General features: G+C 71.2%; 45 protein-coding genes, 2 tRNA genes and 1 pseudogene (1 of these 48 cut by a window edge). 26 read left to right on the top strand and 22 right to left on the bottom strand.

The genetic code is table 11. The annotated features are described in order from the left end of the window. A protein-coding gene (locus ACZ6KY_RS30910) for a beta-N-acetylglucosaminidase domain-containing protein (RefSeq protein ID WP_469313557.1) crosses the window boundary here: on the bottom strand, window positions 1-3136 show its 5' portion. Its footprint begins 212 nt before the window's first position; 3136 of the gene's 3348 nt are visible here — the first part of the coding sequence; the start codon lies at window positions 3134-3136; the stop codon falls past the left edge of the window. Window positions 3137-3373: 237 nt separating this feature from the next. On the opposite strand from ACZ6KY_RS30910, the gene ACZ6KY_RS30905 reads away from it, so the two are divergent. From ACZ6KY_RS30905 to ACZ6KY_RS30895, 3 genes are all read left to right on the top strand, one after another. Beyond that, the gene (locus ACZ6KY_RS30905; RefSeq protein ID WP_469313556.1) at window positions 3374-3643 is read left to right on the top strand and encodes a hypothetical protein; all 270 of its coding nucleotides are present in this window, start codon (window positions 3374-3376) and stop codon (window positions 3641-3643) included. Next, a complete protein-coding gene (gene malQ / locus ACZ6KY_RS30900; RefSeq protein WP_469313555.1) occupies window positions 3643-5790 on the top strand; it encodes a 4-alpha-glucanotransferase in 2148 nt (715 codons plus the stop codon). The genes ACZ6KY_RS30905 and malQ overlap by 1 nt, the downstream gene beginning before the upstream one ends. A gap of 78 nt (window positions 5791-5868) precedes the next feature. Further along, complete coding sequence (locus ACZ6KY_RS30895; protein WP_355855854.1) at window positions 5869-6108, top strand: hypothetical protein; 240 nt, start codon at window positions 5869-5871, stop codon at window positions 6106-6108. A 122-nt stretch (window positions 6109-6230) separates the two neighbouring features. Here ACZ6KY_RS30895 and ACZ6KY_RS30890 read toward each other — a convergent pair whose 3' ends face one another. Then, the gene (locus ACZ6KY_RS30890; RefSeq protein ID WP_469313554.1) at window positions 6231-6884 is read right to left on the bottom strand and encodes a TetR/AcrR family transcriptional regulator; all 654 of its coding nucleotides are present in this window, start codon (window positions 6882-6884) and stop codon (window positions 6231-6233) included. 102 nt (window positions 6885-6986) lie between these two features. On the opposite strand from ACZ6KY_RS30890, the gene ACZ6KY_RS30885 reads away from it, so the two are divergent. Further along, on the top strand, window positions 6987-8474 hold the full coding sequence (locus ACZ6KY_RS30885) for an FAD-dependent monooxygenase (protein ID WP_469313553.1): 1488 nt from the start codon (window positions 6987-6989) through the stop codon (window positions 8472-8474). A gap of 103 nt (window positions 8475-8577) precedes the next feature. Here the strand turns inward: ACZ6KY_RS30885 and ACZ6KY_RS30880 are convergent, their stop codons facing one another. After that, entirely contained in the window at window positions 8578-9054 is a 477-nt protein-coding gene (locus ACZ6KY_RS30880; RefSeq protein ID WP_469313552.1) for a DUF1203 domain-containing protein, read from the bottom strand. A 112-nt stretch (window positions 9055-9166) separates the two neighbouring features. On the opposite strand from ACZ6KY_RS30880, the gene pepN (ACZ6KY_RS30875) reads away from it, so the two are divergent. Next, window positions 9167-11782, top strand: a complete 2616-nt coding sequence (pepN, locus tag ACZ6KY_RS30875) for an aminopeptidase N (protein WP_469313551.1) — start codon at window positions 9167-9169, stop codon at window positions 11780-11782. Window positions 11783-11893: 111 nt separating this feature from the next. Here the strand turns inward: pepN (ACZ6KY_RS30875) and ACZ6KY_RS30870 are convergent, their stop codons facing one another. After that, complete coding sequence (locus tag ACZ6KY_RS30870; protein WP_469313550.1) at window positions 11894-12565, bottom strand: SDR family oxidoreductase; 672 nt, start codon at window positions 12563-12565, stop codon at window positions 11894-11896. A 71-nt stretch (window positions 12566-12636) separates the two neighbouring features. After that, window positions 12637-13653, bottom strand: coding sequence for an aspartate-semialdehyde dehydrogenase (locus ACZ6KY_RS30865; protein WP_469313549.1), 1017 nt, complete (start codon window positions 13651-13653; stop codon window positions 12637-12639). Window positions 13654-13962: 309 nt separating this feature from the next. On the opposite strand from ACZ6KY_RS30865, the gene ACZ6KY_RS30860 reads away from it, so the two are divergent. Together ACZ6KY_RS30860 and ACZ6KY_RS30855 are read left to right on the top strand one after the other, a co-directional pair. Continuing rightward, entirely contained in the window at window positions 13963-14484 is a 522-nt protein-coding gene (locus tag ACZ6KY_RS30860; RefSeq protein WP_469313548.1) for an RNA polymerase sigma factor, read from the top strand. A 1-nt stretch (window position 14485) separates the two neighbouring features. Beyond that, entirely contained in the window at window positions 14486-15304 is an 819-nt protein-coding gene (locus tag ACZ6KY_RS30855; protein WP_469313547.1) for a hypothetical protein, read from the top strand. 124 nt (window positions 15305-15428) lie between these two features. Here ACZ6KY_RS30855 and ACZ6KY_RS30850 read toward each other — a convergent pair whose 3' ends face one another. Together ACZ6KY_RS30850 and ACZ6KY_RS30845 are read right to left on the bottom strand one after the other, a co-directional pair. Further along, entirely contained in the window at window positions 15429-18752 is a 3324-nt protein-coding gene (locus tag ACZ6KY_RS30850; RefSeq protein WP_469313546.1) for a S8 family serine peptidase, read from the bottom strand. Between the two features lie 252 nt (window positions 18753-19004). Continuing rightward, window positions 19005-19670: a CGNR zinc finger domain-containing protein gene (locus ACZ6KY_RS30845; RefSeq protein WP_469313545.1), complete on the bottom strand. Its 666-nt coding sequence runs from the start codon at window positions 19668-19670 to the stop codon at window positions 19005-19007. A 129-nt stretch (window positions 19671-19799) separates the two neighbouring features. On the opposite strand from ACZ6KY_RS30845, the gene ACZ6KY_RS30840 reads away from it, so the two are divergent. The 4 genes from ACZ6KY_RS30840 to ACZ6KY_RS30825 all read left to right on the top strand — a co-directional run bounded on the left by ACZ6KY_RS30840 (window position 19800) and on the right by ACZ6KY_RS30825 (window position 24501). Further along, window positions 19800-20261 (top strand): VOC family protein, encoded by a 462-nt coding sequence (locus ACZ6KY_RS30840; protein ID WP_469313544.1) that lies wholly within the window; start codon window positions 19800-19802, stop codon window positions 20259-20261. A 42-nt stretch (window positions 20262-20303) separates the two neighbouring features. Then, window positions 20304-21176: a pyridoxamine 5'-phosphate oxidase family protein gene (locus ACZ6KY_RS30835; protein WP_469313543.1), complete on the top strand. Its 873-nt coding sequence runs from the start codon at window positions 20304-20306 to the stop codon at window positions 21174-21176. Between the two features lie 259 nt (window positions 21177-21435). After that, on the top strand, window positions 21436-23220 hold the full coding sequence (locus ACZ6KY_RS30830) for a TIGR03767 family metallophosphoesterase (RefSeq protein WP_469313542.1): 1785 nt from the start codon (window positions 21436-21438) through the stop codon (window positions 23218-23220). Between the two features lie 90 nt (window positions 23221-23310). Further along, window positions 23311-24501, top strand: a complete 1191-nt coding sequence (locus ACZ6KY_RS30825; RefSeq protein WP_469313541.1) for a serine hydrolase domain-containing protein — start codon at window positions 23311-23313, stop codon at window positions 24499-24501. Between the two features lie 32 nt (window positions 24502-24533). Here the strand turns inward: ACZ6KY_RS30825 and ACZ6KY_RS30820 are convergent, their stop codons facing one another. The 3 genes from ACZ6KY_RS30820 to pepN (ACZ6KY_RS30810) form a co-directional block, all read right to left on the bottom strand. Continuing rightward, window positions 24534-25118: an isochorismatase family protein gene (locus ACZ6KY_RS30820; protein WP_469313540.1), complete on the bottom strand. Its 585-nt coding sequence runs from the start codon at window positions 25116-25118 to the stop codon at window positions 24534-24536. A gap of 166 nt (window positions 25119-25284) precedes the next feature. After that, entirely contained in the window at window positions 25285-26337 is a 1053-nt protein-coding gene (locus ACZ6KY_RS30815; protein ID WP_469313539.1) for a hypothetical protein, read from the bottom strand. 255 nt (window positions 26338-26592) lie between these two features. Beyond that, on the bottom strand, window positions 26593-29196 hold the full coding sequence (gene pepN / locus ACZ6KY_RS30810) for an aminopeptidase N (protein ID WP_469313538.1): 2604 nt from the start codon (window positions 29194-29196) through the stop codon (window positions 26593-26595). 195 nt (window positions 29197-29391) lie between these two features. On the opposite strand from pepN (ACZ6KY_RS30810), the gene ACZ6KY_RS30805 reads away from it, so the two are divergent. Beyond that, entirely contained in the window at window positions 29392-30060 is a 669-nt protein-coding gene (locus tag ACZ6KY_RS30805) for a mycothiol-dependent nitroreductase Rv2466c family protein (RefSeq protein ID WP_469313537.1), read from the top strand. Window positions 30061-30147: 87 nt separating this feature from the next. Here the strand turns inward: ACZ6KY_RS30805 and ACZ6KY_RS30800 are convergent, their stop codons facing one another. After that, window positions 30148-30351: a hypothetical protein gene (locus ACZ6KY_RS30800; RefSeq protein WP_469313536.1), complete on the bottom strand. Its 204-nt coding sequence runs from the start codon at window positions 30349-30351 to the stop codon at window positions 30148-30150. A 191-nt stretch (window positions 30352-30542) separates the two neighbouring features. Between ACZ6KY_RS30800 and ACZ6KY_RS30795 the strand changes: the two genes are divergently transcribed. Then, the gene (locus ACZ6KY_RS30795; protein ID WP_469313535.1) at window positions 30543-31169 is read left to right on the top strand and encodes a histidine phosphatase family protein; all 627 of its coding nucleotides are present in this window, start codon (window positions 30543-30545) and stop codon (window positions 31167-31169) included. 146 nt (window positions 31170-31315) lie between these two features. Here the strand turns inward: ACZ6KY_RS30795 and ACZ6KY_RS30790 are convergent, their stop codons facing one another. From ACZ6KY_RS30790 to ACZ6KY_RS30765, 6 genes and pseudogenes are all read right to left on the bottom strand, one after another. Beyond that, window positions 31316-32209 carry a TauD/TfdA dioxygenase family protein gene (locus tag ACZ6KY_RS30790; RefSeq protein WP_469313534.1) on the bottom strand — a complete coding sequence of 298 codons (894 nt, stop codon included), beginning with the start codon at window positions 32207-32209 and terminating at the stop codon, window positions 31316-31318. A gap of 41 nt (window positions 32210-32250) precedes the next feature. Continuing rightward, complete coding sequence (locus ACZ6KY_RS30785) at window positions 32251-33639, bottom strand: LLM class flavin-dependent oxidoreductase (RefSeq protein ID WP_469313533.1); 1389 nt, start codon at window positions 33637-33639, stop codon at window positions 32251-32253. A 218-nt stretch (window positions 33640-33857) separates the two neighbouring features. Beyond that, a pseudogene (locus ACZ6KY_RS30780) lies at window positions 33858-34592 on the bottom strand (ABC transporter ATP-binding protein); the annotation flags it as partial. Beyond that, a complete protein-coding gene (locus tag ACZ6KY_RS30775) occupies window positions 34568-35581 on the bottom strand; it encodes an ABC transporter permease (RefSeq protein WP_469313532.1) in 1014 nt (337 codons plus the stop codon). The pseudogene ACZ6KY_RS30780 and the gene ACZ6KY_RS30775, both read right to left, overlap by 25 nt. Before the next feature lie 5 nt (window positions 35582-35586). Beyond that, a complete protein-coding gene (locus ACZ6KY_RS30770; protein ID WP_469313531.1) occupies window positions 35587-36684 on the bottom strand; it encodes an ABC transporter substrate-binding protein in 1098 nt (365 codons plus the stop codon). A gap of 468 nt (window positions 36685-37152) precedes the next feature. Continuing rightward, window positions 37153-38418, bottom strand: coding sequence for an ROK family protein (locus tag ACZ6KY_RS30765; protein WP_469313530.1), 1266 nt, complete (start codon window positions 38416-38418; stop codon window positions 37153-37155). A gap of 642 nt (window positions 38419-39060) precedes the next feature. Between ACZ6KY_RS30765 and ACZ6KY_RS30760 the strand changes: the two genes are divergently transcribed. Further along, the gene (locus tag ACZ6KY_RS30760; RefSeq protein WP_469313529.1) at window positions 39061-39645 is read left to right on the top strand and encodes a biotin transporter BioY; all 585 of its coding nucleotides are present in this window, start codon (window positions 39061-39063) and stop codon (window positions 39643-39645) included. Between the two features lie 146 nt (window positions 39646-39791). Here ACZ6KY_RS30760 and ACZ6KY_RS30755 read toward each other — a convergent pair whose 3' ends face one another. Next, a complete protein-coding gene (locus ACZ6KY_RS30755; protein WP_469313528.1) occupies window positions 39792-40511 on the bottom strand; it encodes a hypothetical protein in 720 nt (239 codons plus the stop codon). Between the two features lie 231 nt (window positions 40512-40742). Between ACZ6KY_RS30755 and ACZ6KY_RS30750 the strand changes: the two genes are divergently transcribed. Continuing rightward, window positions 40743-42917: a protein kinase domain-containing protein gene (locus ACZ6KY_RS30750; protein ID WP_469313563.1), complete on the top strand. Its 2175-nt coding sequence runs from the start codon at window positions 40743-40745 to the stop codon at window positions 42915-42917. Between the two features lie 159 nt (window positions 42918-43076). On the opposite strand, the gene ACZ6KY_RS30745 is transcribed toward ACZ6KY_RS30750, so the two are convergent. Then, window positions 43077-44564, bottom strand: a complete 1488-nt coding sequence (locus ACZ6KY_RS30745; RefSeq protein ID WP_469313527.1) for an amino acid permease — start codon at window positions 44562-44564, stop codon at window positions 43077-43079. A 258-nt stretch (window positions 44565-44822) separates the two neighbouring features. Here ACZ6KY_RS30745 and ACZ6KY_RS30740 point away from each other — a divergent pair, with 258 nt between their 5' ends. Both ACZ6KY_RS30740 and ACZ6KY_RS30735 read left to right on the top strand, forming a co-directional pair. Continuing rightward, the gene (locus tag ACZ6KY_RS30740; protein ID WP_469313526.1) at window positions 44823-45317 is read left to right on the top strand and encodes a ribose-5-phosphate isomerase; all 495 of its coding nucleotides are present in this window, start codon (window positions 44823-44825) and stop codon (window positions 45315-45317) included. A 64-nt stretch (window positions 45318-45381) separates the two neighbouring features. Further along, window positions 45382-46191, top strand: a complete 810-nt coding sequence (locus ACZ6KY_RS30735) for an Fpg/Nei family DNA glycosylase (protein ID WP_469313525.1) — start codon at window positions 45382-45384, stop codon at window positions 46189-46191. 101 nt (window positions 46192-46292) lie between these two features. Here ACZ6KY_RS30735 and ACZ6KY_RS30730 read toward each other — a convergent pair whose 3' ends face one another. Then, window positions 46293-47522: a GNAT family N-acetyltransferase gene (locus ACZ6KY_RS30730; protein WP_469313524.1), complete on the bottom strand. Its 1230-nt coding sequence runs from the start codon at window positions 47520-47522 to the stop codon at window positions 46293-46295. 171 nt (window positions 47523-47693) lie between these two features. On the opposite strand from ACZ6KY_RS30730, the gene ACZ6KY_RS30725 reads away from it, so the two are divergent. Further along, window positions 47694-48866: a PP2C family protein-serine/threonine phosphatase gene (locus ACZ6KY_RS30725; RefSeq protein ID WP_469313523.1), complete on the top strand. Its 1173-nt coding sequence runs from the start codon at window positions 47694-47696 to the stop codon at window positions 48864-48866. Between the two features lie 83 nt (window positions 48867-48949). Next, window positions 48950-49405 (top strand): HD domain-containing protein, encoded by a 456-nt coding sequence (locus tag ACZ6KY_RS30720; RefSeq protein ID WP_469313522.1) that lies wholly within the window; start codon window positions 48950-48952, stop codon window positions 49403-49405. A gap of 192 nt (window positions 49406-49597) precedes the next feature. On the opposite strand, the gene ACZ6KY_RS30715 is transcribed toward ACZ6KY_RS30720, so the two are convergent. After that, a complete protein-coding gene (locus tag ACZ6KY_RS30715; protein WP_469313521.1) occupies window positions 49598-50776 on the bottom strand; it encodes an acyltransferase family protein in 1179 nt (392 codons plus the stop codon). 646 nt (window positions 50777-51422) lie between these two features. Here ACZ6KY_RS30715 and ACZ6KY_RS30710 point away from each other — a divergent pair. Together ACZ6KY_RS30710 and ACZ6KY_RS30705 are read left to right on the top strand one after the other, a co-directional pair. Next, window positions 51423-51617 (top strand): hypothetical protein, encoded by a 195-nt coding sequence (locus tag ACZ6KY_RS30710; RefSeq protein WP_469313520.1) that lies wholly within the window; start codon window positions 51423-51425, stop codon window positions 51615-51617. 148 nt (window positions 51618-51765) lie between these two features. Continuing rightward, window positions 51766-52134, top strand: a complete 369-nt coding sequence (locus ACZ6KY_RS30705; RefSeq protein ID WP_469313519.1) for an NUDIX hydrolase — start codon at window positions 51766-51768, stop codon at window positions 52132-52134. Window positions 52135-52206: 72 nt separating this feature from the next. Here the strand turns inward: ACZ6KY_RS30705 and ACZ6KY_RS30700 are convergent. Beyond that, window positions 52207-52280: transfer RNA gene (locus ACZ6KY_RS30700), tRNA-Gly, on the bottom strand. A 151-nt stretch (window positions 52281-52431) separates the two neighbouring features. Here ACZ6KY_RS30700 and ACZ6KY_RS30695 point away from each other — a divergent pair. The 5 genes from ACZ6KY_RS30695 to clpX all read left to right on the top strand — a co-directional run bounded on the left by ACZ6KY_RS30695 (window position 52432) and on the right by clpX (window position 57361). After that, a tRNA-Pro gene (locus ACZ6KY_RS30695) sits at window positions 52432-52508 on the top strand. Between the two features lie 199 nt (window positions 52509-52707). After that, window positions 52708-54096, top strand: coding sequence for a trigger factor (gene tig / locus ACZ6KY_RS30690; protein ID WP_469313518.1), 1389 nt, complete (start codon window positions 52708-52710; stop codon window positions 54094-54096). 415 nt (window positions 54097-54511) lie between these two features. Further along, a complete protein-coding gene (locus ACZ6KY_RS30685) occupies window positions 54512-55117 on the top strand; it encodes an ATP-dependent Clp protease proteolytic subunit (protein WP_060897745.1) in 606 nt (201 codons plus the stop codon). 116 nt (window positions 55118-55233) lie between these two features. Then, complete coding sequence (locus ACZ6KY_RS30680; RefSeq protein WP_261708770.1) at window positions 55234-55914, top strand: ATP-dependent Clp protease proteolytic subunit; 681 nt, start codon at window positions 55234-55236, stop codon at window positions 55912-55914. A gap of 160 nt (window positions 55915-56074) precedes the next feature. Next, on the top strand, window positions 56075-57361 hold the full coding sequence (clpX, locus tag ACZ6KY_RS30675) for an ATP-dependent Clp protease ATP-binding subunit ClpX (RefSeq protein ID WP_469313562.1): 1287 nt from the start codon (window positions 56075-56077) through the stop codon (window positions 57359-57361). Window positions 57362-57500 lie beyond the last annotated feature (139 nt).

Here is a 57500-nt window from a genome sequence, read left to right as displayed (position 1 = left end):
GCCAGCTCAGTACGAGCCGGCCGAGGCGCACCGGCTCGGCGAACCGCACCTGCCACCAGGCGCCGTTGTCGACGGGGGAGGACCAACGGGTCGTCGGATCACCGTCGTTGGCCGCCGAAGCCGGGAAGTCGGAGGTCTCGTCGCCGGACGAGGAGGCCGTCCCCGTGCGGGCCAGGTCGGGGCCCGCCGTGCGCGGGAAGGCGCGGACGGTCAGGGTGCGGGTCTGTGAGCCGAAGGCGACCGTGACGTCGTACGTGCCCGACGGCGTCCCCGGCGGGACCGTGACCTCGACGAGGCTGTCGACGACGGCGCCGCGTGGGAGCGTCGGCGAAGGCCGCGAGACCTTGACCTGGATGTCCTTCGGGGCCCGCGCGGTCAGTTCACCGCTGACGTCGGTGGGGCGCAGTGACGTCAGCCGGGCCGTGATCCGCTGCGTGCCGCCGATCTCCACGTCCGTCGTGGAGCGGGCCAACTCCAGTGCCGCGGCGGGGGAGTCGGCGAACCACGGTACGAGATGGCGTACTTGGGAGCGCTCCGGACCTGTGACCCGGAGCGCGTCCGTGCGCAGGCCCGCCGCGCCGACGTCCGCCGCGCCGATCTCGGTCGCGCCCCCGGCGTCGAGCGCGCCGAGATACCGCCAGCCCTCGCCCGGGACGTGCGCCTCGACGAAACCCGTCGTGCCGGGGTCGGTGAGCACGCTCACCTCGGTGAGGGTGCGGGGGCGCGGGAGGAGGACGACGCGGCCGTCCCGCTCGGTGCCCTCTCCCGGCGTGCCGTCGTCCCGCGGCGGGTCGCCCTGCGCGGTCCCGCCGTTGTCCGCGGGGCTGCCGCCGTCCGCGCCCGGGGCGTCGCCCGGTGTCGTGCCGTCGCCGGTGCTCGCGCCGCCGTCCCCCGTCGCTCCGGGGCCCTTCGGGGCGTCGTGGCCCGTCGAGGGTTCGTTGTCGAGCCCGGCCCACTTCTCGTACGCCGTGCGGGCCCGCGTCAGGAACGGGTCGAGGACGCCCTTGCCGACCGCCACCCCGCTCGCCGCGAGCTCGGCGCGCAGCCGGTTCAGGGTGCGGTACGCCGTCCACGCCGCCGTCGCGTCACCGTTCGACTGGGAGCTCAGCAGCGCCACGGCCGTCTCGCCGGCCTCGCCGTAGCGCGCCAACTGCTCGGTCCAGGGCTCCACTTCGGTGGCGATCGGGTGCCCCGCCAGCCGCTTCGGCGTCTCGCGCATCACCGTGAAGGCCGCGCGCAGCCGCTCGGCCGCGCTCTCGGTCGCGGCCCGGTCCGTGGTCGTCCGCGCCTGCCAGAACGCCTCCATGAGCGGGCGCAGATACGCCGACTCCTCGCCGCCGAGGACGGAGGACGCGTCGTTCCCGGCCAGCGCGCGCAGCGCGTCCGCGCTCCGGGCGTCGCCGCCCGCGAGGTCCTCGATCGCGGCCCCCCAGGACTCCTGGGGCCGGTAGTCCCGCGGGTTCCACGCGTAGTCGGCCGTGGTGAACAGCGGGATGCGGGAGGCCTCGGCCTGGGGCATCGCGTTCGCCAGCAGAGCCGCCGAGCCCGTGGCCACCGCCGGCTCGCGCCCCTGGTAGGGACCGAGGAACACCCGGTCCTGCGCGTAGTCGTTGACGGGGTAGTTGTCCATGGTGACGAGCGGGTGGCTGCCGAACACCTCGCGGGTGCGGGCCAGTTCGCCGCCCGTGATGGTCCTCGGCACGACGCCGACGCCCGTCCACGCGACCTCGACGCCCTCGTCCAGGGCACTCGCCAGCTGCCGCCGGTAGTCGGTCGAACCGTCCTCGTAGTACTCCGTCGGCATCAGGGACAACGCGGCCACGTCCGGGTGGCGGGCGGCGAGATGCCGGGCCACGGCGTTCGCCACCCGCGCCTGCGCCTTCGCCGCCGCCTCGGAGCCGGAGCCGAACGCGTCCGCGTCCGCCCCGCAGTGCCACTCGGTGTAGCTGACGTCCTGGAACTGGAGCTGGAAGGCGCGGAAGCCGAGCGCCCACATGGCGTCGAGCTTGCGTGTCAGCGCCAACACGTCGGCGTCCGAGGAGAAGCACATCGCCTGCCCGGGGGACACCGCCCAGGTCGGCGTGACGTGATTGCGGCGCGCCCGGTCCGCCAGGTCACGGAACTGGGCGCGCTCCCCGGCCGGGTACGGCTCACGCCAGCGCGCCTGCCGGAAGAGGTCGTCGCCGGGCGCGTAGACATAGCGGTTCTGCTTGGTCCGGCCCATGAAGTCGAGCTGCGCGAGGCGCTCTTCGGGGGTCCAGGGGCTGCCGTAGAACCCCTCGGTGATGCCGCGCACGGCGGTGCCGGGCCAGTCCCGGACGACCGCGCCGGCGATCCGGCCGTCGGCGGCGATGAGCTGACGCAGCGTCTGCACCGCGTGGTACAGGCCGTCCTCGCCGACTCCCGCGAGGGCGACGGTGTCGCGGCCGTCGGCGCGGCCGACGGCCAGCCGGTAGCCGCCGGAGGGGAGATCGGCGCGGGGCGCGGCGCCGAGCGCCGTGAGCGCCCGCTCCAGGGAGCCCGAAGCGGCGCGCGCGTCGATGAAGGAACTCGCGCCCTGCCGAACGGTGTTCGCCGGGTCCGTGCCCACCCGCACCACCAGAGCGTGCGCCGGGAGCGCGTCACCGTCGCGCGCCGTCGTGATCGTTCGGGCGCCGGCCTGCCGCAGCAGGGTGCGCAACGCTTCGAGGGCGTACGGGTCGAGCGCGCTGTCCGAGGTGTTCGCGTCGATGCTCACGCCGGGGGCGTACGGGATGATGGGTGCGCCGGGGGAGTACGAGCCGGCCGGAGAGTCGGAGCGCGCGCCGCCGAACGTGCCGGGCGAGCCGGATGCCGCCGGATCCGTCGGGCCGGTGACCAGGACCACCTCGTCCGTGACCGTGACCGGAGTGCCGCTCGCGCGCAGGGACTGCGGGCGGGGCCAGACGGCGGGCACACCGCTCCCGACGGACTCCCGGTCGTCCGCCGAGGCCGCCGGACCGTGCGTCGCCGCGAGAGCCACGGGGGCCGTTCCGAACGTGCTCGCGACCACGACGAACGCCAGTGCGGTCACTCCCTTTCCACGCCCGAGTCGCACGGTTCCCCCTCGTAGAGCGCCACCCCGGCTGCGGCGTCGGTGTGGCGTCGAGCCCACCATCCGGGCGGTGAAGGTGTCAACGAGAGTGGCCGAAGTGCCGGGATTACCCCAGCCTGGAGGGGCGGCCCGGACATGCGGGACGGCGACGGAATGTGACCAGGAGCACGTTGTCCGTCCGTGTGCGTCTGTCGTCGCGCCCACTGGGTAGGGCTGCGGTGACCGCCAGGGCATCCGTTTCCGGCAGGATCCGCCGGAATGCCCTCGGCCGCCGTACCCGACCTCGACAAGGAGGCCCCCGTGGCCGCATCGGCACACCTTCTCCTCTCGGCCCTGTCCGAACGCGGAGCGGAGCCGTCCGTCCCCGGCCCCCGCGCCGGCCGGGCGTCCGTCGAGCCCGAGCGCGCCCATCCGTGTCCGCTCGGCACGGAAGGCGCCCGCACCGAGGTGCCGCTGACCAGCGAGCCCCCGCTGCCCGACGCCGAACCGCTGACCAGTGAGCCGCCGCTCGCGGACGTCGCGCATCTGACGAGCGAGCCCACCTCGACCGGCGCCGCGTCGGGGGTCTGATGGCACCCAGTGGGCCCGCCGACCCGCCGCGGACGGCATCGGAGCCGGCGCCGCGGACACCCCTGTCCCGGCTCGCCGAACTGCACGGTGTCGCCCCCGCCTACAACCCCTCGCCGGACCGCACGGTCGCGGCCTCGGACGCCGCGCTCGTCGCGATCCTGGCGGCGCTCGGCGTCGACGCGAGCACCCCGGACGCCGTCCGCGCGGCCCTCGCGCTCCACGAGGCCGAGACGGCCGACCGGCTGCTGCCGCCGACCTTGGTGTGCTGGGGCGGCCTCGCCCCCGCCGAGCTCGCCGGACTGCCGGACGCCACCCGGCTCCGTATCACCACCGAACAGGGCGAGACCCGAAGCTCCGCGGACCACCTCCCGCCCGGCGTCCACACGCTGCGCGCCACCGCCCCTGACGGCCGCACCGCCGACGCCCACCTCGTCGTCGCCCCCACCCGGCTGCCCGCGCCGCCCGGACGCACGTACGGCCTGCTCGTCCAGCTCTACTCCCTGCTCTCCCGCCGCTCCTGGGGCATGGGCGACCTCGGCGACCTCGCCGAACTGACCGCCTGGGCCGGGCGGGCGCTGGGCGCCGGATTCGTCCAGGTCAACCCCTTGCACGCGGCCGTGCCCGGCGACCCCACCGACCCCTCCCCGTACCGGCCGTCCTCCCGCCGCTTCCCGGACCCGGTGCACCTGCGCGTCGAGGACATCCCCGAGTACCCGTACGCCGAGGACAGCGACCGGCTGCGTACGGTGCTGGAGAGTGCCGAACGGCTGCGCGAGTCCGTTCTGCGCAAGGGCGCGCTGATCGACCGCGACGCCGTGTGGGACCTCAAGCGCGAGGCGCTCGCAGTGGTCCGCGCGGTGCCCCTCGGGCCGGGCCGGCAGGCCGCGTACGCCGACTTCCTCGCCGAGGAGGGCCAGGCCCTGGAGGACCACGCCACCTGGTGCGCGCTCGCCGAGGCGCACGGCTCCGACTGGCGGAACTGGCCCGAAGCCCTGCGCGACCCCCGCTCGTCCGGAACCGCCCGCGCGCGCGGCGAACTGATGGACCGCGTCGACTTCCACAGCCGGCTCGCCTGGCTCACCGACGCCCAGCTCGCCCGTGCCCAGCGCTCCGCGCGCGACGCGGGCATGCCGGTCGGGCTCGTGCACGACCTCGCCGTCGGCGTCCACCCCGACGGGGCCGACGCCTGGGCCCAGCAGGAGTACTTCGCGGCCGGCATGTCCGTCGGCGCGCCCCCCGACGCCTTCAACGCGCGCGGCCAGGACTGGGGCCTGCCGCCCTGGCGGCCCGACCGGCTCGCCGCCTCCGGATACGCCCCCTACCGGCGCCTGCTGCGCGCACTCCTGCGCCATGCGGGCGCCCTGCGCGTCGACCACGTCATGGGCCTGTTCCGGCTCTGGTGGATCCCCCAGGGACAGCCGCCCACCGAGGGTTCGTACGTCCGCTACGACGCCGAGGCGATGCTCGCGATCCTCGTACTGGAGGCCTCGCGGGCCGGGGCGCTCGTGATCGGCGAGGACCTCGGCACCGTCGAACCCGGGGTGCGCGAGACGCTCCAGGAACGCGGAGTGCTGGGCACCTCGGTGATGTGGTTCGAACGCGACTGGGACGGCGACGGCATGCCCCTGCCGCCCGAGGCCTGGCGTGCCGACTGCCTGGCCACCGCCACCACCCACGACCTGCCGCCCACCGCGGCCCGGCTCACCGGCGAACACGTCGAACTCCGCGACCGGCTCGGCCTGTTGACCGGCTCCCTCGACGAGGAACGGGCGGCAGCCGCCGCGGACACCCGGGAATGGCTGGCCCTGCTCTCCCGGCTCGGGCTGCTGCGCGGCGCGAACGGCGGGGGACCCGCTTCGGCCGAGGAGGCCGAGATCCAGGCCGTGCACCGCTTCCTGCTGCGCACCCCGGCCCATCTGATCGGCGTCTGGCTCCCGGACACCGTCGGCGACCGCCGCCCGCAGAACCTCCCCGGCACCTGGGACCAGTACCCCAACTGGCGCCTGCCCGTCGCCGACGCCGAGGGCCGCCCGGTGACCCTGGAGGAACTGGCCGCCTCACCCCGGCTGCACGCCCTGATCGACGTGGTGCGGTCGGAGAACGGCCACGCGGGCGCACCCCCGAGCCCCCCGCGCCGAGCCCCGTGAACCCGTACGGCACCCCCGGAACCTCCGTACGGCACCCCCGGGCGCGCGGCCCCGTCGGGTGTTCGCTACGTTTGCACCGTGGACAAGAAGAACGCTCTGCGCGCCGGTGCCCTGGCCGCCGGTACGACGCTGATGATGCTGCTCATGTCGTCCCCCGCGCTCGCGCTGACCCGCGACGACGGTGACGACCCCGGCTCCGGCCTGAGCGTGATCGAGACGCTCGGCCTCTACGTCGTGCTGCCGATCGCACTGTTCCTGGGCATCGCCGGCCTCGTGATGGTCCTGGACAAGTCCCACAAGCAGCCGAAGCAGGGCTGAGCCCGGCCCGTCGCGCCAACTCTCCGTCGAGGGAGTCCCCGCACCCACCGGTGCGCGGACTCCCTCGCCGCGTTTCCGCTGTCGTCCCGAGCCCGCTGTCCTGGCCCCGGGCCCGACAAGTTCTAGGGGTGCGGCGCCGTCAGATACCGCTGCACCGTCGGGCCCAGCCACGCCACGATCTCCTCGCGGTGCAGTGCGACGGCCGGGGCCAGCCGCAGGATGTAGCGGGCGAGCGCGAGTCCGAGCAGCTGTGAGGCGCAGAGCGCGGCGCGGGCCGGAGCCTGTTCGGGGTCCGGGCAGGCGCGCCGGGCCACCGGCGCGAGCTGGTCCCTGAAGATGCTCTGCATCCGTTCGGCGCCGGCCTGGTTGGTCACGCCGACCCGGAGCATCGCGGTGAGGACCTCGTTCTCCTCCCACAGGTCGAGGAAGTGGCCCACCAGAACGTGTCCCACGTCGGCCGGGTCGAGAGCCGCCGGATCGGGCAGCCGCAGATCGACGTCGAGCACGGCCGCGAACAGCCCCTCCTTCGAGCCGTAGTAACGCATGACCATCGACGGGTCGATGCGCGCGTCCTTGGCGATGGCCCGGATCGTGGCACGCTCGTAGCCGTCCGCCGCGAAGCGCTCGCGGGCGGCGGTGAGGATCGCGCCGCGGGTGGCGTCGGAGCGGCGGGGCGCCACCTCGGGTGCGGTGCCGGCTCCCGGGCGGGCTGCCACGCCGGACTCAGACCTCGCGCCGGAGCCGGAGCCGGATTCGTGCTGTTCCTTGACTGGCATGCCAACGACCGTAGGCCAACAGGTGTTGACAGTCCAGTCGCGTCCTCCTATGTTTGCCAACAAGCGTTTGCCAACAAGCGTTGGCATCATGAGGAGGCCGTCATGACCGGCAACACGCACGCGCACACGCCCCCCATCACCCCCCGGCAGGTGGTCGTCGTCGGCTCGGGTCCGACAGGTCTGCTGCTGGCCGGCGACCTCGCCGCCGCCGGTGTCCCGGTCACCCTTGTCGAGAAGCGCCCCCGCGGGATCAGTAATCTCTCCCGTGCCTTCGTCCTGCACGCCCGCACGCTGGAGCAGCTCGACGCCCGCGGGCTCGCCGACGGTCTGGAGGGCAAGGGGCAGGCCCTCGACCGCATCCGGCTCTTCGGCGGGCTCACGCTCGCGCTGGACACGCTCCCCTCCCGTTTCAACCACCTGCTGGTGATTCCGCAGTACGAGGTGGAGGAGGCGTTGGAGCGCCGGGCGGAGGACGCCGGGGTGCGGTTCCTGCACGAGACCGAGGTGACCGGACTGCGGCAGGACGTGAACGGGGTGACGCTCGAAGTCCGCGGGCCGGGCGGCGTGTCGGGCGAGCTGGCGGCCGACTACGTCGTCGGGACGGACGGGATGCGCAGCGCGGTGCGGGCGGCGATCGGGCTGCCGTTCCCCGGCAGGTCGGTCATCCGGTCCGTCGTGCTCGCGGACGTCCGGCTGGACGAGGAGCCGGAGTCGGTGCTGACCGCCAACGCCGTCGGTGACGCCTTCGCCTTCATCGCACCCTTCGGCGACGGCTACTACAGGGTGATCGGCTGGCATCGTGGCCGCGACATCCCGGACAGCGAGCCGGTCGGACTCGACGAGGTCAAGGAGATCGCCAGGCTCGCCCTCGGACACGACTACGGCATGCGCGACGCCCGCTGGATGTCCCGGTTCCACAGCGACGAGCGCCAGGCGCCCGCCTATCGGGTGGGTCGCGTCTTCCTCGCGGGCGACGCCGCGCATGTACACACCCCGGCCGGCGGCCAGGGCATGAACACCGGGCTCCAGGACGCGGCGAACCTCGGCTGGAAGCTGGCGGCCGTGTTCAACGGGTGGGCGCAGGCGGCCCTGTTGGACACCTACCAGACCGAACGCCACCCGGTCGGCTCGTCCGTGCTGCGCAGCAGCGGCGGCATCGTACGGCTCGCGATGGCCAAGCGGCCCTGGACCCGGGCGCTGCGCGCGGGAATCACCGCGGTGCTCGGCCGTGTCGGCCCCGCACGCCGCCGGGCGGCCGGCCGCATCACGGGCATCGGGTACGCGTACGGGGCGCCGCGCGGCGCGCACCCCTCGGTCGGCACCCGTGCCCCGGACACCGCCCTGAGGAGCGGCAGGCTCTACGAGGCCCTGCGGGGCGGGAGGTTCGTCCTGGTCACCCCGGAGCCGTACGAGGCCGGAGGGAACGGGCGGACCGGGGAGCGCGCGGGCCGGCTCGCCGTGGAGCGATGGGCGGGCCGGCGGCGTACGACGGTACTGGTGCGGCCCGACGGATATGTGGCCTGGGCCGCCGAGTCCCCGGACCCGGCCGCGGTCGAGGCGGCCCTCGCCGCCGCCGTGGGCGCGCGGTAGGGCTCCAGCCAGGAGGCGGCGCGACCGGAGAGCGGCGCGGCAGGTCGGCCCGGGCGCACCTCGCGCGGGAACTGGCCCCGCCGCGCCCGGGCTCGTACGAGAACTAGCCCCGCCGCACCTCGTACAGGAAGCAGCCGTACTCCACCGCCCGTACGTGGACCAGTGCCACTTCCGGGTCGCTGAACGCCGTTGTGAAGGCCTCGGTGAACGGGGCAGGTGGTTCGACCAGTTGGCCGCCCAGGATGTGGCCCTCGGCCGAGTAGCGGCGGAGCGTGCGGTGGGCGTTCGTGAACGGGAGGGCGTCCGTGGCCGGGCCCGCGCATTCGTCCGCGTGGATGAAGACCGGACCCTGTTCGTCGTACGCGCCCGGCTCGGCGCCGGTCTCCGCGGCCCAGCGGCGCAACGGGGCGTAGGAGACCAGGGCGACGCGCTCGCCGGGCTCGCCGCGGCGCAGACAGCAGCGCAGCGGGGCGCCGCCCTCCTCGTCGGTGAGCGGGGCGAGCCGGCGGCCCGCGTCGTCGGTGTCGCGGAGCTCCTTCAGGACGGCCGGGGCGATGGGGTGTGCGGTGTACGTCGTCATACGTCCAGACTCGCGCCCGCGCCCGCCCGGCACCGGCGGGAAACGGTCATCGCGCTGTGTACGGGTCCCGTGGAAGGATGGCGCAACCCACACATAACGAGGAGATGACCGCGTGCCTGGCACAAACCTGACCCGCGAAGAGGCGCAGCAGCGCGCGAAGCTGCTCACCGTTGACTCGTACGAGGTCGATCTCGACCTCTCCGGCGCGCAGGAGGGCGGCACCTACCGGTCCGTGACCACGGTGCGCTTCGACTCCGCCGAGACCGGTGCCGAGTCGTTCATCGACCTGGTGGCACCGACCGTCCACGAGGTCACCCTCAACGGCGACCCGCTCGACGCGGCCGAGGTCTTCAAGGACTCGCGGATCGCGCTCCCCGGCCTCCTTCAGGGGCGCAACGTCGTCCGCGTCGTGGCCGACTGCGCCTACACCAACACCGGTGAGGGCCTGCACCGGTTCGTCGACCCCGTCGACCAGCAGGCGTACCTGTACACCCAGTTCGAGGTACCGGACGCACGCCGTGTCTTCGCGTCCTTCGAGCAGCCCGACCTGAAGGCCACCTTCCAGTTCACCGTGAAGGCGCCCTCCGGCTGGACGGTCGTCTCCAACTCGCCGACCCCGGAGCCCAAGGACGACGTCTGGGTCTTCGAGCCGACCCCGCGGATCTCCACGTACATCACCGCGCTGATCGTCGGCCCGTACCACTCGGTGCACAGCGTGTACGAGAAGGACGGACAGACCGTGCCGCTCGGCATCTACTGTCGCCCCTCACTCGCCGAGTTCCTCGACTCGGACGCGATCTTCGAGGTCACCCGGCAGGGCTTCGAGTGGTTCCAGGAGAAGTTCGACTACGCGTACCCGTTCGAGAAGTACGACCAGCTCTTCGTGCCCGAGTTCAACGCGGGCGCGATGGAGAACGCGGGCGCGGTCACCATCCGCGACCAGTACGTCTTCCGCTCCAAGGTCACCGACGCCGCCTACGAGCTGCGCGCCGAGACGATCCTGCACGAGCTGGCCCACATGTGGTTCGGCGACCTCGTGACGATGGAGTGGTGGAACGACCTCTGGCTGAACGAGTCGTTCGCCACCTACACCTCCATCGCCTGCCAGGCCTACCACCCCGACAGCCGGTGGCCGCACTCCTGGACGACCTTCGCCAACTCCATGAAGACGTGGGCGTACCGGCAGGACCAGCTGCCCTCCACCCACCCGATCATGGCCGAGATCCGCGACCTCGACGACGTGCTCGTCAACTTCGACGGCATCACGTACGCCAAGGGCGCCTCCGTCCTCAAGCAACTCGTCGCCTACGTCGGCATGGACGAGTTCTTCAGCGGCGTCCAGGCCTACTTCAAGGCCCACGCGTTCGGGAACACCCAGCTGTCCGACCTGCTCGGCGCCCTGGAGGAGACCTCCGGACGCGACCTCGGGACCTGGTCGCAGAAGTGGCTCCAGACCGCCGGGATCAACATCCTGCGCCCGGAGATCGAGACCGACGCCGACGGTGTCATCACCTCGTTCGCCATCCGCCAGGAGGCCCCGGCCCTGCCCACGGGCGCCCAGGGCGCTGCATCCGATGATGCGGCTCCGCCGCGTGGGACCCTGCGCCCGCACCGCATCGCGGTCGGCCTGTACGACTTCGACGGCGCCGAGGGCGGCAGCGGCAAGCTGGTGCGTGACGAGCGCCTCGAACTGGACGTGGACGGCGAGCTGACCGCCGTTCCGGAGCTCGTCGGCAGGCGCCGCCCCGACGTGATCCTGCTCAACGACGACGACCTGTCGTACGCCAAGGTCCGCCTCGACGAGGACTCGCTGGCGTTCGTCACCGAGCACCTCGGCGACTTCGAGTCCTCCCTCCCGCGCGCCCTGTGCTGGGCCTCGGCCTGGGACATGACCCGTGACGCCGAACTCGCCACCCGCGACTACCTGGCGCTGGTGCTGTCCGGCATCGGCAAGGAGTCCGACATCGGTGTCGTGCAGTCGCTGCAACGGCAGGTGAAGCTCGCGATCGAGCTGTACGCCGACCCGACCGCCCGCGAGGCGCTGCTGACCCGCTGGACGGACGCGACGCTCGCCCACCTGCACGCGGCCGAGGCAGGCGGCGACCACCAGCTGGCCTGGGCGCGCGCCTTCGCGGCGACCGCGCGCACGCCGGAGCAGCTGGACCTCCTGGACGCCCTGCTCGAAGGCCGCGAGACCATCGAGGGCCTCGCCGTCGACACCGAGCTGCGCTGGGCGTTCGTGCAGCGGCTCGCGACCGTCGGACGCTTCGACGACGCGGAGATCGCCGCCGAGTACGAGCGCGACAAGACGGCCGCCGGTGAGCGGCACGCGGCCACCGCCCGGGCGGCCCGTCCCACCGAGGAGGCGAAGGCGGAGGCGTGGGCCTCGGTCGTCGAGTCCGACAAGCTCCCGAACGCCGTGCAGGAAGCCGTCATCGCGGGCTTCGTCCAGACCGACCAGCGTGAGCTGCTCGCCCCGTACACGGACAAGTTCTTCACCGTGGTCAAGGAGATCTGGGACGCCCGCTCGCACGAGATCGCGCAGCAGATCGCGACCGGTCTCTACCCGGGCATCCAGGTCGCCGAGGAGACCCTCGCCAAGACGGACGCGTGGCTGCTCTCGGCCGAGCCCAACGCCGCCCTGCGCCGACTCGTCTCGGAGTCCCGCTCGGGCGTCGAGCGCGCCCTGAAGGCCCAGGCGGCGGACGCGCAGGCGGCCACCGCCTAGTCCCCTCACCCGGGCATCCGGGTGCCGGCATTCGTGTCGGCGCCCAGAACGGTGGGCGGGACACCGATCAGGTGTCCCGCCCACCGTCGTAGGCCGTGGTCCCTCCCCCGCTCAGTGCGGGACCATCCCGCCCGTGACGTTGACGAACGTGCCGGTGATGCCGCCCGCCAGGTCGGAGGCGAGGAAGGCGGCGGTCGCGGCGATCTCGGCCAGGGTCGGGTTGCGGCGGGTCATACGCATCCCGGCGAGATGCGCGAGCAGCCCCTGAAGGGCCGCTTCGTCGAGGTCCATGGCGCCGTCGACCGCGAGAAGCTTCTCCCGGGTCAGGGTCTCGGGCACCCCGGCCGCCCACAGACCAACGACCCGCGGTCCGCGCGGCCCCAGCTCCGACGCCAGGTTCCGCACCAGCGTGTCGATCGCCGCGTCCGCGGGTCCGGGGCCGCCCATCATCGGACTGCCGTGCGCGGAGCCGCTGTTGAGCGTGAGCACCACGCCCGAGCCCGCCTCGGCCATGCGCCGGGCGGCGGCGCGGGCGGTGACGAACGTGCCGCGGAGGCCGTTCTCGACGGGCCGTACGAAGTCCTCGACCGGCAGGTCGACCAGGGGAACGCCCTGCACATCGCCGCGCGTGACGAGGTTGAAGGAGATGTCGACGGCGTCCAGGGAGCCGATGTGCGCGTCGGCCGCCGTCTCGTCCAGGGCGTCGAGCACCGCCGTATCGGAGTGCCCGCCCGCCGCCGCGATATCCGCCGCGTCCCCCGGGGCGCCGCCGAAGCGCCGCACCCGTGGAAATCCCGAGGGGGCGGGGCACCGGCCGGTGCCCCGCCCCCTCGGACGCGCGGTGGATACGGGTGTCAGCCCTTCAGCTCGGCCGCCACCAGCTCCGCGATCTGGACCGCGTTCAGCGCGGCGCCCTTGCGGAGGTTGTCGTTGGAGATGAACAGCGCGAGGCCGTGCTCGACGGTCTCGTCCGCCCGGATGCGGCCGACGTACGAGGCGTCCTTGCCGGCGGCCTCAAGGGGGGTCGGGATGTCGGAGAGGGCGACTCCCGGAGCGCCCGCGAGCAGCTCGGTGGCGCGCTCGGCGGAGAGCGGGCGCGCGAAGCGGGCGTTCACCTGGAGGGAGTGACCGGAGAAGACCGGGACGCGGACGCAGGTGCCGGAGACCTTGAGGGCGGGGATCTCCAGGATCTTGCGGGACTCGTTGCGGAGCTTCTGCTCCTCGTCGGTCTCGTTCAGACCGTCGTCGACGATCGAACCCGCGAGGGGGAGCACGTTGAAGGCGATGGGGCGCTTGTAGACCTGCGGCTCGGGGAAGTCGACCGCCTCGCCGTCGTGGGCCAGCTTGTCGGCGTCACCGACGACCTTCAGGGCCTGGCCGTGCAGCTCCGCCACGCCGGCGACGCCCGAGCCGGACACCGCCTGGTAGGTGGCGACGACCAGCGCCTCCAGGCCCGCCTCCTCGTGCAGCGGCTTCAGGACCGGCATCGCGGCCATCGTCGTGCAGTTCGGGTTGGCGATGATGCCCTTGGGGCGGTCCGCGATCGCGTGCGGGTTCACCTCGGAGACGACGAGGGGGACCTCGGGGTCCTTGCGCCAGGCGGAGGAGTTGTCGATCACGACCGCGCCCTGGGAGGCGACCTTCTCGGCCAGCGCCTTGGAGGTGGCGCCGCCCGCCGAGAACAGCACGATGTCCAGGCCCGAGTAGTCCGCCGTGGAAGCGTCCTCCACCGTGACACCGTCGACCACCGTTCCGGCCGAGCGGGCCGAGGCGAACAGGCGCAGCTCCTCGACCGGGAAGGCCCGCTCGACCAGGATCCTGCGCATGACTGTGCCGACCTGACCGGTGGCTCCGACGATTCCGACCCTCACGGCGACTCCCTTGGTGTGCGTTCTACGTGGTCCAGCGCTTCCATCATGCGTCTGACCCGGGTCCGTGTGTCCAATCCTTTCGCCGAGCCGCCCACAACATGGGACGCCGGGACGCGCGCCGCGGAGCCCGATCCTGCGGCGGCCGGGCGTCCGGGTACGAAGAAATCGCCTGGTGACGGAGGGGGACCGCAAGCCGTACGGTGGGCGCCGTCATGGGCCGGGGCCCGGTGTGACGTACGACTCGCACCGGGCCGAACGTTTCGGCCCGCACCGGCGTCGTAGAGGAGACGCGGTAGGGGAGGGGCGGCTGTGCTGCGCAGAAAACCACGTCGGGCGCCGGGGGCGGACGATCCCCTGGACGCGACGCAGGAACGCCGGGTGCGGGCGGTGCTCGCGCTCGGCGGTGTACCGCAGGCGGACCTGCCGGACGGGGTACAGCAGGTCCGGCTGCGGTTGCTGGAGCGCGCCGCCAAGGGGGACGAGGCGCCGCGCGATGTGTCCGCCTGGGCGGCGGTCGTCGCCTCGAACCTGGCGATGGACTGGCACCGGGCCAAGCGCCGCCAGGAGCGGCTGGGCGAACGCCTGGCCTCGATGCGACAGTTGGAGCAGCCCTCCGACGAGGAGTCCAGTGTGCTCTCGCTGGCCGTCGCCCAGGGACTGGACGAACTGCCCGACGCCCAGCGGCAGGTCGTCGTCCTGCGGTTCTACGCCGACCTGCCGGTGCGTGACATCGCCGGCGAACTAGGCATACCCGAGGGCACGGTCAAGAGCAGGCTGCACACGGCGGTCCGCGCGCTGCGCGCTCGCCTGCACGAGGACGAGGTGGTGTGACGTGGCCGAATACGAAGGTGTGGACGCGCTGTTGGCCGCGATCACGGACGACGCGCTGCCCGAAGGCGCTCACCACGACCCCTTGTTCATGGCCGAGTACCGGTCGGCCGCCGCGGACGTGGACGTGCTCCGGGAACAGCTGGTCGTCATCGGCGACGCGCTGGCGGGTTCCGGGACGGCCGCCGAGCCGGCCCGCGCGTCCCGGAAGGCCAAGACGTCCAACACGTCCGAGAAGCCCGGGAGGTTCAGGAAACCGGGGGGAGACCAGCGGGCCCACGGGGCGCGGGCGCCCGGGGTCGGGCGTCCGGGGGGCGTCCCGAAGAAGCGCACCTGGCATCCCGGCGCCCTCGCCGTCGGCACCCTGGCGGCGGCCGCGGTGGCCACGCTGGTCGTCGGGGTGGGCTGGCTGGCCGCACACGGCGGGGGCGGAGCGGACGTCAGGAGCTCTTCCGACGCCAAGGCGGGCAGCCCCGGCGCCGACGCCGGCGCCCACAGCGCCCCCCGCTACATCGCCTGCTCCCGGCTCCTCGCGGAAGGCACGGTCACGGAGGTCGACCAGGTCCCCGGCACCGCCCAGGACCGGATAACCCTCGACGTCTACCACTACTACAAGCCGGCCACGGGAGAGAAGGAGGTCACCTTCCTGATGGACAGGGACGTCCGCCCGCGGCCGCGCCGGGGCGACGAGGTACTGGTCGGGATCCAGCGGCACGCCGTGACACCCGACATCTGGACCACGGGGGAGGAGAACATCGCCCGCGACCGGTCCTGGATCGTCAAGGCGCTGCCCGCGTCCCAGGCCACGAAGTGCGAGCGGTGACGTCCGCCACGAGCCGTGAGGGACGAGGCGCGGTACGGCCCGGCGGCACGCGAAAGGGCGGGCGTCCGTTTCCGGACGCCCGCCCCGTGCTCCCGGGCCGCTCGCGCGGCCGGGTATCACGCCGCTACGGAGTGACCTTCTCGATCTTCACGCTGCCGAGGCCCGCGACCGTGCCGCGCGCGTTCACCAGCTGGACCTGACCGAAGAACTCGCGTCCCTCGGGCGCCGCCGCCGCGGCGGTGACCGAGCCGGACACCGTGGCCGAGGCGCCGGTGGCGAGCTTCACCGGGGTGGAGCCGTCGACCGAGACCGTGCCGAGCGCGCTGGAGAAGAACACGTCCCGGTAGTCGTACGCGGTCGAGCCCGACGGGACCGAGTAGCCCGCGACCTCGATGGTGTAAGTACCGGCGGCGGGGGAGGCGATGGAGACGGCCTCCTCCGAGTCGCCGTCCGCGGACTGTCCGACGACGGTCCCGGCGGCGTCGTACACCGTCAGGTCGAGGTCGGCGGCGGTGTCCGAGACGTTGCCGATGGCCACGTCGAGCGACGCGGCGCCCGCGGGCACGTCGACCGTGGTGGTCTGCGTCACGCCCTCGGTGATGGTCGGCCGCGCGTTCTTCGAGGAACCGAGCGGGCCGCCCTTCAGCTTGCCGTCCAGCGCGGCGAAGTTGTTCGTCACCTTCCAGGAGGCGGTCGCCGGGGTGCCGACCTCGGCCTCGGGGACGGTCACGACGGCCGGGTCGAAGGCCGCGCCGAGCACGGCGACATCGAGCTTGTACGGGTTGTCGAGCAGCGGCGACGTACGGCGCGCCTCGACCTCGATCTCCCAGACGCCGGACTGCGGGTCCGCGTACGAACGCACGTCGGGCTTGCAGCCGTTGCCGTCGAGGTAGTTGTTGTAGCAGTACGGGGTGCTGGTGTTGTCGACCGGAACGCCGTACGGGTGGATCGCGATGAACCGGGTCTGGCTCTTGTCCTTCAGCCCGCCGATCGCGACCTCCAGGGACTTGGCGCCCTCGGGGACCGTGACGAAGTACGACGCGGTGCTGTTGCGCTGCACCGAACTCGACGCGGCGTAGGTGTACTTGAGGGGCGTGGAGACCACGACGGTCGACAGGATCTGCTTGTCGACGCCCTCGGTCCGCGGGTCGTCCACTTCGAGGATCGCGCTCTTGAGACCGGCCGACTTCGGCGCGGCCTGGACCTTGACGGTGACCGGCTGGTTCAGCGGGAGCCTCACCTCGTCCGAGCCGACGATCCGGAAGGTGTCGGAGGCGTTGTTCTCGAAGTACAGCTCGTGCCGGATCGGCCGGTCCTCGCCCGACGTACGCGTGATGGTGATGTCGTACGTCTTGCGCTCGCCCGCCTTGAGGCCGCCCTCACGGTCGTACAGGCCGGTGCCGAAGCCCGGTGTCTTCAGCGCGTAGTCGATCGCGGTGTCGACCGGCGCCTTGACGGTGTAGTCGGAAGACGCCGCGTCGTGGGCGGTGGCGCCGTCCTTGATGGCTTTCCAGGCGTCACCGATGTTGATGAGGCCCGCGCCCTCCTCGTACGCCTGAACGCCCTTGATGTGGTCGGCGGTCGACGTCAGCGCGGTGCGCAGGGTGGCCGGGGTGAGGGTGATGCCCTTCTGCTTCGCCGCGCTCAGCAGCAGCGCCGAGGCGCCCGCGGCCTGCGGGGACGCCATCGAGGTGCCCTGGAGCATCGAGTAGCCGGCCGGAAGGGTGTAGCCCGCCTCGGCGACCGGGGAGCCCGGCATCCAGGTCTGGGTGGAGTTGATGGAGGCGCCGGGCGCGCTCAGTGTCGGCGTGAAGCCGCCGTCCTCACGCGGGCCGCGCGAGGAGAAGGGCAGCATCTGGTACTTCTTCTCCACCTGCGAGCCGTAGTTGGAGGCCCAGGTCTGCTTGGAGATGGTCGCGCCGACCGAGATGACCTTGTCGGCCAGGCCCGGGTCGCCGATGGTGTTCGCGCCGGGGCCGGAGTTGCCCGCCGAGATCACCAACTGGACGCCGTAGGTGTCGATGAGACGCGTGTAGAGCTCGGAGCGCGCGTTGTTGCCGTCGTTGAGCGCGGGCAGACCGCCGATGGACATGTTGACGATGTCGACGCCGCGGTTGGCGACGAGGTCGATCATGCCCTCGGTGAGCGCGACGTTGGTGCAGCCGCCGGTCCAGGTGCAGGCGCGCGAGGAGACGATCTTCGCGCCGGGGGCCGCGCCGCTCATCTTGCCGCCGAACAGGCCGTTCGCGGCGGTGATGCCGGCGACGTGGGTGCCGTGCTCGGCCTCGATGACGCCGATGTTGACGAAGTCGGCCTTCTTGCCGATCCAGGACCCGCCGTACGGGTCCATCGGAACGTCCTTGCGGATCTCGACGACGAACGGCTGCCGCTCGACGACGTCGGTCGCCGGGTTGTCGGTACCGAAGTAGCCGATCTGGAAGCCGTCCTTGTACGGCTTCATCGGCGTGTCGTCGGTGAAGTCGTTGTTGTTGTTCAGGTCGACGGTGACCGTGCCGGCCGTCGGGTCGTAGAGCACGCCCCACGCGTCGGTGGTGTCACCGTCGCGGTTCGCGTCGCCCGCGGCGTCGCCGCCCGCCGTCGCCGACTCCCGGAACGTGCTGATCTCGTACGATCCCGCCGGCGCCGTCCACGTCTTGCCGCTGTACGTGAAGGCGGGCCCGGCCACGGGGGTGATCATCGGGCGCCAGGTCGCGTCGCTGTCGAGGATCGGGTCGGTCGAGGTGACCCAGTCGACGATCTTGCGCTCGCCGGTGGTGGTCTTCTGCAGCGCGGGGTGGCCCAGGTCGACACCGGAGTCCAGGATGCCGATGGTGACACCCCGGCCGTCCGCCTTCGGGTGATCCTTGACGAAGTCGACGGCACCCGTCTCGAAGGACGGGTTGTACGGGTTCTCGGCGGGGGTGTTCTTGCCGGGGCCCGGGTAGGTCGCGGCCGTGGAGGCGTTGTTGCCCCTCTTGGCGGTGTCGGCGCTCGGCGTCGGGTCGTCCAGCGCGATCTCCTGGCGCAGGTCGATCCCGTGCACCGAGGGGAGTTTCGCGGCGGCGGCGATGGCCGCGTCCGCCCTGCTCGTCGGGACGGTGGCCCGGACGTAGCCGAGCTTGTCGTAACTGCGGCCCACCGAGCCGCCCTTGACCGCGTCGAGCTCCTTGGCGACCTGCTCGGTCTGGCCGGGAGCCGTCGCGATCATCATGGTGACGTTCTTGTCGCCGTTGGCCTTGGCCTCGGCGAGGAGGTCGGCGTCGGTCGAACCGAGCTTGGCGGCGGCGGACTTGGTGCCCGGGTCGGCCGTGGGCGCGCCCGTGTCCGAGGAGAAGGCCATGGGTATCGGCCCGGCCGCGGAGAGCGCGGCCACCAGGCCCGCGGCCACGGCCAGGCGGGCCACGCGTCTCGCGCCCGATATCGGGGCGTGCTGAGGGTCGGAGGTCATCTGCATCCCTTGTCGGTAAAGGAACGAGCGTGGAACGGCCGGTTCCGTCGGGCGTGGTGGACCGGTCGCGTCAGTCCGGTATGTGAACCCGGATGGCCGCTCAGCTTTACCCAAGGGGCAGTTGTTTGGGGAGAGTTGACCGAGGCGGGATAGAGCCATGGCGTACTTCCGCCATACGTCATGCCGGTGATCGCGTGTTATCGATGGATATCCCGGACAGCTCGGACGGCTCGGATGTCTCTCTTTGCCGATTCAGCTCTCTTTTGCGCGCGCGTAGTGGCGGGACGCTTTCGCGCGGTTACCGCAGGCCGCCATCGAGCACCAGCGGCGGGTGCCGTTCCGTGAGGTGTCGAAGAAGTGCAGGACGCACGCGTCGTGGGCGCAGCGGCGGATGCGGTCCGGGGCGGTGCCCAGCAACTCCAGGTAGTCGCGCGCGGCGAGCCAGGCCGGCCCCCAGGAGGGATCGTCGAACTCGGGTGTACCACCCGGCCCTTGGGCGGTCAGCGTCAGCCGGACGCGCCCGTGCGCGAGGACGGCGTCGACGCGGGCGGCGGCTTCCGCCGGGAGCCGGGGGCCGGCGCTCACCGGCCGGTCGTCGCCCGCGGCTCCGCCTCGCCCGTCGCCCCGCTCGTCATCCTGTCCGCCGCCCTGTCCGCCGCCCTGTCCGCCGCCCGGTCCGTCTTCCGGCCCGTGGGGCGCGTCGATCACGGCGCGCAGGGCTTCGCGGGCTTCGAGCGTGTGCCGCAGGACGGTGTCGTCGGCCGGGAAGTCGAGCCCGTTGCCCGCCAGCCACACCGCGAGGCCCTCGGTGCCGGTCAGCAGGTCCCGCGTCACGCCCTCGTGGATCCAGCGCGTGTTGAGCAGGTCGAGCGAGACCGGCTCACCCGTGAGGGGGCGGGGGTCGGGGCTCGTGGACATGGGTGGTTCTCCCTTCGCTGCTAACCGTTCAAGAGTAGGTCACCGGTTGACGCTCTCGATTCTAACCTTTAATGTCGATTACAAGGGTTAGCCCCTCTGAGGGGCGGCCAACGACAGAAAGGGACTGTCATGACGCTGCGCACCGGCCACATCGGCCTGAACGTCACGGACCTCGACCGCTCGCTCGCCTTCTACCGCGACGTCCTGGGCTTCGGGGTGCTCGGCGAGGGCAAGGAGGGCGACGACGGGGAGCGGCGGTACGCCTTCCTCGGCTCCCTGTCCGGGGACGGCCGCCCGGTGCTCACGCTCTGGCAGCAGGCCCGGGGCCCGTACGACACCGGTCTGGCGGGCCTGCACCACCTCGCCCTCGAAGCCGACTCCGTCGAGCGGGTCAGGGAGTACGAGACGGCCCTGCGCGCCTACGGCGTGACGTTCGCTTACGAGGGCGTGGTCGCCCACGGCGAGGGCGCGGCCTCGGGCGGGATCTTCTTCCACGACCCGGACGGCACCCGTCTGGAGATCTTCGCGGCGAGCGGCGCCGAGGAAGCGCCGGCGCCGAACGCGTCCGCGCCGACCTGCGGGTTCTTCTAGCAGTCCTCCACCGGCACTCTTCTTGCGGCACTGGGAGCGGTCATGACGTATCACTCGGGCTCGCGGGCCGTCCAGGACCAAGTCGGCGTCCGCGACCTCGCCGATCACGTGGGCCGGGCCGTCGGCGAGGGCATCCGCCCGGTGGCCGCGGCCTTCCTCGAACAGCAGCCGATGCTGGTGGTCGGCGCGGCGGTCCCGGGCGGCGGTGACGTGTGGGCCTCGCTGCTCACCGGGAGCCCCGGTTTCGTGCGGGCCACCGGGCCCCGCCAGGTCTCGGTCGCGGGCGGGCTCCCCGCCGGGGATCCGCTCACGGCCGCGCTCGCCACCGCGGGCACGTCCGTCGGCACCATCGCCCTCGACCCGCGCACCCGGCGCCGTATGCGCCTCAACGGCCGGGTCCGGCCGACCCCGCGCGGCTTCGCGGTCGAGGCCGACCAGGTCTTCGCCAACTGCCCCAAGTACCTCCAGAAGAGGGACACGTACGAGACGGTGGCCGAGCGTACGGCGGGAGTTCCCCGGCACGGCAAGGAACTCACGCCGTCCCAGCGGGAGTTCGTCGAGGCCGCCGACACCTTCTTCCTCGCCACGGTCCACGCGCACGGCGCCGACGCGAGCCATCGCGGCGGCAACCCCGGCTTCGTGCGCGTCGATACGCCCGGCGGACTGAGCTGGCGCGACTACCCCGGAAACTCGATGTTTCTGTCCCTCGGAAACCTCGCGGGCGATCCGCGCGCCGGTCTGCTCTTCCTGGACTGGACATCGGGAGCCGTGCTCCAACTGACCGGCACGGCCCGCACGGAGTTCGCCCCCGACGGCGAACGGACCGTCCGGTTCACCCTCGCCGAAGCCGTCGAGACCCCCGCCGCCAGCCCCCTGCGCTGGTCCGCGCCCGCGTACTCGCCGGCAAATCCGTGAAGGGGCGGGCGACGGTCCCGGAACCACCTCCCCTACCCCGCGAGATGAACACGGAGTGACCACCCACCGGCCGTTCGGACAGGACTCCATGGACGCCCAGGGTGCGCCAAGATCGACGTACGGTGATCGGCGTCGCCCGTTGCCGCCCAGTTAACGCACAGGTCATCCCCAGTGCCAACGATCCAGTATGAGCGGGGAGTTCGCGAGTCGAGCGCCCCGCGGCCACTGCCGACGCGTTCGCACTCGGGGAGACCGCGCCATGCCGCGCACACGCTCTGTCGCCGCCGTACCCGCCCTCAACCGCCGCACCCTGCTGGCCGCCACCGGAGCGGTGTCCCTCTCCGCGGGGATCGGTCTCGCCCTGCGCCCTCAGTCCCCGGCGCACGCCGCCGCACCGGCGCAGGCACCCGTCGCCGACTCCGTCGCCCACTCCAAGGACCAGTCGGCCGCGACCGGTCTGAGGACACCGGCCGGGACCGCCCCGTACACCCGCGGCACGACACTGAGCAGTGTCGCCGCTCCGCACTCCGGCTCCGCCGGGTACCGCCGGCTCGGTGACGGCGCCGGCTGGAAGCGGGTCGTGCGCGACGAACTGGCCGCGGGCAGGACGGGCCGCGCCGACCGGCGCACCGCCCTCGCCGCGTTCGTCCAGCTCACCGACCTGCACCTGATCGACTCCCAGCACCCGCTGCGCCTGGAGTATCTGCGCGCCCAGAACAAGAGCGCCTGGCGCCCGCAGGAGGCGCTGACCGTCGCGGGCGCCGTCTCGCTGGTCGAGCGCGTCAACTCCCTGCACGGAGCCCCCGTCACCGGCTCTCCGCTGCACTTCGTCATGACCACCGGGGACAACACCGACAACAACTCCAAGACGGAGCTGGAGTGGTTCCTGAAGGTCATGAGCGGTGGCCGCGTCAGCCCGAACAGCGGTGACCCGCGGCACTACGAGGGCGTCCAGGCCAGCGGCCTGAAGACGTACTGGCAGCCCGACGCCGCCCTGCGCGACGCCGACAAGCAGATCGGCTTCCCGCACATCCAGGGCTTCCTGGAAGCCGCCATCCGCGAGCTGCGCAGCCCCGGCCTGAGCCTGCCCTGGTACTCCACCGTCGGCAACCACGACGCGCTCCCGCTCGGCTGCTACGGATCGCGCGGCGACTCGTACCTCACCGAGTTCGCCGTCGGCGGCAAGAAGCTGATGTCACTGGGCTCGGCGGAGTGCGGCGCGCTCGCCGCGTCCATCAAGAGCGGCAGCAGCCCGAAGGGCGCCGAGTTCCACGCCCTGCTCAAGGCGCACACCCGGCAGATGCGCTCGGTCACGCCCGACGAGAAGCGCGCCCCGTTCACGCCCGCCGAGTACATCAAGGCGCACCTCGACCCGGCGCACACCGGACCGGGCCCGATCGGCCACGGCTACTCCTCCGCGAACCTCTCCGCGGGTACCCAGTACTACACGTTCCGCATCGCCGAGGACGTCATCGGCGTCAGCCTGGACACCACCGACCCCGGCGGCCACTACGAGGGCTCGATCGGCACGGCGCAGCTGCGCTGGCTGGAGAAGACACTGCGCGAGAACAAGGACTCGTACGTCGTCGTCTTCAGCCACCACACCAGCAAGACGATGCGCAACACCCACGCCGACCCGGCCCACCCGACCGAGAAGCGGCACGGCGGGAACGAGGTCGTCGCCCTCCTCGCGAGCTTCGGCAACACGCTGGCCTGGGTCAACGGCCACACCCACAAGAACGAGATCATCCCGCACGCCGCCCCCGGCAACCGTTCCTTCTGGGAGATCTGCACCGCCTCCCACGTCGACTTCCCCCAGCTCGCCCGCGTCATCGAGCTGGTGGACAACAAGGACGGCACGCTCTCGCTCTTCACGACCCTCATCGAGTCCGCGGCCCCGCACGCCACGGACTTCTCCGACCTCAGCCAGACGGGCCTCGCGGCGCTCTACCGCGAGCTCTCCTTCAACGCGCCCGGCGCCCGCACCGACCTGTCGGGCGCCTCGCGCGACCGCAACACCGAGCTGATCCTGAAGAAGGGCTGAAAACGGCCCAACCCGCACTGTCCGGGCAACCCGGTGATATGCCCTCGTGTCCGTCCCGTTGACCGAGTCCAACGGTGAGATGGGGAAGACATGAGGGTACGTACGGGACTGGTGGGGGCGACCGCCGCGGCGGTCGCGGTGACGCTGGCGGGACCCGCCGCGGCGGCGCCCGCGAGGAGCGACCACTCGCCGACCCGGCAGGCCATGGAGGCGGCCGTCCGCGACGGTGTGCCCGGTGTGACGGCGACCGCCGTGGACCGGCACGGGGCGTGGTCCGCCACGACGGGCGTCGGCGACCTGCGGACCGGCGCACCGCGCTCGACGGCCGACCGCTACCGGGTCGGCAGCATCACCAAGACCTTCGTCTCCACCGTCCTGCTCCAACTGGAGGCGGAGGGACGGCTGTCACTGGACGACACGGTGGACCACTGGCTGCCCGGGGTGGTGCGGGGCAACGGCAACGACGGCACCAGGATCACCGTCCGCCAGCTCCTCGACCACACCAGCGGGCTCTTCAACTACACGACCGACGAGGACTTCCTCGCCACCCACTTCTTCAAGGACGGATTCCTCCGGCACCGCTACGACACGGTGACCCCCGAACAGCTCGTCGCCGTCGCCCTGTCCCACAAGCCGGACTTCGCGCCCGGCACGTCCTGGAACTACTCGAACACGAACTACGTCGTGGCCGGCATGGTGATCGAGAAGGTCACCGGCCACTCCTACGCCTCGCAGATCCGCGACCGGATCATCAAGCCCCTCGGTCTGCACGCCACTTCGGTCCCCGGCACCAGGGTGACGGTTCCGTGGCCCAGCGCCAGGGCGTACTCCAAGCTGGCCGCGACGACGACGGGACCGACGTACGACGTCACCACGCTGAACCCGTCCATGGCCTCCTCCGCGGGAGAGATGATCTCCGACAGCGCCGACCTGAACCGCTTCTACACGGCCCTCCTGCGAGGCAGGCTCCTGCCGCGCAAGCAGCTCACGGAGATGCGGACGACGGTCGGGATCGACGGCGTCCCGGACATGCGCTACGGCCTCGGCCTCCTGGAGCTGAAGCTGAGCTGCGGCGTCCAGGTCTGGGGCCACGACGGCGGCATCCACGGCTCGTCCTCCTTCGCGGTCACCACGGCGGACGGCCGCCACTCCCTCGCCCTCAACTTCAACGGGGACTGGACGGGGGACAGCGAAGCGGTGGTCGAGGCGGAGTTCTGCGGGAAGCGGCCGGACCCGCCCCTGGACGTGCCGCCCTCGCCGTCCACGGCCGGCCGGTTGTAGGGCGCCTCCGCCGGAATCGACCGGGCAGGCCCTCAGTCCGCGGCCCTCGTCCGGTCCGCCGCTCTCGTCGCGAAGCTCACCTTCGCCGTCTCGACGGTGTCCCCGCGCCGGCCGGGCGCGCTCTGCCACTTCCAGTACAGATTGGTGTGGGCGATGACCTCGGCCGGCGTGGGGGCGCCGTACGCGGTGAGGTCCTCCGTGGTGTGGGCATCGCCGACCAGAGTGACGTCGTACCCGCGGGTGAACGCGCCGTGCAGGGTGGAGCGGACGCAGACGTCGGTCTGGGCACCGGTGACCAGCACATGGCCCACGGCGCGCTCGGCGAGCAGGTCCTCCAGGTCGGTGGCCTCGAAGGAGTCGCCGTAGTTCTTGTGGACGACGGGCTCCGCGTCCCGGCGGACCAGCTCCGGCACGTACTGCCAGGACTCGCTGCCGCGCTTCATCTGGTCGTCGGAGTGCTGCACCCAGATCACCGGCACCGCCTCGGCGCGGGCCCGGGCGACGAGCGTGTCGATGTTCGCGATCACACGGGGGAGCTCGTGGGCGCCGTCCACCGCTCCGTGCTGCATGTCGATCACCAGCAGCGCGGTGTTCGGGCGATCGGGCAGGGTCGTCATCAGGGTCTCCTGTCTTGCTCGGCACGGCAGCCGCGTTCGGCCATGGTTCCTCTGCTCAACCACACTAGATCGGGGCACTGACAACGCCACCGGAACGCGGGAGGGGGTCCACGAGAACACCTCGTGGGCCCCCTCCCTCCCCGCCTGGCACCGACCCGGTCCGTCACTACCTGGGCAGCACCACGACATGCGCCGCCGGATCGCGGTCCTTCGAGGCCATCAGCGCGGTGCGCACGACCGTGGCCTGCTGCTCCATCGCGTCCCGCAGCTTGCGCGGGGTGATGTGGACGACGGTGATGCCCAGCCGTTCCAGGTACTCGCGCTTGCGGGCGTACTCGGACCGGGCGGCGTCCGCGTCCTGGCGCGCGGTGCGGGTGTCCAGCTCGACCGCCACCGCCTGCTCGGGCCAGTACGCGTCCAGGCCGCCGAGGTGCGGGCCGCCCGGCAGCCGCAGGTCGACGTTCCAGACGGGGTCAGGCAGCCCGTGTTCGAAGACCATCCGGTACAGCCGGTTCTCCGCGATCGCCCTGCCCTCCGCCACCAGCGAGTCCACGGCGTCCACCAGGTGCGGGCGGCCGAGCAGCCGGGCCGCCGTCAACTCCTCCACGACAGCGCGCGGTTCACAGCGGCCCCGGCGCACCGCCTCCGTCAGCAGCCCGCGCACGGCCTCCGCGTCGGTCAGCTCCGCGGCAGCGTCGGCCAGCGCGCGGGGCACGGCGGCGACCGGGACCCCGGCCACGAACTCGGGGGCCGGCAGCACGGTCGTACGCACGATGCGGACGCAGCCGGTCGAGCGCAGCCGGCGCAGCCGGGGGACCAGTACGTCGATCGTGTCGAGGGAGAGCAGCGGCGGGGCCGAGGCGAAGCCGTGCAGGGCCAGCGCCGCCAGGCCGGTGATCAGCGCGTCCGGGTGGGGCCGGGGGGTGTGCGGTTCCTCGGACACCGGCTGGGCCGGGATGCCGGTCGCCGTGCGGGCGGCGGGGGTACGGGCGGAGTAGAGCAGCGCCGCGTGCAGTCGCTCCTCGGGTGTGGGCGGCCCGGGACGCAGGAGGAAGACGCCGGGAAGGATCCGCTGCCAGGGCCCGCCGGGCCGGCACCGCTCGTTGGTGTCCGCGGTGGTCACGCCGTGGCCGCGCAGTTCGGCGGTGGTCAGGATCCGGTGCCGCACGGGGGACGAGGGACGGAGGGTGTGGGGGGAGAGCGGGGTGCTGGGGTTCATGAACCGGGGATTCCCGCCCGGCAGCCGTCTTCTAACCGCTGTTACCCGCTCGTCGGCAAATCAGGACAAGCGCGCCCTGAAGTACGGGCGTTCGACTGCCGAAAGACGCTGGTCCGGACGGTGATTAATACGGGTTACGGCTCTGAATACCTGCATTTCGTAACCAGTGCGGGCAGGTGATCGGTTCACCGGAGAGGGCACCGGGCGCGGGTGGCGCCGGCGCCCTCTCCGGTGTGGTTCGCGTGGGGCGGGTGATCAGCCCGCCGCGGCGAGGTCGCAGGCCTGCCCGCGCAGCGCCCGCGCCAGATCGTCCCGCGCCTCCAGCACCAGCCGGCGCAGCGCGGGCGGCGCGTCCTCGTGCGACGCGAGCCAGGCGTCCGTCGCCTCCAGGGTCTCCGGGGAGTCCTGGAGCGAGGGGAACAGCCCCCGGACCACGTCCATGCCGATCTGGATGGACCGCTCCGCCCAGACGCGGCCGATCGCGGCGAAGTACTTGGCGGCGTACGGCGCGAGCAGGTCCCGCCGGGACGGCTGGGCGAAGCCGGAGATGGTCGCCTCGACGAGCGCGTTGGAGAGCGCGTCGGACTCCACGACGGCCGCCCAGGCCTGGGCCTTGACCGCCGCCGAGGGGCGGGCGGCGAGGCAGCGGACCTGGTGCCGCTTGCCGGACGCCGTGTCGTCGCGGGCGAGTTCGGCGGCGAGAACGGACTCGTCGGCGGCGCCCCGCGCGGCCAGCGGCTCCAGGAACGCCCAGCGCAACTCCTGGTCGACCTCCAGCCCGTCGATCTCGGCCGTCCCCTCCAACAGGCCCTGGAGCAACTGGACATCGGCCTCGCTCGACGCCACGTCGGCGAAGAAGCGGGCCCAGGCGAGCTGGTGCTGGCCGCCCGGCCCGGCGAGCCGCAGCTCCTTCAGCGCGCCCTCGGCGAGCAGCTCTCCGCCCTGCGCGCGCCAGTCGGGCGCCACGTAGTTGACGAGCGCGGAGTTCGCCCAGGCGTGCAGCATCTGGAGCACGCCGATGTCGGACTCGCGGCCCGCGAAACGCAGCACCAGAGCGATGAAGTCCCGGGCGGGCAGGAGCGCGTCGCGCGTGAGATTCCACAGCGCGGACCAGCACAGGGCCCGGGCGAGCGGGTCGGTCATCTCGCCGAGTCCGTCCCGCAGGGTGGCCAGCGAGCCCTCGTCGAAGCGGATCTTGCAGTACGTGAGGTCGTCGTCGTTGACGAGGACCAGATCGGGGGCCTCCGCGCCGGCCAGGTCGGCGACGACCGTGCGCGGCCCGTCGACATCCACCTCGGCGCGCGCGTAGCGGACGAGCGAGCCGTCCCCGCCCTCGCCCGGCGACCGCCGGTAGAGGCCCACGGCCACGCGGTGCGGGCGCAGTTCGGGATGGGACTCGGCGGCCTCCTGGACGATTCCCAGCTCGGTGACGCGCCCTTCGGCGCTCAGGATCACCTGCGGGGTGAGGGAGTTGACGCCCGCGGTCTGGAGCCAGGACCGGGACCAGGCGGCCATGTCCCGTCCGCTCGTCTCCTCCAGGGCCGACAGCAGATCGCCGAGGCGCGTGTTGCCGTACGCGTTCCGCTTGAAGTAGCGGCGGGCGCCCTCCAGGAAGGCGTCCTGCCCGACGTACGCCACCAACTGCTTCAGGACCGAGGCGCCCTTGGCGTAGGTGATGCCGTCGAAGTTCAGTTTTGCGTCCTGGAGGTCACGGATGTCGGCCGTGATCGGGTGCGTGGACGGCAGTTGGTCCGCGCGGTAGGCCCAGGCCTTGCGGCGGTTGGCGAACGTGATCCAGGCGTCGGTGAAGCGGGTCGCGCCGACGTTCGCGAACGTGCCCATGAAGTCGGCGAAGGACTCCTTCAGCCACAGGTCGTCCCACCACACCATGGTGACGAGGTCGCCGAACCACATGTGCGCCATCTCGTGCAGGATGACGTTCGCCCGCGCCTCGTACGACGTCTGCGTCACCTTGCCGCGGAAGATGTACTCCTCGCGGAAGGTGACGAGACCCGGGTTCTCCATCGCGCCGAGGTTGTACTCGGGGACGAACGCCTGGTCGTACTTCCCGAAGGGGTACGGGTAGTCGAAGTGGTCGTGGAAGAAGTCCAGCCCCTGCTTGGTCACCAGGAACACGTCGTCGGCGTCGAAGTGGGGGGCCAGGCCCTTGCGGCACATCGCGCCGAGGGGGATCTCCAGCTTCGTACCGTCGTCGAAGGTGCGGGAGTAGGAGTCCGTCACGTAGTGGTACGGGCCCGCCACGACCGCCGTGATGTACGTGGAGATCGGCTTCGTCTCGGCGAACTTCCAGACGCCGTCGGTCAGTTCACCGAGGCCGTTGCTCCAGGCGGTCCAGCCCTCGGGGGCCCGCACCTCGAAGCGGTACGGCGCCTTGAGGTCGGGCTGCTCGAAGTTCGTGAACACGCGCCGCGCGTCGGCGGGCTCGTACTGCGTGTACAGGTACACCTCGCCGTCCTCGGGGTCGACGAAGCGGTGCATGCCCTCGCCGGTGCGCGAGTAGGCGCACTGCGCGTCCACCACGAGTTCGTTCTCGGCGGCGAGGTCCTCCAGCCGGATCCGGGAGCCGTCGAACACCTCGCCCGGGTCGAGGTCCCGGCCGTTGAGCGAGACGGCCGTCACACGCGGCGCGATCAGGTCCGCGAAGCTCGCGGCGCCCGGCTCGGCGCAGCGGAAGCGGAGCGTGGTGACCGAGCGGAAGGTGCGGGGCCCGCCGGCCGCGGTGCCGGGCTCCGTCTCCCCGACGGCCGAGCGCAGGTCGAGGAAGACGTCGTAGCTGTCGACGGACAGCAGTGCCGCCCGTTCCTGGGCCTCTTCGCGGGACAGGTTCTCACCGGGCACGGCTGCACTCCCTCATGGCGTCATAGACATGTGCGAACAGGACCGATCCTGCCATGTGCCCCTGACGGGGGGCACCGCGACAGCGGGGACACCGGGGGAATCGCGCCGACGCGCGGGAATCTCCCGTACGCCCCGGGAATGGCGCGGGCGAGTGCCGGTGTTGGTGAGGGGAAAGACCGCGTTCCGAGGAGAGCCATGCCCGAGCAGACCGTTCAGACCAGTTCCGGCAAGACCCCCGTCGACTTCTGGTTCGATCCGCTGTGCCCCTGGGCCTGGATGACCTCGCGGTGGGTGCTGGAAGTGGAGAAGGTCCGCGACATCGAGGTCCGCTGGCACATCATGAGCCTCGCCGTACTGAACGAGCCCAAGCTGGACGAGCTTCCCGACCACTACCGCGAGATGCTCGCGACCACGGCGTGGGAGTCCGTGCGGGTGGTCACCGCCGCCTGGCAGAAGCACGGCGACGACGTCCTCGGCCCGCTGTACACCGCGCTCGGCACCCGCTTCCACAACGACGGCACGGGTCCGACCAAGGAGGCGATAGCCGGCGCCCTCGAGGAGGTCGGACTTCCCGCCGACCTGATCGACTACGCCGACCAGAAGGACTTCGAGTTCGACGCCGAGCTGCGCGCCTCCCACAAGGAGGGCATCGACAAGGTCGGCCAGGAGGTCGGCACCCCGGTCATCGCCGTCCCCGGTGCCGACGGCGAGCAGCTCGCCTTCTTCGGCCCGGTCGTCACCCCGGCCCCCAAGGGCGAGGAAGCCGCCAAGCTCTGGGACGGCACGCTCATGGTCGCCTCGGTGCCGGGCTTCTACGAGATCAAGCGCACGCGTACGGCGGGACCGGACTTCAGCAACCTGTAGGGGACCTCGCCCCGGGGCGGTCCGGGACTACGTGGTCTCGGGCTATGTGGTCTCGGGCTACGTAGTCCAGGGCTATGTGGTCTCGGACTATGTGGTCTTGGGCTCGGGGAAGTTGTCGCCGTCGCGCCAGTTGCTCCAGCGCTGGAAGCGGCGGCAGCCCGGACGGGTACAGCGATGGTAGGCGGCCGGGTCGTCCACCTGCTTGATCCGTCGTACGGCCGCCTCCTCGTCCTTGGTCAGCCTGCGGAACGTCTTCAGCGGTCCTTCGCAGTTCGGGCAGCGCACATCCACGGCGACACCTCCGTATGACAACCGTCCGGGTGCCGGACGCCGGCCCCGCGAGAGTATGCGCTCGCGGGGCCGGCCCGGTCCCGCCGCTCCCGTGCGCCCTGGTCGGCCGGTGGACCGGAGCGCCGCGGCCGGCTCCCCGGTCCCCTCGCGGCGCCCCCAGGGGCCCGCCTCGACCTGGATACTGCGGCCTCATGAGTACTACGAGCCGCAGTACGACCCTCCTCCTGGCCCGGCACGGGCAGACCGTCTGGCACGCGGAGAACCGCTACGCCGGAGTGAGTGACGTCCCCCTCACCGACGAGGGCCGAGCCCAGGCGGAAACCCTCGGCCGCTGGGCCGCCGCGCACCCGGTCGACGCGATCTGGACCTCGACCATGTCCCGCGCCGTCGAAACCGCGGAGCCCGCGTGCCGCGCCCTCGGACTCGCCGCGCGGCGCGAACCCGCCCTGCGCGAATGCGACTTCGGGGTGGTGGAGGGCCGTACGCTCGCCGAGTTCGAGCTGGAGAACCCGGTCCGGGCCAAGTCGTTCCAGGCCGATCCGGTGTCCTACCCATTCCCCGAGGCGGAGGATCCGCGCACCGCGGCGGCCCGGGGAACGCGCGCCCTGCGCCACATCGCCGCGGCCCACCCCGGCCAACGCGTGCTGGTCGTCGCCCACAACACCCTGCTGCGCCTGGCGCTGTGCACGGTCCTGTCCATCCCGCTGGGCGAGTACCGCCGGGTCCTGCCGGGCCTCGGCAACGCGGCGCTCACCGGACTCCGGGTGGAGGACGGTTCGGCCGCCCTGCTCTCGCTCAATGTGCCGTGCGCCCCGTGACGGCCGGGGAGTCGCGTCCGGACGCGCGAAAGGGCCCTCGCGTGACGCCGTTCGTCACGTGAGGGCCCCTTCGGTGAGGTGGCACACCGGTCAGGCGCGGGCGCGCACCTGCCGCCGGACATGGCCGACCGCCGCCGGGAACAGCGTCATGCGGCCACCGATGTGTAGTGCGAGGCGTCGCCCGCGATCGAGTAGCTCTCCTTGCCCTCGATGCCGACCGGCACGTCACCGGCGACCGTCACACGGTGCAGCCGGCGCGGCAGACCGTCGTAGTTGTCGATCGCGTAGTGCTGGGTGATCCGGTTGTCGAACAGGACCAGCTGGTTCGGGGACCAGCGCCAGCGCAGGATGTTCTCGGGCCGGGTGACGTACGACTGGAGCAGGTCGAGGATCTTGCGGGACTCGCCCACCGACAGCCCGGCGATCCGCTGCGCGAACCCGCCTATGAAAAGACCGCGTTCACCGGTCAGCGGGTGGACCCGGACGACCGGGTGGGCGGTGCGGAACTTGATGGACGTGAACTGGGCCCGCTGCGCGGCCTGTTCCTCGTCGATGTTCTCGTCCGGCACCGCGTAGTCGTAGTCGTTGGTGTGCTCGGCCCACAGGGTGTCGGCGAGCGCGCGGAGCGGTTCGGGCAGATCGCGGTAGGCGGACGCGGAGTTGGCGATGAGCGTCTCACCGCCGTACGGGGGCACGGTGATGCTGCGCAGGGTGCTGGCCTGCGGCGGGTTGAGCACGAAGGTCACGTCGGTGTGCCAGTGGTTCGCGCGGCCCCGCTCGCTGTCGACGGGCAGCACGTTCGGGGCGCCGTCCACGGCGGGCACGGTGGGGTGCGCGGTGGTGAGGTCGCCGAAGTGGCGGGCGAAGGCCTGCTGGCCCTCGTCGTCCAGGTCGACGTCGTCGAAGACCAGCGCCTTGTGCTGGTTGAGGGCGGTGCGCAGGGCGGCGGCGGTGACGTCGTCCAAGGGCTTGGAGATGTCGACGCCGGCGACACGGGCACCGATGTGCGCGGTGACCTTCTGGATCTCGATGTCTGGCATGGGGTGCGGGTCCTTTCGGAACGGATCGGGCGGGCGTGCGGTCAGGCGAGGGCGGTTGCGGGCGTTGGCTCCGGTGTGGTTGTGGGTGCGGTGGTCGTGGGCGGGGTCGCGTACTGGTTGGCCGGGCGCGGGAGGCCGTAGCGCTCCCGCAGGGTCTGCCGGGGCCCGTACTCGCGGCGGAGCAGTCCCCGGTCGCGCAGGATGGGCACCACGTGGTCCACGAAGAGGGCGAGGCCGGACGGCAGCACGGCGGGCATGATGTTGAAGCCGTCGGCGGCGCCCCGCCGGAACCACTCCTCGATCGCGTCGGCGACCTGCTCGGGCGTGCCGGTGAAGGTCAGATGGCCCCGCCCGCCGCCGAGCCGGCCGATCAGCTCGCGCACGGTGAGCCGCTCGCGCCGGGCGAGCTCCACCACGAGGGTGTAGCGGCTCTTGGCCCCCTCGATCGCGCTCTCCGGCGGCAGGTCGGCGGGCAGTTGCGCGTCGAGGCCGAGGGTGCCCGGTTCCAGGTGCAGCAGACGCTCCAGGCGGTTCAGCCCGTGCTCGTGGACGATGTGGTCCTCGAGGACACGTTCGTGGGCGCGCGCCTCCGCCTCGGTCGAGCCGATGACCGGGACGATGCCGGGCAGGACCTTGATGTGGTCCGGGTCCCGGCCGGCCTGTGCGGTACGGGACTTGAGGTCGGCGTAGAAGTCCTGCGCGTCCGCCAGGGTCTGCTGGGCGGTGAACACGGCTTCCGCGTACCTGGCCGCGAACCGCTTGCCGTCCTCCGATGAGCCGGCCTGCACGAGGAGCGGGTAACCCTGCGGTGTGCGGGGCACGTTGAGGGCGCCGTCGACGCTGAAGTACGTCCCCTTGTGGCGTGCGGGGTGGATCTTGCCCGGGTCGCCCCAGACGCCCGCCCCCTTGTCGGCGACGACCAGGTCGTCCTCCCAGCTGTCCCAGAGCTTGAGCGCCACGTCCAGGAACTCGGCGGCGCGCTGGTAGCGGGTGGCGTGCGCGGGCTCGTCGTCGAGACCGAAGTTGCGGGCGGCCTCCGCGCCCGCGGTGGTGACGATGTTCCAGCCCGCGCGGCCACCGCTGATGTGGTCCAGGGAGGCGAATCTGCGGGCCAGGTTGTAGGGGGAGTTGTAGGACGTGGACGCGGTGGCGATCAGGCCGATGTGTTCGGTGGCGGTGGCCAGCGCGGTGAGCAGGGTGATGGGTTCGAGGGCACCGGACGGGCGCTGGCCCACGCTGTTGAACAGGACCGGGCCGTCGGCGAGGAAGAGCGAGTCGAAGGTGCCGCGTTCGGCGAGCCGGGCGAGGCGTACGTAGTGGGCCGTCTCGACATGGGCGTACGGGTCGCTCTCCGGGAGCCGCCAGGAGGCCTCGTGGTGGCCGGTGTTCATCAGGAAGGCGTTGAGATGGAGTCGGCGCGGACTGGTCACGGGTGCTTCTCCTTCTGGTGCGCGGACAGGCCGTGCCCGGTGTCGTCGTCCGCTGTTCCGTCCGGTCCCGCGGTGACGTCGCCCGCCGTTCTGTCCGGTCCCGCGGTGAACCGTGCCGTGGCTCCGTCCGGTTTCGCGGCGGGCTGTGCCGTGGTTCCGTCCGGTTCCGTGGTGGGGCGCGCCGTCGTTCCCCGGTGTTCCGTTCCTTCCGGTGTTCCTGTCACGTCCTCGGTCACCCCGAGGGCGCTCAGTAGGCGTTCGCGGTACTCGCCGAGCCGGGGATCGCGGTACGAGCGCGGGTGCGGGCGGTCGATGGCCAGGTCGAGGCCGATGCGGCCGCGGTCGAGCACGAGCACCCGGTCGGCGAGCACGATCGCCTCGTCCACGTCGTGCGTGACGAGCAGCACGGACGGACGGTGGCGCTCCCACAGTTCGCGCAGCAGCACGTGCATCCGGATCCGGGTGAGCGCGTCCAGCGCCCCGAACGGTTCGTCGGCGAGGAGCAGTTCGGGTTCCCGTACGAGCGAACGGGCCAGGGCGGCGCGCTGTGCCTCCCCACCGGACAGCTCGTTGGGCCAGGCCCGTTCGCGCCCCGCGAGTCCCACCTCGGCGAGGGCGGAGCGGCCCCTCTCCGCCGCCTCCCGGCCGTCCGTGCCGAGCAGGACGTTGTCGAGGACGCGGCGCCAGGGCAGCAGCCGGGAGTCCTGGAAGACGACGGACACCCTGTCCGGGGCGGTGAGCCGCCCGCTCCCGGCGACGCCGTGATCCAGGCCGGCGATGGCGCGCAGCAGCGTGCTCTTGCCGGACCCGCTGTGTCCGAGCAGGGCGGTGAACTGGCCCGCCGGGAGGTCGAGGTCGATCCCGTCGAGGACCGTACGACCCTCGAACGACCTGGTGAGACCACGCAGTCGGACCGTGTGGGAACGGGTCAGTTGCTGAGTGTGCGTCGCCACGACAGCACCTTTCGTTCGATGAGACGAACCGCGCTGTCGGACACGAGCCCGAAGATGCCGTAGATCAGCAGACCGACGAGGATGATGTCGGTCCGGCCGTAGTTCTGGGCCTGGAACATCATGTAGCCGAGGCCGCTGGTGGCGTTGATCTGCTCCAGGACGACCAGGGAGAGCCAGGAGGCGGTCACCCCGAGCCGCAGTCCGACGAAGAAGCCGGGCAGCGCGCCGGGGATCACGATCTCCCGTACGAAACGGATCCTCGACAGCCCCTGTACCTCGGCGAGTTCGACATACCGGTGGTCGATGCCGGACAGGGCGGAGTGCAGGTTCAGGTAGATCGGGATGTAGACGACGATGGCGATGATCGCGATCTTGAAGGTCTCGCCGATGCCGAGCCAGAGGATGAACAACGGGATCAGGCCGAGGGTCGGGATCGCCCGGTTGAGCTGCACGGTCCCGTCGATCAGCGCCTCCCCGACCCGGCTGAGCCCGGACGCGAGGGCGAGGACGACCCCGGCGGTCAGGCCCAACGCGAACCCGTATCCCGCGCGCTCCAGGGACGTCAGCACATCGGTGGGCAGGGTGCCGTCGGTCCACAGATGACCGGTGGTCCTCAGTACCGTCCAGGGTGCGGGAATCGCGCCCGGGTCCAGCTGTCCGGCGGCGGACGCGACGGCCCACAGGGCGAGGAACAACGCCGGACCGATGAGCCGGGAGGCGGGCAGCCGCTTGCCGGGCGCGAGGCCGCGGCGCCGGGCACGACGAGCCCGACGGGACCGGCGTTCGTCCACCCCGGTCTCACCCGCGCCGGTGTCGCCCGCCGCGGTCTCACCCGCCCCGGTGTCCCCCGTCTCTGTCCCGACCGTTGCGGCCGGGGCCGAGGCCTGCCCGGTTCCGGCGTCGGCGTCGTCCGTGATCGCGGTCGAAGGAGTGGGGGAGTGGGTGGTCCCGGTTGTGGTCCTGGCCGTGGTCGTGGTCCTGGTCGTCATGGCCGTCACCTCCGGTATTCCGCGGGGACGGACTTGGCCGCGATGGCCTCGAAACGCCGGTCGAAGAGCGAGTCGACCTTGAACCCCTTCACGAAGCCGCCCGCCGCCAGCAGATCGGCGGTCTCCTGCTCCCACTTGACGGCTTCGTCCCAACTCGGCGGGAACAGCGGCTTGTTGGCGAGCGCGGTGATCGACTGCGCCTGCGCGAGTGTCAGGTTCTGCGTCTTGACGTAGAACTCCTCGTTCCAGGCGCCGGGGTGCTCGTACGCCCACACCTGGCCCTTCGCCCAGCGCGGGATGTACGCGGCGACCGCGGCCGCCTTCGCGCGGTCGGCCAGCACCGAGGCCGGCGCCCAGAGCAGGTTGAGCAGGTCCACCACGTCGGTGGCGATGGTGTGGGCGCCCTTGGACCCGTACTGCTTGAGGTAGGCCGGACTCTGGCTGTTGGCGAGCGGTGCGATGTCCACCTGGCCGGCCTGGAGCGCGGTGAGGAACTGGTTGCTGGTCAGCGGTACGAGGGTCACGTCGCCGTAGGCGATGCCGGCCTGCTTGAGGGCGCGCAGCAGGACGACACCCTGCGCCTGGCCCTGCGAGAAGGCCAGCTTCCTGCCCTTGAAGTCCCGCACGTCCCGGATGTCGCTGCCGGGCTTGGTGGCGAACAGGTAGTTGGGCTTGCGGGTGATGTTGATCGCGACGATCTTCGCGTCGAAGCCCTGGAAGTGCGCCTGGATCGGCGGGATGCCCGCGTTGTTCCCGACGTCCAGGGACTTGGCGCGGAACGCGTTGATGACATCGGGACCGGCGCCGATGTTCACCCAGTCGGAGACGGTGAACGGCAGTGCGGCCAGCCCCGCCAGCTTGAACTGGAGTTCCTGGACGCCCTGGTACGAGGCGATCGAGAGTTTGGTGCCCCGCGGCACCTTGCCGGACAGGGGCGCCGATATGTCCGCCCCGGAGCGGGCGTCGGCCGTACTGGCACCCGCGCAGCCGCTCAGCCCGGCGGCGGCCACGCCGAGCACGGAGGACAGGAACACGCGCCGGTCGACACCGGGCCTGGAGGGCGAGGAGGAGGACAAGGGGGACTGTGACGACTGTGGTGGCATGGAAGGACTCCGGGGATTCCAAGTGGCGGGAGGGCGCGCGGAGTTCCGGGCAGGGCGAAGCCGGAAGGACGGGACGCACGCCGAAGGGACGCACGCTGGTGGCGTGCCTGAGGGGACGAGCCGGCCGGGGACGACGGCAGTTGAACGCTCCGCGCGGCGACGTCGACGGACCTGCCCCGGTGCGACGACGGCCGACCGGTCTTCCGCGTGACGGCGTGACGGCGCAACGGCGGTCGAGTGGCCTTCCGGGCGAAGGCTGCCGAACGGACCTCAGCGCTTCAGCGGATCACCGTCAGTGGATCGGCGTGTCAGCGGATCAGCGGCAATGGGTCAGCAACAACGTGTGCGTGCGACCCGCATCAGGTCGACCACACGGCACTTGGTGAGCGGAACCTGCACCCGCGCGCTGCTCATGCACATGATGCTCCTGTCCGGGAACGAGCCCTGTCAACATTCCGACTTTCTGAATTAATTCGCTCCCGGTGGGGAGCCCGAAGAACCCAGACGTGCGCCCGAAGAAGTCGGACGCGAGCCCGAGGAGCCCCGGCGCGAGCCCGAGGAGCCCAGCGGATCGCGGTACAGGACGTCGAGCACGACCGATCCGCCCGCCACGGCCAGCACCGAATCCGGGAAGCTGGTCGGGACGACAGCGGACGCCCGCTCCGGGCCCACCGCCTCGCGCAGCGCGCCGAGGCAGTCCTCCCGGTGCACGGCACCGATCTCGGTGACGACGACCGTCTCCGGGTTGAGCACGTCGAGCAGCAGCCCCGCCGCCCGCCCGACCATCCGGGACCGCTCCAGCAGCAGCCGTACGGCCAGCGGGTCGCCGTCGGTCGCCGCGGAGAGCACGTGCTGGGGATTCGAGCCGTCGATGACACCCAGTTCACGGGCCCGCCGGCACAGTGTCCGTTCGCTCAGTTCGGCCTGGAGGCACCCCGTCCGCCCGCAGTCGCACCGCTCCGACCCTCCCGTCAGGGGCAGATGGGCGATCGCGCCTGCCTGCGAGCGCGGCCCGTAGTGCACCTGGTCGTGGGTGGCGAAGGCGGCATCCACCACATTGCCGACAAAGAGATGCAGCACGCTCCGGCTGCCCCGGGCCCGCCCGAACAGCCGCTCCCCGTTCACCAACGCCCGCGCGTGACCGTCCACATGGACCGGCAGTCCCGTGCGTGCCCCGATGGCCTCCCGGACGGCCACGTCGCGCCAGCCCAGCAGCGTGTGCTCCACGATCGTGCCGGAGTCCGGGTCGACCCAGCCGCCGGCCGCCACCCCGATACCCAGGGCGGTACGGCCGGGGAAGCCCGCGAGGAGGGCGGTGATCCCGTCCGCGGCGTTCGCGAGAACCAGGCCCGGCTCGGTGCGGTCGTGCCGCAGACGCTTCTCGGCGAGGACGCGCCCGCGCAGGTCCAGCAGCGCGACGGTCGTGTACGGCACGGCCACGTGTACTCCGCCGACCACGAACCGGGAGCGGTCCAGGTCGACCGGGAGATGCGGCCGCCCGACCCCGCCCGACCGGAGAGGCGCGGCGGCCTCCCGGATCAGGCCCCGTTCGGTGAACCGGGCGCAGTAGTCGGTCACCGACGCCGGGGAGAGTCCGGTCAGCCGGGAGATCGTGCTGCGGGCGACCGGTCCGTGCTCCAGCACGGACCGCAGGATCACGCTGGCGCTGGCCCGGCGCCGGTCGAGTACGGGGGAGCGCGGGGATGTCGAAGGGGGTGCCACGGTACTGGCCATGGGGCTCTTCCTCGGGGCTGGTCCGGCACTGCGCCGTCACGTACGCCACGTCACCTCGGGGGCGACGTGCGCCTGGTGTGGTCCGCTGTGGTCTCGTACCGGCGAGCCGGATCCGCTCCGCCCCGCCTCAGGACGGGCGTCGACAGGTGGCAGTGCCCTGGCGTCGCAGGTCGACATAGCGACGCGACGCGAAGTTCAGGGCCTGGGGAACCATGGGGTGAAGGGTAGGGGGTTGGTCATGGGGCCTGCCAGGTACGCCCAAGGACCGGACAGCCAGGGCCCGTTCCCGCTCCGGCCCGCAGTGGGAGAGCCCGGCGGAGCCGGCGGCGCGCAAGCCCCGGCGAGGGGTCGACGTGGGGTGGGGCGGAGGCCGACACCGCGAAAGTCCCTTTGGTGAGTCTCCACAGTCCCGGCCCCGAACAGTCCCGTAGCGGAAACGACTTCACCTCAGTGACCAGCATCACCTCCGGGCAGGTGTACCGGGCACTCTTTGTAAGGAGCCCACCAATCTCCGGATCCGCGCTTTGTCGAGCGCTGACGGTGATCACCCGTATGCCCCTGGGATAGCGTCACCGTGTCCCGACCTGTCCTCCCCCGAGCTCCCTGTGAGCCAAGGGGGTATTCCCGTTCGCCGGAGTCCTCATGAGCACCGCTGTCGCCACGCCCTCCCGACCCGGCGAGGTCCTCGCCGACCTTCTTCCGGCCTCCCGCGTCCGTGACGTCGCCCTCGTGCTCGGCGGTGCCGCCCTCACCGGCCTCGCCGCCCAGATCTCGCTGCCCGTCCCGGGTTCCCCGGTGCCGGTGACCGGCCAGACCTTCGCCGCGCTGCTCGTCGGCACGGCGCTCGGCGCGCGCCGCGGCTTCCTGTCGCTCGCGGTGTACGCGCTGGTCGGCATGGTCGGCGTTCCGTGGTTCGCGGACGGCGGCTCCGGCGCCGCGGCACCGTCCTTCGGCTACATCCTCGGCATGCTGCTCGCGTCCACCGTCGTGGGTGCCCTGGCCCGCCGAGGCGCCGACCGTTCCGTGCTGCGCATGGCGGGCACGATGCTGCTCGGCGAGGCGATCGTCTACGCGATCGGCGTTCCCTACCTGGCCCTGGCCACCGGCATGTCGGCGAGCGCGGCCGTCGCGGCGGGCCTCACCCCGTTCCTGATCGGTGATGTCCTCAAGGCCGCCCTGGCCATGGGCGTCCTGCCCACGGCATGGAAGCTCATCGACAAGAAGTGACGCCCGCGTCCGTGACGTAGTGGTGCCCCCGTCCGGTGGCGCCCGCGTCCGTGACGGCGTCGTTCCGTGCAAGAGGCTCGCCGGGTCGTGTTCCGACCTCACCCGGCGGGCCTCCGCGCGTTTTCACCCGGTGCCGTGCCCGGCGGTCAGCGCTCCTGCCGGGGCCTGCGGCCGACCCACCACAGCCCCGCCGCTCCGGCCGACATCAGGGCCGCGCCCGCCATACCGAACGGCAGGACCCCGCTCCCGGCCCCGGTCCTCGGCAGCGCGTCGCCGCCCGGTGCCACCGGCTTGTTGTCGGTGCCCAGCAGCAGCGGGGTCGCCGGGGCGTTCGGCGACGGGTTCGTCGTACCGAACGGAACCGGGCCCTGCTGCCAGTACGTCTTCTTCCCGTCGCTCGTCTGGACCGGAAGACAGATCTTTCCGGTCCTGCTCAGATCGAACGTGGCGTCGACGTCGTACGATTTCGATTTTCCCACCGCGAGATTGCCGGTGGAGCAGATGAAACCGCTGTTCGACCCCTTGGGCAGATCCTTTTCGGCCATGGCGGTGCAGCCTTTGACGTTCTTGACCTTCAGGCCGTCGAATCCGACCACCAGCAGCCTGATGCCGCCGCTTTCCTTGGTCCCTTCATTCTTTACCGTGGCGGTAATCACCGTCTTCTGAGTACCGTTGTCGACCGAGATCTTCTCCGGCAGCAGCGTGGTCACCTCCACGCCCGCCGGCGGCTTGTCCATCGCCTTTCCGCCCTTGCCGCTCCCCGGCCCCTGGTCGTCCGCGACGGCGGTGTAGGAAAGGATCATCACGGTCGAGAAGCATGCCGTGAGCAGCGATCCCGTAATGGTCGTCGTCCGACGAGAACTCATGTTCGTCCCCCTTGGCTGCGCCTGAATTCGCAGTACTTGAAGAGGTACCACAAGATTTCTCCGCACTATGCTGGTACGGCCTGAAGTGTGACCATTGTGTTTCTGTTGTGACGGGCGATTGTGGCTGATGTTGAGGGGGTGCAGAGATTGTCGGCGAACGTACAGGGTGGTGTTCCGGGATTATTGGTGACCGGACGTTATCGGCTGGTCGAGAGTATTGGTCAGGGGGGAATGGGGCGGGTGTGGCGAGCCGCCGACGAAATGCTGGACCGGCAGGTCGCGGTCAAGGAAATGCGCATAGACGGACTCGATCCCGAGGACACCCGCACGCGCCGGGAACGCACCCTGCGCGAGGCCAGGGCGACGGCCCGGATCGACCATCCAGGCGTCGTCCGCATCTACGACGTCGTGGACGCGGGCGAGCGGCTGTGGATCGTCATGGAACTCGTCGCGGGCCGCTCCCTCGAACGGGTCGTGGTGGAGGACGGACCGCTGGACGCGCGCGAGGCGGCCCGGGTCGGCCTCGAACTGGTCGGGGCGCTGCGCCAGGTGCACGCCCAGGGTGTGCTGCACCGCGACATCAAGCCGGGCAACGTCCTGGTCGAGCGCGCCGGACGGCACCGTGTCGTCCTCACCGACTTCGGCATCGCCGCGCTTCGGGACGCCGAGGCGCTCACCATGGCCGGCATGCTGGTCGGTTCCCCCGACTACATGGCCCCCGAGCGGATCTCCGGCCGCCCGCAGGGGCCGCCCTCCGACGTGTGGTCCCTCGGCGCCACGCTCTGCGCGGCCCTCGGGGGCCGCTCCCCGTTCTCCCGCTCCACCACCCTCGCGACCCTGCACGCGGTCCTCTACGAGGAGCCCGAACTCCCCGCAGGGACAGGTGGGTTGCGGGAGATCCTGGCCGCCCTCCTGGAGAAGGAACCGACCACGCGGCCCGGTCTGGAGGAACTTGAGGCAGGGCTTGCGGAACTCGTCCGTCCACCGGTGACGAGCGCGCCCGGTCCCGCCGGACCGCCGACGGCTCCCCCCGAACCCCGTCCGCCTGCGGACGCACAGCCCGCCGGCATCACCGATCCGCGAAGGCCGGATCCTGCGCCTCTAGCCGACCCCGAGTCCGAGGCCAGCCGTGAGTCCGAGTCCGACCGCGAGTCCGACCGCGAGTCCGAGTCCGGCCTTGAGTCCCGGTCTGGGTCCGAGCCCGACCTTGAGCCGGAGCGCGGCCTCGACCCGGACCCGGACCCCGGGTCCGAGCCCGACCTCGACCCCGAACTGGAGCGCGGCCTCGACCCGGACCCGGACCCCGGGTCCGAGCCCGACCTCGCCCCCGAGCCGGAGCGCGACCTTGACCCGGACCCCGGGTCCGAGCCCGTGCCCGAGTACCACTCCGTCTACGACGCCATCCCGATCCGGCCCACTCCGACCCGGAAGGGCCCGCCCGACTTCCGGATGGATTCACCGGCGCGTTCCCCACAACACTCCGCGCCCGCCCGACCCGAATCCGTCCCCTCCGTCCTCTCCGCCCCCAGGGACCCCGACCTGTCGGCGACCGCCAACGCCTCCACCGAAGTTCCCTCCGAACCGCGCACGGAGCCCAGTTCGCGGACACCGTCCGAACCGCGCGTGGAGCCCGGCTCGCGCCCTCCTTCCCAACTGCCCACGGAACCCGTGCCCGTAGTGCGGCCACCGGGCGAACTCCCGGACCCCGCAACGCCGTCCGGCTCCGGAGAAGGCCGGAGCCAGGGTCGGAGCCAGAGCTGGGGCCAGAGCTGGGGCCAGGGTCGCGCCAGGCGCCGTACCGGATTCGCCGCCGCCGGGGTCGTCGCGGCGGGAGCCGTCGTCTGGGCCGTCGTCGCCATGACCGGTGGATCGCCCGGCGGCAGCACGGGTACCGCCGCGGGCTCGTCCGCGTCGACGGCCTCCACCGCCGGAGGCGCCGCGTCCCCGGCGCCCACCGTCGAGGGCACCTCACGCCCGCCCGGCCTGCCCCCGGGAGCGCGCAGGGAGGCGGGCGGATACGCGTGGGTGACGCCCAAGGGCTGGCGGCGCGATCTGCAGACCGGCTCCGAGGTGCACTACACCGCGCCCGACGGCGCCCAGGAACTGGCGGCCAAGTCCTCCCTCGCCAAGGGGAATCTGATGGACACCTGGACGACTTCCGAGCAGAACGCCCGCCAGGGGCGGGACTACCGGAAGATCCGGCTGGAGGAGACGACGTTCCGGGGCCGGACCGCGGTCGTCTGGGAGTACACCTTCACGCTCAAGGGAGTGAGCTGGCACGCGCGGCTGCTCGGCTTCGACGCCGACGGGAAGTCGTACCAGATCAACACCTGGTACCACCAGGACATCGAGGACCGGGCCCTCCGGGTCTACGACCAGGTCAAGAACAGCTTCACCGTGCTGTGAGCCGGCCGTCGCCGCGGCCCGCCCGCCGGAGGGAGGGGAACGGAAGAGCAATGGAGCCGGGCACGGAAAGGCCAATGGAGCGGGGCACGGAAAAGGAAATGGGGAGGGGCCCACGGCGATCTGCCGCGGGCCCCTCCCCACGCAGGCTTCGGTGGCGGGTCAGGCGCGCACCTCGGCCTGGGTCTCATCGCGAGAGCCGCTCGCGACCGGCTGCGCGGACGGGCGGGCGCCCGCCCCGGTCTTCTGCCGGACGAACGCGATGACCAGCACGATCGCCGCGACGAGCAGCGACAGCAGCACGGTCTCCCGGCCGTCGTGTTCGGTGTCGGTCAGCATGTAGCCGAGCACGAAGACGATCATCGCGGCGGTCGCCCAGGTCAGATACGGATAGAGCCACATCCGCACGACGAGCTTCTCCGGCGCCTCGCGCTGGATGATCTTCCGCATCCTCAGCTGCGAGAAGCAGATGGCGAGCCACACGAACAGGGCGACCGCACCGGAGGAGTTGACCAGGAAGAGGAAGACCGAGTCCGGGAACTTGTAGTTGAAGAAGACGGCCACGAAGCCGAACACGACCGAGACGACGATGGCGGTCATCGGCACACCGCGCCGCGTGGTCCTGGCGAACGCCCTCGGCGCGTCCCCGCGCTGACCCAGCGAGAAGGCCATCCGGGAGGCGGTGTAGAGGCCGGAGTTGAGGCAGGACAGCACGGACGTCAGCACGATGACGTTCATGATCTGACCGGCGTGCGCGATGCCGAGGGAGTCGAGGGCGGCGACGTACGAGCCCTTGTCCTTGATCGACGGGTCGTTCCACGGGAGCAGGGCGATGACGACGAGGATCGAGCCCAGGTAGAAGACGGCGATACGCCAGATGATGCTGTTCGTCGACTTGGTGACGGCCCGCTGCGGGTCCTCGGACTCACCGGCCGCGAGCGTCGCGATCTCGCTGCCCATGAAGGAGAAGACGACCAGCAGCACACCGGTGAGGATCGCGCCGGGCCCGTGCGGCAGGAATCCGCCGTGGTCGGTCAGATTGCCCAGGCCCGCCTTCGGGGCGTCCACACCCGGCAGCACCCCGAAGATCGCGAGAGCGCCGACCAGGATGAACGCGCCGATCGCCACGACCTTGATCCCGGCGAACCAGAACTCGAACTCGCCGTAGGAGCCGACGGAGACCAGGTTGGTGGCCGTCAGCACCGCCATCACGATGAGCGCCCAGCCCCACTGCGGCACGCCCGGCATCCAGCCTTCGAGGATCTTGGCGCCGGCGGTGGCCTCCACGGCCAGCACCACCACCCAGAAGAACCAGTACAGCCAGCCGATGGAGAAGCCCGCCCAGCGGCCGAGCGCGCGGTCGGCGTGCGCGGAGAACGAGCCCGAGGTCGGGTTGGCGGCGGACATCTCACCGAGCATCCGCATCACCAGCACCACGAGCGTGCCGACGAGGGCGTACGAGAGCAGGATGCCGGGGCCCGCGGTGGCGATGCCGGTGCTGGAGCCCACGAAGAGCCCGGCGCCGATGACACCGCCGATGGCGATCATCGACAGATGACGGTTCTTGAGCCCGGCCTGGAGGCCGCCACCGGGTTCTCCGGGGCCTCCGGGGGCCTGTGCGGCCTTCGTGGGGGTCGGCTGCGAGGTCATGAGGGGATTCCTTTGCGCCGGATGAGCAGATTCCCGTACAGAGCGCCCAACCCGTACGAGCGGTGTACGGGGCACGCGCTGATCCATCGTGTGGACCGGCGTACGAGTTGGTCCAGTGAAACGGAGGCAAAGGAATTCGTGAACCTTTGAATCCAGATCGTTACTTGAGGTTTCCTTGAGGTTCTGTAGGATTGCTCGCTGTTTTCGGGAGCAGCCCCCGGCGAGGCCGACCGGAAACGGTCGTGTCACACTCGGACCATGCGCGTGTATCTCGGCTCCGATCATGCCGGTCTCGAACTGAAGAACCACCTCGTCGAGTGGCTCAAGTCCGCCGGCCACGAGCCCGTCGACTGCGGGCCCCACATCTACGACGCCCAGGACGACTACCCGCCGTTCTGCCTCCGCGCCGCGGAGCGCACCGTGGCCGACCCGGACGCCCTCGGCGTCGTGATCGGCGGCTCCGGCAACGGCGAGCAGATCGCCGCGAACAAGGTCGCCGGCGTACGGGCCGTACTCGCCTGGAGCGAGCAGACCGCGGCGCTGGGGCGCGAGCACAACAACGCGAACGTCATCTCCGTCGGCGCCCGTATGCACACCGAGGAAGAGGCGACGAAGTTCGTCGAGACCTTCCTCAACACCCCGTTCACCGGCGAAGAGCGCCACGTCCGCCGCATCGAGATGCTCGCGGACTACGAGACGACCCGGGAACTCCCGCCGATCCCGGCCCACCACCCGCAGCAGCCGCAGGCGTAGCACCGACGGGCCGACGGCCGGACGCGGCCGTCCGGCCGTCGGACGAGAGACAGCGGGAGGAACGGTGCCCGAGGGGCACACCATTCACCGGCTCGCGGAGGACTGCCTCGCCGCGTTCGGTGGCCGCGGCGTCCGCGTCACCAGCCCCCAGGGCAAGTTCGGCGACGCCGCGGCCCTCCTCGACGGATCGGTCCTGACCGCGGCGCAGGCCCACGGCAAGCACCTCTTCCTCGGCTTCCGTCCGGAGCGGTGGATCCACATCCACCTGGGCCTCTTCGGCAAGGTCGGCTTCGGCGGCACGCCCGCCCCGCCGCCCACGGACACCGTCCGGCTCCGCCTCACGAACGACACCGCGTACGTCGACCTGCGCGGCCCCACCACCTGCGCCCTGATCACGGACTACGAGAAGCGCGCGATACACGACCGCCTCGGCCCGGACCCGCTGCGCCCGGACGCCGACCCGTCGGCCGCGTACCGCCGGGTCTCCCGCAGCCGTACGACGATCGCCGCGCTGCTCATGGACCAGAAGGTCATCTCGGGCGTGGGCAACGTCTACCGCGCGGAGGTCCTCTTCCGGCACGGCATCGATCCGTACCGCGCGGGCAAGGACCTCGGCGCGAGAGAGTGGGACGCGATCTGGTCCGACCTCGTGGATCTCATGCGCGAGGGCGTCCGCAACAACCGCATCGACACGGTCCGCCCGGAGCACACCCCCGAGGCGATGGGCCGCCCGCCGCGCGTGGACGACCACGGCGGCGAGGTCTACGTGTACCGCAGGGCCAACCTGCCCTGCCACATCTGTGGCGGCGAGATCAGCACCGCCGATCTCGCCGCCCGTAACCTCTTCTGGTGCCCGGCCTGCCAAAAGGCCTGAATCCGGGCCGAGTCGGGACCGCCGCCAGGGTGTTTCCGTCAGTCGGGGCGCGGCGCACGGGTCCTAGAACCCGTGCGTCAGGCAGGGCACGGTCACGGGTCCTAGAACCCGTGCGGCAGCCAGGGCGCGACCACCGAGGTGAACGCCATCGACGCCTCCGCCAGCGCCCCTTGCCGCAGTTCACGCACCAGGCCGCCCGCCGCGAGCGAGGCCAGCGTCACCCCGCCGAGATAGACCGCCCCCAACTCCCTTACGGACAAGGCGAGATCAGGAGCGTCCTCGGTCCGGACGCACGTCGCTCCCTTCGCGTCCCCGGTGAGCCGCCAACGCCCCTCGTTCCAGGGGCAGAAGGAGTCCTCGACCTCGAACACCACGTCCACCGGCGCCTGATAGGTCCGCGCCTCCAGCGCCGCCCCGACATCGACGAGCCGCACATGCAGCGCGTCCTTCATCCGCAGCTGGCAGCGGCGGATGTCGGAGACCATGAACTGCCAGGCCTCGTCCACCGGCCGGCCCCGGGTGATCAGCGTGGTCGTCAGGTCGACGTCGAAGAGGAACCGCCACAGCGCGGCCCGCACCGCCGGATCCAGTCCCTCCAGATCCACCGTCATGACCGTCCCGTTGTGCCCGGACGGGCCCCACTCGGGCTTGACCCGAAAGCGCGTGTAGCCCACGACCTCGCCGTCCCGCTCGGCCACCACGCACTGCAGGGGCGAGGCGCCGCTGCGCTGGTCCTCCGTGTCGAGCACCCCGAGCCGCTGCCAGCCGGGCTGCCGGGCCAGCATCCCGGGACGCTCCGGTACGAGCCGCGCGTACACCGCCTCGCACGCGTCCAGCGCATCCCTGGGCACCGCGTAGCGCAGCCGTACGTCGTCGGTCCCGGGCGGCACGGACAGACGTACGCGACTGGTGTCGATCTCCGCGTTGATCTGGAGGGTCCCGATGCCGTAGCCGAACCGCCCGTAGATCGCCGGTTCCGACGCGGTCAGGACGGCGAGCGGCTCGCCCCCGGCACGGATGTCGTCCAGCTGGCGGCGCATCATCGCGGTGAGCACCCCGCGCCGCCGGTGCGTGGCCGCGACGCTCACCGCCGTGATCCCGGCCGCCGGTACCGAGGAGCCGCCCGGGACGGTGACACGGAAGGAGAAGGCCCCCGCCGTACCCACACAACTCCGTCCGTCCCACACGCCCAGCGCACGGTCGTACTCTGTGAGCGCGTTCCACAGTTCGCGCTCCTCGGACGACTCCGCCACACCTCCGAACGCGCGGATCAGGTTGTCGTACCACTTGTCCCAGTCGGCCTGCCGCAGCACCCGAACGTCAGTCGTCATAGCCCATGCCTACCAGGGCATTGCGGTACGAGCGAGGGGATTTCGCCCGGCCGGCACGGCCTCCGACCGGAACGTGCCTGTGCAGGTCTCTGTGAAGTTGAGCGCTCGGAGGGGGGACAAGTGGGACCTCCCGTGCCAAGCACCTGGTCCGATGGATAGGGTCCCGAACTAATGGCAGCAGGACGAGAGCGGCGCGCGGCGGCCGATACGTTCACGGCCCGGTTGAAGAAGCAATGGCACCGGGCCCGCACAGGGCTGCGCAGATCCGCTGTCGACTACTTCCGCGGGGACGGTTCGGACTGGATCGCGCTCGCCGGTCTGCTGGTCACGATCCCGGTGATCGCCTCCACGACCCTGGTCAACTCGGTGTGGTGCTCGCCCTCCGCCCTGGTCCTGCCGATCGTGGCCGGCGGACTGCTGCTCCGGCCCGCCAGCCTGCTCGGGCTGTACGCGGCCGCCGCCACCGCGCTGATAGTGGAGTCCGTGAAGCTCGGCCCCTACACGGAGGGCCCGTCCCGGGTCACGCCGGGCGTGGTCCTGGTGGTCGCGGCCTGCGGCTTCTTCGGACTGCTGATCGCGCAGTTCCGCAGCCGGGTGGGTGTGCCCTGGCGGCGCGGCGGCACCATGCTCTTCGACCTGCGCGAACGCATCCGGGTGCAGAGCAAGCTGCCGAAACTGCCACTGGGCTGGCACCGCGAGATGGCGCTGCGCCCGGCGGGCGGGCAGTCCTTCTCCGGGGACTTCGTCGTGGCCGCGCGGACGAACGGCGGCCGGACCCTCGAAGTCGTCCTCACCGACGTGTCCGGCAAGGGGATGGACGCGGGATCACGTGCCCTGCTGCTGTCCGGAGCCTTCGGCGGCCTCCTCGGTTCCCTGCCGCCGCACGCCTTCCTGCCCGCCGCGAACGGCTATCTGCTGCGCCAGGACTGGGACGAGGGCTTCGCCACCTCGATCCATCTGGTGCTCGATCTCGACTCGGGCGACTACGAACTCTTCTCGGCCGGACACCCGCCGGGCCTCCAGCTCAGCGCGGGCAGCGGCCGCTGGGAGGAGAAGGCTGCGGAAGGCCCGCTGCTGGGGGTGTACGACGGCGCCCAGTTCGACCCGGTGAAGGGCTCACTGCGGCCCGGGGACGTGCTGATGCTGTTCACGGACGGTCTGGTCGAAACCGCCGACCGGGACATCGTCGAGGGCATCGACCGGCTCACCGGCGCGGCCGACCGCTATGTCGCCGGCGGCTTCCACGGCGCCGCCTGGCACCTCATCGAGGCGGTGGCCAGGGACGTCAACGACGACCGGGCCCTCCTCCTTATCTGCCGCGAGGGCCTGACCCCGGTACGCTGACCGCGCCCCACGGCCGCCTCCGGCAACGCGATTGTTTCCGGCAACGCGGCGGCAGCGGCCCGTACCGAGGAGACACTGATCGCGTGACGCAACCTCTCCTGACCCTGGCCGAAGTCGAAGCGCTCGCCCGCACGGCGCACGCCGCCCAGACCGACAAGGCCGGCCGGCCGTACACCGAGCACCTCCAAGCCGTGGCGGACGGCGTCCGCGAGCGCGGCGGTGACGACGACCAGATAGCGGCGGCCTGGCTGCACGACGCCGTCGAGGACGACGCCCTCTCCGAGGACTGGCTGAACGAAGCCGCGCTGACCCCTGGTACGAAGGACATCGTGCTGGCGCTCACCAAACAGGACGGCGAGTCCCCGGAGTCGTACGCGCGACGCATCCGCACCACCCGGGGCGCCCTGCTGGTCAAGGCGTCCGACCTGGCCCACAACGCCGACCCGAGCCGCCTCGCGGTCCTCGACGAGCACACCCGGGCCCGCCTGACGAAGAAGTACGCGACGATGCGGACCCTGCTGGGGCTGCCGCCGAGCTGAACGCCGGCGTCTGCCGCCGCCTCCCGCCGTTGTCCACAGCCGTTCATCGCCGTCCGCTGCCGTCCGCTGCCGTCCGCTGCCGTCCGCTGCCGTCGGCGGTCGTCCGCGGGAGCCCGCGCCGAAAAGGGCGGGCCCGGAGTCTCCGGGCCCGCCCTTTTCGTATGCCGATCGGGCCGGTCGCGCGTCGGCCCGTTACGCGATGGCCTTCGCCCGCTGCCGGGCGACTTCCGCCGCGTCCCGCTTGAACGCCCACGCCATGTCCGGCTCCATCGCGAAGCGGAAGATCCGCTGGACGGGCCGGGTGCACAGGACGGTGACGAGCGCGGCCGCGACGACCGTCACGAAGACCTCGCCGAGCGGCTTGTGCAGCCACCCGTGGTCGAACCAGCCCCAGTACTCGGACGCCTTGACGACGAAGCCGTGCAGCAGATAGCCGTACAGCGTGCCCGCGCCGAGCGCCGTGAACCAGAACGCGCGCCGCGGCACCCAGGCGAAGAAGCACGCGGTGAGCACCAGCGAGCAGCCGTAGAGCGCGAGCGTCATGACGACACCCGCCCACCAGGGGGCGCCCAGTTCCTGCGCGCTGTCGCGGTGGAAGAACCAGGCGGTGTTCATCCGGGGCACCGCCCAGTAGCCCACCGCCAGCGCCGCGGCGAAGACCGGCGCCGACAGCACGCGCACCGTGCGGCGGCGCACCAACTGGAAGTGCTCGGGCTTCATGAACAGGCCGAGGACGAAGAACGGCAGGAACTGCAGCACCCGCTGGAGGTCCAGGTCGTCACCGATCTCCGGTGAGACGGACGCGAGCAGGGCGACGCACACGGCCAGCGGAACCGGCCAGCGGACGAGCTTCCACAGGGGGGTCGTCAGCCGCCAGACGAAGAGCGCGACCAGGAACCAGGTGAGGTACCAGGGGTCGAGCAGGCTGATCGCCTGGTTCGAGTCGCCACCGGCCCAGCGGTCGAAGAGGGAGTACGCCGTCTCGAACAGGACATACGGTACGAGGACCCCGGTGACCAGTCGTTTCAGGCGGTCGGGGCGCATGTCGAAGCTGCGCGAGAAGTAGCCGGAGATGATGATGAAGGCCGGCATGTGGAAGGTGTACACGACCGTGTACAGCGCTTCCAGGAAGCGGCTCTGGCCCTTCAGCGGCTCCCACGAGTGACCCATGGCCACGAGCACGATCGCCAGGTACTTGGCGTTGTCGAAGAAGGCGTCGCGCTGTTTGGCGGGCTTGCCGTCCGGTGCGGCGCCGGCGGCAGCCGCCGCGGGGGTCTGGGGCGAGCGCGGGCTCGGCACTCCGTCCGCCGACTGCTGGGCCGGCGGGAGCGGTGATCTGTGGTGGCCGTGGGGTCGGAGCGAGTTGGTCACAGGCCCTCCCACCAAGAACTCCGGGAGACGATCCTGGACCTCGCTGCGCGTACGGGGGGCGTGGCGGCGTGGAACATCTGAGGCACCCTAGCGTTGTCTGTGTGTTCTCGTAAAACGCTCGATCTCATTCCTGCTTATCGCCTGCGTCTACCCCGGATTCGGAGATGTGTGCCTGCCGATCCGCAAGTGGTTCCGTATATCGATTCGCTTACTGACAGCGGGTGTTCTGTCCCATTTCATGCCGACTAAGCGGTGCATAACGCCCGCGGGCGACTCCAGCGGTATGTCCTGTTCGATGGGCTTTGGTTGCCCGCGTCCCCTGCCCGCGATGTGCCTGCGGCAACAATTCGAATTGCCTGCGAACAGGATGTGTGGACATGGCAACGGTCGCCGTGAATTCGCTGTCCGGGCGTACCCCCGAATTGCGGCGCGGGGCAGTGCGGTTGACGTGTTTCCGCGGGGCCGGGGGAGGGCTGTGCCGCGCCGGCCCGCTGGAGCCCGGCTCGCTCCCGGGTCTGCCCCTGGCCAACGATGCGTCACCTGCCGCATACGAGCGGCCGGTTGGTGGCACGATGGTTCTGGCGGGGGTGTGCGGGGCTGCACCCCCGGGCCGGGAGAGCGGACCGACCGTAGGGTGTGATCAGTTGTGGCCATTTCGCTGTCAGTGGTGCTGCTGTTGGCGATCGTCCTCGTGGTGCTGATCCGAGGAGGATCTATCAAGGCGGGACCTGCCATCGTCGCGGTGCTCTTCGGCTTCTTCCTCGCGTCGACCGGTATGGCCCCGTCCATCAACCGGTTTCTCGATTCGATAGCGCAGACCATCAACTCGATCAGCTTCTGAACGGGACGCGGCGTAAGGCGCCCGTCGCCGGACCGAGGACGGGTGCGGGACGCGCGGCGCGGTCTGCGCCGGGCGCGCGCCTCCGGCTCCGCGCGCCGGTCACGGACACCTCTGCGCCCGAAACTCCGGGCCCGAGGGGGCGGCGGCCATGACGAAGGTCCGCCACAACGTCCGCGCGGTCCTGCGCGACGGAGACCGTCTGCTGTTCCTGCGCCGCGAACGGCCCGGCGGCACCCCGTACTGGACCACCGTCGGCGCCACCATCGGTCCCGCCGTCGAGTTCCTGACCCTGACCGAACCGGGCGAGCGGACGACCGTCGTACGGCACTACTTCCGGGCCGATGTGCTGGACCTGCACCCGGACCGCCGGAGCGGCCCCGAACTCGACGACCCCGACACGGGCGACTTCTCGGCCGTACGGATCGCACCGGAGGCGTCGGCCCTGGCGGCCCTCGAACTCCAGCCCCCCGAACTGGCCGCCCACCTGTGCGAGCATGCCGGAACCTGGCTCGCGTGAGGCCGGCGTCGGCCCCGGAAACGACTCAGGGCCAGGCGGAGGAACGAACCTCCGGCCTGGCCCTACGTCATCTGGAGCGGGCGACGGGAATCGAACCCGCGTAGCTAGTTTGGAAGACTAGTGCTCTACCATTGAGCTACGCCCGCACAGGGTGCGCCGCAGGTCAGCGACCGCGGCACAGAAAGCATCGTAGCGGGTCGACCGCCCACATCGCACACCCCGTTCCCGCCCGCGTCGGCGCTCACGAAATGCGGCAGCCGCGCTGCCTGCGGGCATGTACCCTACGTGTCGCACCGACGGGGTGTGGCGCAGCTTGGTAGCGCGTCCGCTTTGGGAGCGGAAGGCCGTGGGTTCAAATCCCGCCACCCCGACCACCGGCAGGACCCGCCAGGGATCCGCCCGGACAAGATCGCCTTTTGGGGCGTGTACCGCCTGCGGTTACTATGCAAGCTGCGTGTCCGTATGTCTGCAGTGTTACGTCTCTCAAGGGCCGCGAATCCGCCCAGGCTCTGCCCGACCGGCAGCAGCACGCAGCAGAACCCCCCAAGAAGTCAGCCACAAGGAGACCGAACCGTGAAGAGCGCCGTGGAGACCCTGAACCCGACTCGGGTTCGGCTCACTGTCGAGGTGCCCTTCGAGGAGCTCAAGGACAGCCTCGACGCGGCGTACAAGAAGATCAACCAGCAGGTCACGGTGAAGGGGTTCCGGAAGGGCAAGATCCCGGCCCGCGTCATCGACCAGCGGTTCGGTCGCGGCGCCGTGCTCGAAGAGGCCGTCAATGACGCGCTCCCGAAGTTCTACACCGAAGCGGTCAACGAGGCTGAGCTGAATGTCCTCGGACAGCCTGAGGTCGACATCACCGAGCTGAAGGACGGCGAGACGCTGAACTTCACCGCCGAGGTCGACATCCGCCCGGCCATCGAGATCCCGGACTACTCCGGCATCGAGGTCGAGGTCGACGCCATCGAGGTCAGCGACGAGGACATCGAGAAGGCCGTCACCGACCTGCGCGAGCGTTTCGCGTCGACCTCCCCGGTCGAGCGCGCCGCCCAGGACGACGACGTCGTCACCCTCGACCTCGAGGCCAAGGTCGACGGAGAGATCCTGGAGGACGGTGTCGCCAGCGGCGTCTCGTACACCATCGGCTCCGGCGAGCTGCTCGAAGGCATCGACGAGGCCGTGAAGGGCCTGGAGGCCGGTGGCGAGACCACCTTCACCTCCGAGCTCAAGGGTGGCTCCGCCGCCGGCAAGGAGGCCGAGGTCACCGTCAAGGTCACCCAGGTCGCCGCCCGTGAACTGCCCGAGCTGGACGACGAGTTCGCGCAGCTCGCCTCCGAGTTCGACACCCTCGACGAGCTCAAGGCGGACAGCCGCAAGCGCCTCGAGAACATGAAGCAGTACGACCAGGCCACGCAGGCCCAGGAGCGCGTCCTGGAGAAGCTGCTGGAGCTCGTCGAGGTGCCCGTCCCCGAGAAGCTGCTCGAGGACGAGATCAACACCCGTAAGCACAACCTCGAGCACCACCAGCTCGGCCAGATGGGCCTCGACCTCGCGAAGTACCTGGAGATCCAGGGCAAGACCGAGGAAGAGTTCGACGCCGAGACCAAGGAAGCCGCGGTCAAGGGCATCAAGACGCAGTTCGTCCTGGACGAGCTCGTCAACAAGGAGAAGCTGAACGTCAACCAGGAGGAGCTCACCGAGCACCTCATGCGGCGCGCGGCCTCCTCCGGCATGTCCCCCGACCAGTTCGCCCAGGCCGTCGTCGAGGGCGGCCAGGTCCCGATGCTCGTCGGCGAGGTCGCCCGCGGCAAGGCCCTCGCGGTCGTCGTCGAGGCCGCCACGGTCAAGGACACCAACGGCGAGGTCGTCGACCTCGACGACGAGGAGGACGAGACGGCCGAGACCGCCGAGTCCACCGAGGGCGCCACCGAGGCCGAGGCCGAGGAGACCCCCGAGGCCTGATCGCCCCACTTGTACGCCTGACGGGCCCCCGGGAACTTGTTCCCGGGGGCCCGTCGGCCGTTCAGGGACGCGGGGAACTGCGCGAGCAACCCCCGCTGGCCCGCAGCCGCGCTCCTGGCCCCTGGCGCCCCGACGGGTGCGGCCTTCCGAGGGTGCGCGCTGCCGACCCGCACCCGTGAAAGAGGGCGCCCACAACCCCGGTCGGGCCAGCGCGGCGCATGCGCTCACAGCGAACAGTTCCCTCTGCGGGATTCCCCGGAGGGACCCGCGCGTTAGGGTCCATGAATACGAGGGCAGGGGAGTCCCCGGACGCCGTCGGGAGGCGGCGCGGAACCCGGGGTCCCAGGTCCCTGCAGAAGACGTGAGACGGCCCGGCGCCGTCGTAAGACGAGCAGGTGGATACGTGACGAATCTGATGCCCACAGCTGCCGGCGACCCTATCGGTGGTGGCCTCGGCGACCAGGTCTACAACCGACTGCTCGGCGAGCGGATCATCTTCCTCGGCCAGGCGGTCGACGATGACATCGCCAACAAGATCACGGCGCAGCTGCTGCTCCTTGCCTCCGACCCGGACAAGGACATCTACCTTTACATCAACAGCCCCGGCGGATCGATCACGGCCGGCATGGCGATCTACGACACCATGCAGTACATCAAGAACGACGTGGTGACGATCGCCATGGGCATGGCGGCCTCGATGGGCCAGTTCCTGCTCAGCGCCGGTACCCCCGGCAAGCGCTTCGCCCTGCCGAACGCCGAGATCCTGATCCACCAGCCCTCCGCGGGTCTCGCGGGCTCCGCGTCGGACATCAAGATCCACGCCGAGCGGCTGCTGCACACCAAGAAGCGGATGGCGGAGCTGACCTCCTTCCACACCGGTCAGACCGTCGAGCAGATCACTCGTGACTCGGACCGCGACCGCTGGTTCGACCCGATCGAGGCCAAGGAGTACGGCCTCATCGACGACATCATGCCCACCGCTGCCGGTATGCCGGGCGGCGGCGGCACCGGGGCGGCGTAAGCCCCTCCAGCGCCCCCGAGGGCGACGCGGGGCCCCTTGCCGCCCCCGGGTGGCACCGGGCCCCCCGCGTGCCCTCAGCCGACCGCTCAGCCCTTTCAGGTTTTTCAGGAGACACAGTGAACGACTTCCCCGGCAGCGGCCTCTTCGCCCGCACGCAGGCCGAGTACACCGGTCCTCGCGCGGAGTCCCGCTACGTCATCCCGCGCTTCGTCGAGCGCACCTCGCAGGGCGTGCGTGAGTACGACCCGTACGCGAAGCTGTTCGAGGAGCGCGTGATCTTCCTCGGCGTGCAGATCGACGACGCCTCCGCCAACGACGTCATGGCGCAGCTGCTGTGCCTGGAGTCGATGGACCCCGACCGTGACATCTCGGTCTACATCAACAGCCCCGGTGGCTCGTTCACGGCCCTCACGGCCATTTACGACACGATGCAGTTCGTGAAGCCGGACGTTCAGACGGTCTGCATGGGCCAGGCCGCCTCGGCCGCCGCGATCCTGCTGGCCGCCGGCACCCCGGGCAAGCGCATGGCACTTCCGAACGCCCGTGTGCTGATCCACCAGCCGTACAGCGAGACCGGCCGCGGCCAGGTCTCGGACCTCGAGATCGCGGCGAACGAAATCCTCCGGATGCGCGCGCAGCTGGAAGACATGCTGGCCAAGCACTCGACCACGCCGATCGAGAAGATCCGCGAGGACATCGAGCGCGACAAGATCCTCACGGCCGAGGACGCCCTCGCGTACGGCCTGATCGACCAGATCATTTCCACTCGGAAAATGAACAACTCCGCGGTCGTGTGACGTATCGCTGTATCGTCTGCCGCTCCTTGATGCGGTTCACGACAAAGTGAACCGCGCCAAGGGGGGCCCGGACGAGGGGCTCGGCAAGGTACCGTCGGACATAAGGCAGCACCAGGAGCCGCTGGACGTAGGCGTCTCCCAGGCGAAGGGGAAGCACACCGTGGCACGCATCGGTGACGGCGGCGATCTGCTCAAGTGCTCGTTCTGTGGCAAGAGCCAGAAGCAGGTCAAGAAGCTCATCGCAGGCCCCGGTGTGTACATCTGCGACGAGTGCATCGATCTCTGCAACGAGATCATCGAGGAAGAACTCGCGGAGACGAGCGAGGTGCGCTGGGAGGAACTCCCCAAGCCCCGCGAGATCTACGAGTTCCTCGAGGGCTATGTGGTCGGGCAGGAGTCGGCCAAGAAGGCCCTCTCCGTCGCGGTGTACAACCACTACAAGCGGGTCCAGGCCGGTGAGAACAGCGCGGGCCAGAACCGCGAGGACGCCATCGAGTTGGCGAAGTCCAACATCCTCCTGCTGGGCCCCACGGGCTCCGGCAAGACGCTCCTCGCGCAGACCCTCGCACGCATGCTGAACGTTCCGTTCGCCATCGCCGACGCGACGGCGCTCACGGAGGCGGGATACGTCGGCGAGGACGTCGAGAACATCCTGCTGAAGCTGATCCAGGCCGCCGACTACGACGTCAAGAAGGCCGAGACCGGGATCATCTACATCGACGAGATCGACAAGGTCGCCCGTAAGAGCGAAAACCCGTCGATCACGCGCGATGTGTCCGGCGAGGGCGTCCAGCAGGCCCTGCTCAAGATCCTCGAGGGCACCACGGCCTCGGTGCCGCCGCAGGGCGGACGCAAGCACCCGCACCAGGAGTTCATCCAGATCGACACGACGAACGTCCTGTTCATCGTGGGCGGCGCCTTCGCGGGCCTGGAGAAGCTCATCGAGTCCCGGGCCGGCGCGAAGGGCATCGGCTTCGGCGCGACGATCCGCTCGAAGCGCGAGCTGGAGTCCAAGGACCAGTTCGCGGCCGTCATGCCGGAGGACCTGGTCAAGTTCGGCATGATCCCCGAGTTCATCGGCCGTCTCCCGGTCATCACCTCGGTCCACAACCTGGACCGCGAGGCCCTCCTCCAGATCCTGGTCGAGCCGCGCAACGCCCTGGTGAAGCAGTACCAGCGCCTCTTCGAACTCGACGGTGTGGAGCTGGACTTCGAGCGCGAGGCCCTGGAGGCCATCGCCGACCAGGCCATCCTCCGCCAGACCGGCGCCCGAGGCCTGCGCGCCATCATGGAGGAAGTCCTCCAGGCCGTGATGTACGAGGTCCCGTCCCGCAAGGACGTCGCCCGCGTGGTCATCACCGCCGACGTGGTCCTGCGCAACGTCAACCCGACCCTGATCCCGCGCGACGCACGGGGCCGGGGACCGGGGGAGCAGAAGACGGCGTAGTCAACGCACTTACGACGAAGGGGCGCCCGGCGAGCAATCGCCGGGCGCCCCCCTCTCCGTTGCTTCCCCCCATCGGCCCCCGCCCACCCTCGACAACCCAAACCCCGACGCCCCCTCCCCGCCTTCCCGCCGCGTTGGC

This window comes from Streptomyces sp. NPDC042002 (genome assembly GCF_055588305.1).
Note: the sequence above shows the minus strand (reverse complement) of the source record. Positions and strands in the feature narration are given on the sequence as shown.

What these genes read in the sequence shown, in the direction of transcription:
- malQ (WP_469313555.1), top strand. Translation starts at nt 3,643, where the DNA reads ATGGCACCCAGTGGGCCCGCCGACCCGCCGCGGACGGCATCGGAGCCG.
- ACZ6KY_RS30890 (WP_469313554.1), bottom strand. Translation starts at nt 6,884, where the DNA reads ATGCCAGTCAAGGAACAGCACGAATCCGGCTCCGGCTCCGGCGCGAGG.
- ACZ6KY_RS30885 (WP_469313553.1), top strand. Translation starts at nt 6,987, where the DNA reads ATGACCGGCAACACGCACGCGCACACGCCCCCCATCACCCCCCGGCAG.
- ACZ6KY_RS30880 (WP_469313552.1), bottom strand. Translation starts at nt 9,054, where the DNA reads ATGACGACGTACACCGCACACCCCATCGCCCCGGCCGTCCTGAAGGAG.
- ACZ6KY_RS30850 (WP_469313546.1), bottom strand. Translation starts at nt 18,752, where the DNA reads ATGACCTCCGACCCTCAGCACGCCCCGATATCGGGCGCGAGACGCGTG.
- ACZ6KY_RS30845 (WP_469313545.1), bottom strand. Translation starts at nt 19,670, where the DNA reads ATGTCCACGAGCCCCGACCCCCGCCCCCTCACGGGTGAGCCGGTCTCG.
- ACZ6KY_RS30840 (WP_469313544.1), top strand. Translation starts at nt 19,800, where the DNA reads ATGACGCTGCGCACCGGCCACATCGGCCTGAACGTCACGGACCTCGAC.
- ACZ6KY_RS30835 (WP_469313543.1), top strand. Translation starts at nt 20,304, where the DNA reads ATGACGTATCACTCGGGCTCGCGGGCCGTCCAGGACCAAGTCGGCGTC.
- ACZ6KY_RS30830 (WP_469313542.1), top strand. Translation starts at nt 21,436, where the DNA reads ATGCCGCGCACACGCTCTGTCGCCGCCGTACCCGCCCTCAACCGCCGC.
- ACZ6KY_RS30825 (WP_469313541.1), top strand. Translation starts at nt 23,311, where the DNA reads ATGAGGGTACGTACGGGACTGGTGGGGGCGACCGCCGCGGCGGTCGCG.
- ACZ6KY_RS30820 (WP_469313540.1), bottom strand. Translation starts at nt 25,118, where the DNA reads ATGACGACCCTGCCCGATCGCCCGAACACCGCGCTGCTGGTGATCGAC.
- ACZ6KY_RS30815 (WP_469313539.1), bottom strand. Translation starts at nt 26,337, where the DNA reads ATGAACCCCAGCACCCCGCTCTCCCCCCACACCCTCCGTCCCTCGTCC.
- ACZ6KY_RS30805 (WP_469313537.1), top strand. Translation starts at nt 29,392, where the DNA reads ATGCCCGAGCAGACCGTTCAGACCAGTTCCGGCAAGACCCCCGTCGAC.
- ACZ6KY_RS30795 (WP_469313535.1), top strand. Translation starts at nt 30,543, where the DNA reads ATGAGTACTACGAGCCGCAGTACGACCCTCCTCCTGGCCCGGCACGGG.
- ACZ6KY_RS30790 (WP_469313534.1), bottom strand. Translation starts at nt 32,209, where the DNA reads ATGCCAGACATCGAGATCCAGAAGGTCACCGCGCACATCGGTGCCCGT.
- ACZ6KY_RS30775 (WP_469313532.1), bottom strand. Translation starts at nt 35,581, where the DNA reads ATGACGACCAGGACCACGACCACGGCCAGGACCACAACCGGGACCACC.
- ACZ6KY_RS30770 (WP_469313531.1), bottom strand. Translation starts at nt 36,684, where the DNA reads ATGCCACCACAGTCGTCACAGTCCCCCTTGTCCTCCTCCTCGCCCTCC.
- ACZ6KY_RS30765 (WP_469313530.1), bottom strand. Translation starts at nt 38,418, where the DNA reads ATGGCCAGTACCGTGGCACCCCCTTCGACATCCCCGCGCTCCCCCGTA.
- ACZ6KY_RS30760 (WP_469313529.1), top strand. Translation starts at nt 39,061, where the DNA reads ATGAGCACCGCTGTCGCCACGCCCTCCCGACCCGGCGAGGTCCTCGCC.
- ACZ6KY_RS30755 (WP_469313528.1), bottom strand. Translation starts at nt 40,511, where the DNA reads ATGAGTTCTCGTCGGACGACGACCATTACGGGATCGCTGCTCACGGCA.
- ACZ6KY_RS30750 (WP_469313563.1), top strand. Translation starts at nt 40,743, where the DNA reads ATGGGGCGGGTGTGGCGAGCCGCCGACGAAATGCTGGACCGGCAGGTC.
- ACZ6KY_RS30745 (WP_469313527.1), bottom strand. Translation starts at nt 44,564, where the DNA reads ATGACCTCGCAGCCGACCCCCACGAAGGCCGCACAGGCCCCCGGAGGC.
- ACZ6KY_RS30740 (WP_469313526.1), top strand. Translation starts at nt 44,823, where the DNA reads ATGCGCGTGTATCTCGGCTCCGATCATGCCGGTCTCGAACTGAAGAAC.
- ACZ6KY_RS30730 (WP_469313524.1), bottom strand. Translation starts at nt 47,522, where the DNA reads ATGACGACTGACGTTCGGGTGCTGCGGCAGGCCGACTGGGACAAGTGG.
- ACZ6KY_RS30725 (WP_469313523.1), top strand. Translation starts at nt 47,694, where the DNA reads ATGGCAGCAGGACGAGAGCGGCGCGCGGCGGCCGATACGTTCACGGCC.
- ACZ6KY_RS30705 (WP_469313519.1), top strand. Translation starts at nt 51,766, where the DNA reads ATGACGAAGGTCCGCCACAACGTCCGCGCGGTCCTGCGCGACGGAGAC.
- ACZ6KY_RS30685 (WP_060897745.1), top strand. Translation starts at nt 54,512, where the DNA reads ATGCCCACAGCTGCCGGCGACCCTATCGGTGGTGGCCTCGGCGACCAG.